The 57,263-nt window shown below is 71.2% G+C and carries 52 protein-coding genes and 1 pseudogene (1 of these 53 running past the window's edge); 36 read left to right on the top strand and 17 right to left on the bottom strand.

Annotated elements, in window-relative coordinates; all coding sequences use genetic code 11:
* A protein-coding gene (locus AB0I04_RS14925) for a proline racemase family protein (protein WP_360884047.1) crosses the window boundary here: on the bottom strand, nt 1-8 show its start. It extends 997 nt beyond the left edge of the window; only the first 8 of its 1,005 coding nucleotides appear in the window; its start codon is at nt 6-8; its stop codon lies beyond the left edge, outside the window.
* A gap of 248 nt (nt 9-256) precedes the next feature.
* On the opposite strand from AB0I04_RS14925, the gene AB0I04_RS14920 reads away from it, so the two are divergent.
* From AB0I04_RS14920 to AB0I04_RS14905, 4 genes are all read left to right on the top strand, one after another.
* The gene (locus AB0I04_RS14920) at nt 257-1,954 is read left to right on the top strand and encodes an alpha/beta fold hydrolase (protein WP_360884044.1); all 1,698 of its coding nucleotides are present in this window, start codon (nt 257-259) and stop codon (nt 1,952-1,954) included.
* Between the two features lie 127 nt (nt 1,955-2,081).
* A complete protein-coding gene (locus AB0I04_RS14915) occupies nt 2,082-2,615 on the top strand; it encodes a GtrA family protein (protein ID WP_360884041.1) in 534 nt (177 codons plus the stop codon).
* 63 nt (nt 2,616-2,678) lie between these two features.
* Entirely contained in the window at nt 2,679-3,242 is a 564-nt protein-coding gene (locus tag AB0I04_RS14910) for a GNAT family N-acetyltransferase (protein ID WP_360884039.1), read from the top strand.
* Between the two features lie 29 nt (nt 3,243-3,271).
* Nucleotides 3,272-3,754 (top strand): GNAT family N-acetyltransferase, encoded by a 483-nt coding sequence (locus AB0I04_RS14905; protein WP_360884036.1) that lies wholly within the window; start codon nt 3,272-3,274, stop codon nt 3,752-3,754.
* A gap of 104 nt (nt 3,755-3,858) precedes the next feature.
* Here AB0I04_RS14905 and AB0I04_RS14900 read toward each other — a convergent pair whose 3' ends face one another.
* Nucleotides 3,859-4,827, bottom strand: a complete 969-nt coding sequence (locus AB0I04_RS14900; protein WP_360884033.1) for a Gfo/Idh/MocA family oxidoreductase — start codon at nt 4,825-4,827, stop codon at nt 3,859-3,861.
* A gap of 83 nt (nt 4,828-4,910) precedes the next feature.
* On the opposite strand from AB0I04_RS14900, the gene AB0I04_RS14895 reads away from it, so the two are divergent.
* A complete protein-coding gene (locus tag AB0I04_RS14895) occupies nt 4,911-5,804 on the top strand; it encodes a LysR family transcriptional regulator (protein ID WP_360884030.1) in 894 nt (297 codons plus the stop codon).
* A gap of 96 nt (nt 5,805-5,900) precedes the next feature.
* Here AB0I04_RS14895 and AB0I04_RS14890 read toward each other — a convergent pair whose 3' ends face one another.
* Together AB0I04_RS14890 and AB0I04_RS14885 are read right to left on the bottom strand one after the other, a co-directional pair.
* Nucleotides 5,901-6,551, bottom strand: a complete 651-nt coding sequence (locus tag AB0I04_RS14890) for an RICIN domain-containing protein (RefSeq protein WP_360884027.1) — start codon at nt 6,549-6,551, stop codon at nt 5,901-5,903.
* A 482-nt stretch (nt 6,552-7,033) separates the two neighbouring features.
* Complete coding sequence (locus AB0I04_RS14885) at nt 7,034-7,444, bottom strand: hypothetical protein (RefSeq protein ID WP_360884025.1); 411 nt, start codon at nt 7,442-7,444, stop codon at nt 7,034-7,036.
* Between the two features lie 243 nt (nt 7,445-7,687).
* On the opposite strand from AB0I04_RS14885, the gene AB0I04_RS14880 reads away from it, so the two are divergent.
* Nucleotides 7,688-8,908 carry a dipeptidase gene (locus AB0I04_RS14880; RefSeq protein ID WP_360884023.1) on the top strand — a complete coding sequence of 407 codons (1,221 nt, stop codon included), beginning with the start codon at nt 7,688-7,690 and terminating at the stop codon, nt 8,906-8,908.
* Nucleotides 8,909-9,137: 229 nt separating this feature from the next.
* Here AB0I04_RS14880 and AB0I04_RS14875 read toward each other — a convergent pair whose 3' ends face one another.
* Nucleotides 9,138-10,007, bottom strand: coding sequence for a PaaX family transcriptional regulator C-terminal domain-containing protein (locus tag AB0I04_RS14875; RefSeq protein ID WP_360884021.1), 870 nt, complete (start codon nt 10,005-10,007; stop codon nt 9,138-9,140).
* Nucleotides 10,008-10,151: 144 nt separating this feature from the next.
* Here AB0I04_RS14875 and AB0I04_RS14870 point away from each other — a divergent pair, with 144 nt between their 5' ends.
* Genes AB0I04_RS14870 through AB0I04_RS14850 form a run of 5 tightly spaced genes read left to right on the top strand, consistent with a single transcriptional unit; the run spans nt 10,152 to nt 14,818 of the window.
* Entirely contained in the window at nt 10,152-11,054 is a 903-nt protein-coding gene (locus AB0I04_RS14870) for an SDR family oxidoreductase (RefSeq protein WP_360884019.1), read from the top strand.
* A gap of 17 nt (nt 11,055-11,071) precedes the next feature.
* A complete protein-coding gene (locus AB0I04_RS14865; protein WP_360884016.1) occupies nt 11,072-11,944 on the top strand; it encodes an amidohydrolase family protein in 873 nt (290 codons plus the stop codon).
* Nucleotides 11,945-11,988: 44 nt separating this feature from the next.
* On the top strand, nt 11,989-13,533 hold the full coding sequence (locus AB0I04_RS14860) for a long-chain fatty acid--CoA ligase (RefSeq protein ID WP_360884013.1): 1,545 nt from the start codon (nt 11,989-11,991) through the stop codon (nt 13,531-13,533).
* 14 nt (nt 13,534-13,547) lie between these two features.
* On the top strand, nt 13,548-14,006 hold the full coding sequence (locus AB0I04_RS14855; RefSeq protein WP_360884010.1) for a MaoC family dehydratase: 459 nt from the start codon (nt 13,548-13,550) through the stop codon (nt 14,004-14,006).
* A gap of 11 nt (nt 14,007-14,017) precedes the next feature.
* Nucleotides 14,018-14,818 carry an IclR family transcriptional regulator gene (locus AB0I04_RS14850; protein ID WP_360884008.1) on the top strand — a complete coding sequence of 267 codons (801 nt, stop codon included), beginning with the start codon at nt 14,018-14,020 and terminating at the stop codon, nt 14,816-14,818.
* 12 nt (nt 14,819-14,830) lie between these two features.
* Here the strand turns inward: AB0I04_RS14850 and AB0I04_RS14845 are convergent.
* Nucleotides 14,831-14,926 (bottom strand): annotated as a pseudogene (locus tag AB0I04_RS14845) (DNA-binding response regulator); the annotation flags it as partial.
* Nucleotides 14,927-15,045: 119 nt separating this feature from the next.
* On the opposite strand from AB0I04_RS14845, the gene AB0I04_RS14840 reads away from it, so the two are divergent.
* The 7 genes from AB0I04_RS14840 (at nt 15,046) to AB0I04_RS14810 (ending at nt 22,296) form a co-directional block, all read left to right on the top strand.
* The gene (locus tag AB0I04_RS14840) at nt 15,046-15,582 is read left to right on the top strand and encodes a hypothetical protein (protein WP_360884005.1); all 537 of its coding nucleotides are present in this window, start codon (nt 15,046-15,048) and stop codon (nt 15,580-15,582) included.
* The gene (locus tag AB0I04_RS14835; RefSeq protein WP_360884002.1) at nt 15,486-16,550 is read left to right on the top strand and encodes a transposase; all 1,065 of its coding nucleotides are present in this window, start codon (nt 15,486-15,488) and stop codon (nt 16,548-16,550) included. Before AB0I04_RS14840 ends, AB0I04_RS14835 begins: the two co-directional genes overlap by 97 nt.
* Nucleotides 16,551-16,659: 109 nt before the next feature.
* Nucleotides 16,660-17,715, top strand: a complete 1,056-nt coding sequence (locus AB0I04_RS14830; protein WP_360883999.1) for an aromatic ring-hydroxylating dioxygenase subunit alpha — start codon at nt 16,660-16,662, stop codon at nt 17,713-17,715.
* Nucleotides 17,712-17,930: a hypothetical protein gene (locus AB0I04_RS14825; protein ID WP_360883996.1), complete on the top strand. Its 219-nt coding sequence runs from the start codon at nt 17,712-17,714 to the stop codon at nt 17,928-17,930. Before AB0I04_RS14830 ends, AB0I04_RS14825 begins: the two co-directional genes overlap by 4 nt.
* A 15-nt stretch (nt 17,931-17,945) precedes the next feature.
* Nucleotides 17,946-18,902 (top strand): PDR/VanB family oxidoreductase, encoded by a 957-nt coding sequence (locus tag AB0I04_RS14820; protein WP_360883993.1) that lies wholly within the window; start codon nt 17,946-17,948, stop codon nt 18,900-18,902.
* A gap of 243 nt (nt 18,903-19,145) precedes the next feature.
* The gene (locus tag AB0I04_RS14815) at nt 19,146-20,507 is read left to right on the top strand and encodes a hypothetical protein (RefSeq protein WP_360883990.1); all 1,362 of its coding nucleotides are present in this window, start codon (nt 19,146-19,148) and stop codon (nt 20,505-20,507) included.
* A 205-nt stretch (nt 20,508-20,712) separates the two neighbouring features.
* Nucleotides 20,713-22,296, top strand: coding sequence for an MFS transporter (locus tag AB0I04_RS14810; RefSeq protein WP_360883987.1), 1,584 nt, complete (start codon nt 20,713-20,715; stop codon nt 22,294-22,296).
* An 83-nt stretch (nt 22,297-22,379) separates the two neighbouring features.
* Here the strand turns inward: AB0I04_RS14810 and AB0I04_RS14805 are convergent, their stop codons facing one another.
* The 8 genes from AB0I04_RS14805 to AB0I04_RS14770 form a co-directional block, all read right to left on the bottom strand.
* A complete protein-coding gene (locus AB0I04_RS14805) occupies nt 22,380-23,114 on the bottom strand; it encodes a VOC family protein (RefSeq protein ID WP_360883984.1) in 735 nt (244 codons plus the stop codon).
* A 178-nt stretch (nt 23,115-23,292) separates the two neighbouring features.
* Nucleotides 23,293-23,946, bottom strand: coding sequence for an XRE family transcriptional regulator (locus AB0I04_RS14800; RefSeq protein ID WP_360883981.1), 654 nt, complete (start codon nt 23,944-23,946; stop codon nt 23,293-23,295).
* A gap of 35 nt (nt 23,947-23,981) precedes the next feature.
* Nucleotides 23,982-25,121: an FAD-dependent oxidoreductase gene (locus tag AB0I04_RS14795; protein WP_360883978.1), complete on the bottom strand. Its 1,140-nt coding sequence runs from the start codon at nt 25,119-25,121 to the stop codon at nt 23,982-23,984.
* Nucleotides 25,118-26,479, bottom strand: a complete 1,362-nt coding sequence (locus tag AB0I04_RS14790; RefSeq protein WP_360883975.1) for an FMN-binding glutamate synthase family protein — start codon at nt 26,477-26,479, stop codon at nt 25,118-25,120. Before AB0I04_RS14790 ends, AB0I04_RS14795 begins: the two co-directional genes overlap by 4 nt.
* Nucleotides 26,469-27,197: a hypothetical protein gene (locus AB0I04_RS14785; protein WP_360883972.1), complete on the bottom strand. Its 729-nt coding sequence runs from the start codon at nt 27,195-27,197 to the stop codon at nt 26,469-26,471. Before AB0I04_RS14785 ends, AB0I04_RS14790 begins: the two co-directional genes overlap by 11 nt.
* The gene (locus AB0I04_RS14780) at nt 27,185-28,069 is read right to left on the bottom strand and encodes a hypothetical protein (RefSeq protein WP_360883969.1); all 885 of its coding nucleotides are present in this window, start codon (nt 28,067-28,069) and stop codon (nt 27,185-27,187) included. The genes AB0I04_RS14785 and AB0I04_RS14780 overlap by 13 nt, the downstream gene beginning before the upstream one ends.
* A gap of 39 nt (nt 28,070-28,108) precedes the next feature.
* Complete coding sequence (gene glnT / locus AB0I04_RS14775) at nt 28,109-29,494, bottom strand: type III glutamate--ammonia ligase (protein ID WP_360883966.1); 1,386 nt, start codon at nt 29,492-29,494, stop codon at nt 28,109-28,111.
* A gap of 166 nt (nt 29,495-29,660) precedes the next feature.
* The gene (locus AB0I04_RS14770; RefSeq protein ID WP_360883963.1) at nt 29,661-31,112 is read right to left on the bottom strand and encodes a cytosine permease; all 1,452 of its coding nucleotides are present in this window, start codon (nt 31,110-31,112) and stop codon (nt 29,661-29,663) included.
* 172 nt (nt 31,113-31,284) lie between these two features.
* Here AB0I04_RS14770 and AB0I04_RS14765 point away from each other — a divergent pair, with 172 nt between their 5' ends.
* From AB0I04_RS14765 to AB0I04_RS14705, 13 genes are all read left to right on the top strand, one after another.
* A complete protein-coding gene (locus tag AB0I04_RS14765) occupies nt 31,285-32,013 on the top strand; it encodes a GntR family transcriptional regulator (RefSeq protein WP_360883959.1) in 729 nt (242 codons plus the stop codon).
* Nucleotides 32,014-32,019: 6 nt separating this feature from the next.
* On the top strand, nt 32,020-33,153 hold the full coding sequence (locus AB0I04_RS14760) for an LLM class flavin-dependent oxidoreductase (protein ID WP_360883956.1): 1,134 nt from the start codon (nt 32,020-32,022) through the stop codon (nt 33,151-33,153).
* Between the two features lie 2 nt (nt 33,154-33,155).
* The gene (locus AB0I04_RS14755) at nt 33,156-33,755 is read left to right on the top strand and encodes an amino acid synthesis family protein (protein ID WP_360883953.1); all 600 of its coding nucleotides are present in this window, start codon (nt 33,156-33,158) and stop codon (nt 33,753-33,755) included.
* On the top strand, nt 33,752-34,303 hold the full coding sequence (locus AB0I04_RS14750) for an amino acid synthesis family protein (protein ID WP_360883950.1): 552 nt from the start codon (nt 33,752-33,754) through the stop codon (nt 34,301-34,303). Before AB0I04_RS14755 ends, AB0I04_RS14750 begins: the two co-directional genes overlap by 4 nt.
* On the top strand, nt 34,300-35,100 hold the full coding sequence (locus AB0I04_RS14745; protein ID WP_360883947.1) for an alpha/beta fold hydrolase: 801 nt from the start codon (nt 34,300-34,302) through the stop codon (nt 35,098-35,100). The genes AB0I04_RS14750 and AB0I04_RS14745 overlap by 4 nt, the downstream gene beginning before the upstream one ends.
* Nucleotides 35,048-36,544: an aldehyde dehydrogenase gene (locus AB0I04_RS14740; RefSeq protein ID WP_360883944.1), complete on the top strand. Its 1,497-nt coding sequence runs from the start codon at nt 35,048-35,050 to the stop codon at nt 36,542-36,544. The genes AB0I04_RS14745 and AB0I04_RS14740 overlap by 53 nt, the downstream gene beginning before the upstream one ends.
* Nucleotides 36,545-36,623: 79 nt before the next feature.
* Nucleotides 36,624-37,049 (top strand): ester cyclase, encoded by a 426-nt coding sequence (locus AB0I04_RS14735; RefSeq protein ID WP_360883942.1) that lies wholly within the window; start codon nt 36,624-36,626, stop codon nt 37,047-37,049.
* Nucleotides 37,046-37,576 (top strand): flavin reductase family protein, encoded by a 531-nt coding sequence (locus AB0I04_RS14730; RefSeq protein WP_360883939.1) that lies wholly within the window; start codon nt 37,046-37,048, stop codon nt 37,574-37,576. The genes AB0I04_RS14735 and AB0I04_RS14730 overlap by 4 nt, the downstream gene beginning before the upstream one ends.
* A 56-nt stretch (nt 37,577-37,632) precedes the next feature.
* Complete coding sequence (locus AB0I04_RS14725; RefSeq protein WP_360884571.1) at nt 37,633-39,960, top strand: LuxR C-terminal-related transcriptional regulator; 2,328 nt, start codon at nt 37,633-37,635, stop codon at nt 39,958-39,960.
* Between the two features lie 190 nt (nt 39,961-40,150).
* A complete protein-coding gene (locus tag AB0I04_RS14720) occupies nt 40,151-40,993 on the top strand; it encodes a nitrilase-related carbon-nitrogen hydrolase (protein ID WP_360883937.1) in 843 nt (280 codons plus the stop codon).
* Nucleotides 40,994-41,023: 30 nt separating this feature from the next.
* Nucleotides 41,024-42,430, top strand: coding sequence for a dihydropyrimidinase (gene hydA / locus AB0I04_RS14715; RefSeq protein WP_360883934.1), 1,407 nt, complete (start codon nt 41,024-41,026; stop codon nt 42,428-42,430).
* A 14-nt stretch (nt 42,431-42,444) separates the two neighbouring features.
* Nucleotides 42,445-43,464, top strand: a complete 1,020-nt coding sequence (locus tag AB0I04_RS14710; protein WP_360883932.1) for a TIGR03842 family LLM class F420-dependent oxidoreductase — start codon at nt 42,445-42,447, stop codon at nt 43,462-43,464.
* Nucleotides 43,465-43,494: 30 nt separating this feature from the next.
* The gene (locus AB0I04_RS14705) at nt 43,495-45,048 is read left to right on the top strand and encodes an NCS1 family nucleobase:cation symporter-1 (protein WP_360883929.1); all 1,554 of its coding nucleotides are present in this window, start codon (nt 43,495-43,497) and stop codon (nt 45,046-45,048) included.
* On the opposite strand, the gene AB0I04_RS14700 is transcribed toward AB0I04_RS14705, so the two are convergent.
* On the bottom strand, nt 44,973-45,548 hold the full coding sequence (locus tag AB0I04_RS14700) for an endo-1,4-beta-xylanase (protein WP_360883926.1): 576 nt from the start codon (nt 45,546-45,548) through the stop codon (nt 44,973-44,975). The two genes, AB0I04_RS14705 and AB0I04_RS14700, sit on opposite strands and share 76 nt — an antisense overlap.
* 345 nt (nt 45,549-45,893) lie before the next feature.
* Here AB0I04_RS14700 and AB0I04_RS14695 point away from each other — a divergent pair, with 345 nt between their 5' ends.
* Nucleotides 45,894-50,192, top strand: a complete 4,299-nt coding sequence (locus tag AB0I04_RS14695; protein ID WP_360883923.1) for an HAD-IC family P-type ATPase — start codon at nt 45,894-45,896, stop codon at nt 50,190-50,192.
* Here the strand turns inward: AB0I04_RS14695 and AB0I04_RS14690 are convergent, their stop codons facing one another.
* On the bottom strand, nt 50,193-51,953 hold the full coding sequence (locus AB0I04_RS14690; protein WP_360883919.1) for a PucR family transcriptional regulator: 1,761 nt from the start codon (nt 51,951-51,953) through the stop codon (nt 50,193-50,195).
* A gap of 92 nt (nt 51,954-52,045) precedes the next feature.
* Here AB0I04_RS14690 and AB0I04_RS14685 point away from each other — a divergent pair, with 92 nt between their 5' ends.
* The 3 genes from AB0I04_RS14685 to AB0I04_RS14675 all read left to right on the top strand — a co-directional run bounded on the left by AB0I04_RS14685 (nt 52,046) and on the right by AB0I04_RS14675 (nt 55,049).
* Complete coding sequence (locus tag AB0I04_RS14685) at nt 52,046-53,236, top strand: transposase (RefSeq protein WP_360883916.1); 1,191 nt, start codon at nt 52,046-52,048, stop codon at nt 53,234-53,236.
* A gap of 179 nt (nt 53,237-53,415) precedes the next feature.
* The gene (locus AB0I04_RS14680) at nt 53,416-54,210 is read left to right on the top strand and encodes a maleylpyruvate isomerase family mycothiol-dependent enzyme (RefSeq protein WP_360883914.1); all 795 of its coding nucleotides are present in this window, start codon (nt 53,416-53,418) and stop codon (nt 54,208-54,210) included.
* Nucleotides 54,211-54,221: 11 nt separating this feature from the next.
* Nucleotides 54,222-55,049 (top strand): alpha/beta hydrolase, encoded by an 828-nt coding sequence (locus AB0I04_RS14675; RefSeq protein ID WP_360883911.1) that lies wholly within the window; start codon nt 54,222-54,224, stop codon nt 55,047-55,049.
* A 9-nt stretch (nt 55,050-55,058) separates the two neighbouring features.
* On the opposite strand, the gene AB0I04_RS14670 is transcribed toward AB0I04_RS14675, so the two are convergent.
* Nucleotides 55,059-55,721, bottom strand: a complete 663-nt coding sequence (locus AB0I04_RS14670) for an SAM-dependent methyltransferase (RefSeq protein WP_360883908.1) — start codon at nt 55,719-55,721, stop codon at nt 55,059-55,061.
* Between the two features lie 673 nt (nt 55,722-56,394).
* Here AB0I04_RS14670 and AB0I04_RS14665 point away from each other — a divergent pair.
* Nucleotides 56,395-56,880 (top strand): hypothetical protein, encoded by a 486-nt coding sequence (locus AB0I04_RS14665; protein ID WP_360883905.1) that lies wholly within the window; start codon nt 56,395-56,397, stop codon nt 56,878-56,880.
* Nucleotides 56,881-57,263: the final 383 nt, after the last annotated feature.

The following is a 57,263-nucleotide window of genomic DNA, read 5'->3' as shown; positions in this document are numbered from 1 at the left end:
GTCGACACGCCAGGCGATATCACCGGACCATCATGGCGTATCCACTCACCGGCAAGAGCGTGTGAAGCCGGCGCGCGCTCTTCACGCTCGTTGCTCACCGGCTACCTGGCTCCGGCAGCCTCGAACCTCCCGACCCGACCGAGGCGTCATAAAGCGACGAATATAGGTTCCGCGTCCTCCGACGAGCCGGATCATGGGCAACTGTTCCTCCAGGTGCCCGGGCAGCGGGGGGCGCTCGATCGGCAGAGGACGGACTTTGGAGATCAAGGAAGACGTGGGGCCGCGTCGGCAGGCGGCCGAAGCGGACCGCGCGCGAGCGGACCGACCGGTTCTCACGCCGCTCCGCGTCGTGGCCTTGCTGATCTCCCTGGTGTCCGCGGCGGTCGGGGTCGTGGGCCTGGCCACGGCGGACCGGGGCATCGAGCGGAGCTCCGCCGTGGTGGCCGGAGTGCCGGTCGAGGTCGTCCGGCCCACGGGAACGACGGGCCGGCTCCCCGGTGTGGTGGTCGCGCACGGTCTCGCCGCGAGCAAGCAGCTCATGCGGGGCCTCGCGGACACCCTCACACACCGCGGATACGCGGTGGAGCTGGTCGACCTCGCCGGCGGTGGCGCGAACACCGAACGGCTGCCCGACGCCGGAGACGGCCCGGCCGCCGACGCGCGGCTCGCCCGCGACCTGGACGTCGCCGTCGGGCATCTGCGGGCCATGCCCTGGGTGGACGGTGCGCGGATCGGCCTCCTCGGTCACTCGATGGGCGCCGCCGCGGTCCTGCGGTATGCCACCGCGCATCCGGACATCCGCGCCACCGTGGCCGTCTCCCAGGGGCTGATGTCGCCGACCGGCTCCGCGTCGCGCCCCCGGGACCTGCTCCTGCTCGCCGGCGGCCTGGAGTTCCCGGGATACCGCGAGGGCGCCGTCGACATGCTGCGGGCCGCCTTTCCGCAGGGGCGCGCCGGAGCGACGTACGGCGATCCGCGAGCCGGGACCGCCCGCCGTGCGGTGCTCGTCGGCGGTGTCGAACACGTCAGTGTGCTCTTCAGCCCGCGCACCCACCGTGAGGTCGCGGACTGGTTCGACGCGTCCTTCGGCCACTCCGCCACCGGCGGCCACGGGGTGGGCATCCGGCCCGTGCAGCGCGCCGGATCGGCGATGCTGCTGCATCTGGCGGCCGTACTGAGCTTCGGCGCGATCGCCTCCGTTCTCCTGAGGCGGCCCGCAGGGCCGGGCCGCGACCGCCGCCGGCTCCCGCTCCCCCTCGCGCTCGGTGTCCCGGCGGGCGCCGTCCTGACGGCCGTGGCGGCGATGGCGGTGATCCCCCGGCACCTGCTGCCGCTCGCCGTGGCCGGTCCGCTCGCCGGGTTCTTCGGCGTCATCGGCGTCGTGACACTGGCCGTCGCACTGTTCGCCAGACGTGCCGACGCCGGAAACGGCGGCGTGGGAAGCGGCGGCGTGGGAAGCGGCGGCGTGGGAAGCGGCGGCGTGGGAAGCGGCGGCGTGGGAAGCGGCGGCGGGCGCGCGTGGCCGGTGACCGCCGGGGCGGCCGTCGCCCTGGTCCTGCTGACGGTGGTGTCCTTCGCCGTCCCGGCGCAGCTGGGCTGGGCGCACGCCGTCCCCGTCGGCCCGCGGCCCTGGGCCCTCATCGCGGTCGCCGCGTGCGCCGCCGCGACCTTCGGCGGAGTCGAGGCGCTGTGCGCCGGGTACGACCGGCTCGCCGCGACGATGATCCACGCCTGGACCGCCGCCGGCGCGCTGGCCGGCCTGGGCGTGGCCGGCCTCCTGGGCATCGCCCCGGCGCTCGTCCTGCTGGTGGCGCCGCTCCTCGCCGCGTTGCTGGTCTGGCAGGGCGTCCAGGCCGCCGCCCTGCGCGCACTCCGGGCACCGGTATGGCTGACCGCCATCGTCGGCGGCGTCCTGCTGGCCTGGCCCATCGCCGTCACCATGCCGATCGGCTGACCGCCGTCCCAAAGGTCTGCGGTGGCCTACGTCCTGCGGCGGACCCCAAATCGTTCTTGGAGTTGAGGTGCGGCTGACCGGAGGCCTCTAGCGTGTCTAGAGCCACTACGTTCAGGGAGTTCTGTTGGTGAGCCTTCGCGATGACACGGCCGTCTCCGCCGCCCAGGACCAGCGGTCCAAGGCTGCCGGTCACGCCGTCACCGGTGCGGGCCAGGGGCGCTTCCAGGCGTTCATGGTCGTCGTCGTGCGTAGGTTGCCCTTCGGCCTGTCCCGCGTCGTCGCGGCCAGCTTCCTGGGTTATGCGCTCATCAACGGGCTGACGTTCACGATCGACCTCGGACTGCTGACGGTGTTCCGTAGTGCCTTCGGCTGGCCGTTGCCGCTGGCCATCACCTCGGCCTATCTGCTGGCGTTCGGGCTGAGCTTCCTGTTGAACCGCCGCCTCAATTTCCGTTCGCACGCCCCGGCCGGGCCGCAGGTCGTCTTGTATCTGGTGGCCATCGGAATCAACTACGTCGCGTTCATTTTCGGCGTCGGCGCCGGCCTCGCCTGGCTGGGCCTGGAGTACCATCTGGCCCGGATCATCGCGGGCCTGTGCGAGGCGGTCTATATGTACAGCGTCATGCGCTGGGTCGTGTTCCGAGACGTCGCCCAGCGCTGACCGGACGATGGCGGTCGCGACCGCGGTGCGAGCACGCGGTCTCGGACACGCGATAATCGAGAAATGTCGATCTTCCTGGAGACCAGCCGCTTGACGCTGCGCCGTTTCACCGAGGGCGACGAGGACAATCTGGTCGAGCTCGACAGTGACCCTGAGGTCATGCGCTTCCTCACCGGTGGCAGGCCGACTCCTCGCGAGGAGATCCGTGACCGGATCCCGCGGTTTCTCGACTACTACGAGCGGTTCGAAGGTTTCGGGTTCTGGGTGGCGCAGGAGAAGGCCACCGAGCGGTTTCTGGGCTGGTTCCACTTCCGGCCGAACGTGAGCGAACCACGTGACGGCGAGATCGAGCTCGGCTATCGGCTGCGCAGGTCCGCCTGGGGCAAGGGTTACGCCACCGAGGGGTCGCGCGCACTGATCCGCAAGGGTTTCACCGAGTTGGGGGTGGAGCGGGTGGTCGCAGAGACGATGACGGTCAATCTCGGCTCCCGGCGCGTGATGGAGAAGGCCGGCCTGACCCTCGTACGCACCTTCCACCGCGACGAGTTGGACGCGATCGAGGGCTTCGAGCATGGCGTGGTCGAGTACGCGCTGACCAGGGCCGACTGGGAAGGTGAGCCGGCGTGATGGGGAACGGTGGGCAATCCGAGGAAGCCGTGCCTGGGAGCACGTCGGCGCGTACGGCCGGGTGGGCGCTGCGTTCCGCGGTCGCGGCGGACGTCGAGGTGATCGCGGAGTTGCGGGCCACGGTCATGCGTGCGGATCTGGAACGCCTTGGGCGCTACGACGAGCACCGGGTACGGCAGCGGCTGCGGGACTCCTTCTCCCCGCAGTACACGTCGATCATCATGATCGACCGCGAACTCGCGGGATGCGTCACGGTCCGTCCCGCCGACGGCAGGCAGTGGCTGGAGCACTTCTATCTCGCTCCGCGCCATCAGGGGCGAGGGCTGGGATCCGCCGTCCTGCGTGCGGTGCTGGAGCGGACGGACGCGCAGGGCATGACCGTGGCCTTGAACGTCTTGCAGGGCAGTGCCGCCCGTCGGCTCTACGAGCGACACGGATTCGTCGTGGAGGCCCAGGACCCGATCGACGTCTTCATGGTGCGCCCGCCTGCGGCGACCACCGCCGCTGCTTGAGGGTGTGACGCCACCGGCGTGGGCACGAGAGCGCACGGCTACGGTGTCACGCAGTAGCGCTCCGGATGCGCACGACACCGTCGATCGCGCCGACCACGCCGTGGTCATGCGAGCGGCGCGTGCGGTGCGCTGTGGAAGTGCTCGACGATGCGCTGAACCCGCAGGCCGGCGGCGAAGTCGGCCAGAGTGTGCTCGGCTCCCCGGACGGCCCGCGCGAACTCGCTCAGGCGGGTCTCCTCACTGCCGCGCGGCCCGTCCGGCTCCACGCATGTCCAGCCGGACGACTCACCGACCCACAGTTCCGCCCAGTCGGTGATGCGATACGACCGGTCGCTCCCGTAAAGCGTCCACTCGTAGGTCTCCGGGCCGGCGGCGACCTGTCCGGACAACCGCACCGGCACGTCGCCCGCGAGGAACAGGCCCGTGGCGGTGTCCTCGCCGGCCGGGCCGTACGCCACCCGCGTGTGCACGGGTGAGAGCGCGCCGAGCAGCCGGTCGGTGAGGAACAGGTAGTGGGAGGCGACCTCGCGAAGGAACCCGCCCTGGGCACGCCCCGCCACCCAGTGAGCGTCCCGTTGGAACGACCGCGGCCACTCGGGGAATCCGAACCGCATCTCCACGCCGAGCACCGTCCCGGCCCCACCGTTCCGGACGGCCCGGGCGACCGCCAGCGCGGCGCTCCGGTCGGACAGCACGAAGTTCAGCGCGTTCACCGCACCGGTCTCCGCCGCCACCGCCACCATCTCCTCGCCCTCGGCCAGGTCGATCGCGAGCGGCTTCTCGGCGAATACCGCCTTGCCCGTCTTCATGGCTCGTACGGCGAAGGCGGCGTGTGTGGCGGGCGGCGAGGCGATGTAGACGGCGTCGAGCCCCTCGTCGTCGAGCAGCCGCTCCGGCTCTGCGACGTAGGTGACGGCCGGGTGCGCCGCCCGGGCCCGGTCGAGCGCCGGCGCGCTGGGGTCGGCGGCCATCACGACGTCGAACTCCGGGTGGCGCGCCGCCACGTCCAGCATCTCGGACCCCATCGCGCCCAGGCCGATGACACCCAGACGAAGGATCTTCTCGCTGCTCATGCGGTGGATTCTGGGCGCTCCCGAAACGACAGCACAAGCGATGATTTCTGACGGACGCTTAAGTGGCACTACATTGTGCGCTCATGCTCGACGTTCACCGCCTCGTGGTACTCCGTTCCGTCGTGGAGACCGGCTCCATCCAGGCGGCCGCCACCCACCTCGGCTACACGCCCTCGGCGATCAGCCAGCACATCGCGGCGCTGCAGCGCGAGACCGGCGCTCTGCTGCTGGAGCGTCACGGCAGGGGCGTCCGCCCTACCGAGGAGGGTCGGCTCCTCGCCTCGCACGCCCGGCGGATCCAGCGGCAGATCGCCGAGGCGGAGACCGCCCTGTCCGACCTGCGGGTGGGCAAGTCGCGGCGGCTGATCGTGCGTTACTTCGCCACCGCCGGGGCCGTGCTCATCCCGCCCATCGTCGCCGAGTTCGACGGACGCTTTCCCGATGTGCGCCTGGAGCTCCGGCTGGGCAAGGGCCTGACCGGTGAGGCGGGTGACGCCGAGATCATGGTGATGGACGACACGGTCCAGGTGCCCGCGGGGTTGCGGGCCGTCCACCTGCTGGACGATCCGTTCGTGGCGGTCCTGCCGCCCGGCCACCCGCTCGCCACCGAGGAGACCGTCGAGCTGGGCGCGCTGAGCGGCGAGCAGTGGATCGACAACGAGTGGCCGACCACGCTCTGCCGGGAGACGGTCATCGAGGCGTGTGGTGCGGCCGGCTTTACGCCCGACTTCGTGGTGGAGGCCCACGACTACGTGGCCGCGGCGGCCTTCGTCGCGACCGGCCTCGGCGTGACCGTGGTGCCACGGCTCGCGCTCGGGCTGCTGCCCGCCAGCGCGGTGGCGTGCGTTCCGATCATCCGGCCCACGCCGGTCCGGTCCATCTTCGTCGTGGTGAAGGAGCCGCTCGCCGATCGGCCCGCGCTGTCCGCGTTCGTGGATCTGCTCCGCGCCGCCGCCGACACCCACGCGGGGCACTGAGCGGGGCTCCTCGCCGATGCGCCCGTCACCGGCCGGCCTCTTGGCCACTCGGCCGGCCGGTGACGGAGCGCTCACGGCGCTACCGCGAGGCGGCGGCTAGAAGCCCTCGAACCACCACCACTGGTTCCGGTTGCCGCTGACGAAGTCCCACAGCTGAACCTTGGTGCCGTTCGCGTTGATCGTGCCGAGATCCGCGTCGAGGTACCGGTTGCTGAATGAACTGACGATCCGCGAGTAGGAGCCGTAGTTGATGACCGGCCACCACTGGTTCTTGTTGCCGCTGATGAAGTCCCACAGCTGAACCTTGGTGCCGTTCGCGTTGATCGTGCCGAGATCGGCGTCCAGGAAACGCCCGCTGTAGACATTCTGGAACCGGATATAGGTGCCATAACCCCATGCGTACCACCACTGGTTCCTGTTGGCGGCGATGCAGTCCCACAGCTGAACCTTGGTGCCGTTTCCGTTGATGGTGCCCAGGTCCGCGTCGAGGCACCGGTTGTTGAAGGAACTGTGAATCCGGAACCGGCCGAGATAGGTGGGCTGCTGAGCGCGCTCCGTGCCCCCGGACCGCGCCCGCAGGGCGTCGGCGAGACGGACGTGCCCGTCCGCACGCCGGGCGTCGGGCGGTGCGGCGACCGTCGAGGGGGCGTCGTGCCCATCCGTCGTCGCGGCGTCGCCGCCTCGCGCGAATCCGATCGTCCCGCAGCACAACAGGGCCACCACGCCCACGGCAACGCGGATCTTCATTCTCGTCCCCATTTCCCACCGTGCGGCGATTTCATGTCGTCTCGCGATGGATGTAGCCGGATATGAGCCGCCTTCAGGGCAGGGTGCCACGCACGGCGATAAAACATTCCACCGCGCATCGCCTCACCCGGATAGGCCGATCGAAAGCTACCGCGCATTCCATTGAATTCGCCAGCGACGACCGTTCAGGAAACGCAAAAATAACGGTGAAGTCGATACACGAATGCGGCCGAAATAAAGCCGCATTTCCCTCGAAGCACCCCTGGATGGCCCCAAAAGGAATCTCGCGCCGCAGATCACCGGCACCGGGTGGCGGTCTGCCGCAAATGCTCGCGCCCGACGGCCGGGGGCATGCTGAGCCGACGGGCCGTCGGGCGCGGGTGTCGAAAAGGAGGACGCGGATTACGGGTACGTGCGCATGAGCCGGGATCTCAGTCCGCTGGACGCCGCCCCGCAGCGGCTCCGCGGAGCCGCCCGAGAGTTCACTTCAGGATGTACTCGGGGATGCCGATCCACTTGCCGTTCCACTTGGCGCCGCCCGCGAGGACGGTGCCCTTCTTGTAGGTCTTCTTCACCTGGAACTGCCAGGCACAGATGGTGGCACCGCCCTGGTCACAGAGCCGGTTGTGGGTCTTGGTGCCGCCCCTCGACGTGGTGTACTCCAGCTTGACCGTGCCCATCAGAGGGCCCAGCACCTGAACGGTCGCGGCGTAGACATACCGGCCCTTGCGGTGCACGATCAGCTCGACGTGGCCGTCCTTGGCGACGTTGATGGTCATCGGCCTGATCGTCTGCCCGCTGTTCGGCGTCGCGGCGTTCGCGGTCACCGGTGCGAGCGCCACCAGGCCGGTCGCCAGGACCGCTGCCCTCGCCGTGAGCTTGCGGATGCGCATCTCCAACACCTTTCGTTCGGAAGCCGCCCCCCTCCGACGCCGCAAGTCTCGCAACCAAGATCATTTTTTACAAGATCACCACTAACGTTTGTTTGCTCTTAAGCCGCGACCGGTGGTGGATGTCGCCCGAGAGCAGCGGAGACGCCGGATGGTCCCACCGCGTCCACCTCCCGGCCGGTCTCCCGCTTAGGCTTGGAGCAGGAGTAAACGATCACCCGAGCACAGTGAGGGCGCAGGACAGCAATGACTTATGTCGCCGATCCGGCCATGGTGGAACGCGCTCGCGCGCTGCTGGCCGAACACCCCGTGGTGGACGGTCACAACGACCTTCCCTGGGCGCTGCGCGAGCAGGTCGCGTACGACCTGGACCGCCGTGACGTCGCAGTCGACCAGTCGGCCTTCCTGCACACCGACCTGCCCCGGATGCGCGCGGGCGGGGTGGGGGCGCAGTTCTGGTCGGTGTACGTGCCGTCGGACCTGGCGGGCGACGCGGCCGTCAGCGCCACGCTGGAGCAGATCGACTGTGTACGGGCGCTGGTGGAGCATTACCCCGATCAACTGCGGCTCGCCCTCACGGCCGACGACGTGGAGGCGGCCCGGGCGGAGGGACGCATCGCCTCGCTGCTGGGCGCGGAGGGCGGGCACTCGATCGCCTGCTCCCTGGCGACGCTTCGGGCGCTGTACGCGCTGGGCGTCCGCTACATGACGCTCACCCACAACGACAACACCCCGTGGGCGGACTCGGCCACCGACGAACCGGCCGCGCACGGCCTCACCGCGTTCGGCGAGGAGGTCGTGCGGGAGATGAACCGGCTCGGCATGCTGGTGGACCTGTCTCACGTGTCCGCCGACACGATGCGGGACGCTTTGCGGGTCAGCCGGGCGCCGGTCGTCTTCTCGCACTCCTCCTCGCGGGCGGTGTGCGACCATCCGCGCAACATCCCCGACGACGTGCTGGAGCGGCTGCCCGCGAACGGCGGCGTGGCGATGGCGACGTTCGTGCCGAAGTTCGTGCTGCCCGAGGCCATCGCGTGGACGCGGGCGGCCGACGAGAACATGCGCGCGCAGGGCCTGCACCCGCTGGACACGACGCCGGAGGCGATGGAGGTGCAGCGGGCGTACGAGGCTGCGAATCCGCGGCCGGTCGCGACGGCCGCGACCGTGGCCGACCACCTGGACCACATGCGCGAGGTGGCGGGGATCGACCACATCGGCATCGGCGGCGACTATGACGGCACCGCGTTCACCCCGGCGGGGCTGGAGGACGTGTCCGGCTATCCGAACCTCATCGCCGAGCTCCTGGGCCGCGGCTGGGGCGAGGCCGACATCGCCAAGCTGACCTGGCAGAACGCCGTACGCGTGCTGCGCGACGCCGAGGACGTGGCCCGTGGGCTGCGCGGCACCGAGAGGCCCTCGATCATGCGGATCACGGACGCCGAGCCGTCCCAGGACGCCACACGCTGACGCCCCGGACCCGAATACCGGGCCGTGGCGCCTCCCCCGGGCCGGGTGCTCGGCCGCCCAGGGTCGGACGCCCAGTCGTCCGACGACGCCTCCCCCGGACCGGGTGCTCAGCCGCCCAGGACCGGACGCCCAGTCGTCCGATGACGCCTACCTCGGACCGGGCGCAGAGCCCGCCCGTTCCCGGGCCGGAGGCCGGGTCCGCCCGGCATCCGGAAGGCGTACGCCCGGCTCACTTCAGGGCGACGACGTCGAGGATCTCGGCGGCGCGGGCGCGGGCCGGCTCCTCGTAGCGGTGGGCGAGGGAGTGAAAGACCTTCTCGGCGCGAACGGCGGGCCAGTCGGCGGGCAGGTGCTCGGCGGGCAGGTGGGGGTCGCGGCGGACGAGGTCGAGCCAGTCGGTGTGCAGCAGCAGCTGGCAGGCCAGGTCGTCGGCCTCGGCGGCGGGTTCCGGCCGGTCCCATCGGGACAGGAACGCCTGGTAGCGGCGGGCGATGCCGGGCACGTCGAAGGCCGCGTCGATGAGACGCGCGGCCTCGGTGGGCGCGACGGCGGCGCCCTGGAACGCCTTCAGGTGGGCGTCGAGGCCGAGACCTTCGACCAGGGCGGCGACGTCGACCCGGCCGGGCGCGGCCCACATGCCGCTCTGCAGCGGCCCGAACCCGCCCCACAGCAGGCGTGAGCGCAGGTCGTGCCGCTCGCGGCGCCAGGAGTCGGGCAGGGAGAACCCGACGATCGTCCAGGTGCCGTCCCACGCGCGGTTGACGGCGCCGGTCTGCCACACGCGCCGATGCCCGTCGCGCAGCACCTCGACGGCGCGCGGCGTGAGCCCGAAGTACATCTTGCGGCCGCGCCGGTGGCGCTCCAGGAGGTCACGCCGGACCATCCGGGTGAGCGTCGACCGTACGGCGTCCTCGCCGACCCCGACGCGCGCCAAGACGTCGATGATGCCGGCGGACGACAGCGCGACCTGGCGCCCCAGCACATGGATGCCGAAGAAGCTGAGCATCAGCGACTGCGGGCGCGGGGCGCTCTCCGCCACGTCGCCCCCGTCGAGGGCGACCGAGGACATGTCGGGTTCGACCTGATCGGTACGGGTCACCAAGACAGCGTAAGGCGCTGGACGGCTCGGACGTGCGGCGACGCGGGCAATCATTGGGCAACATATTGACGACAGTCTTATATCTGCCTAGCTTTGTCGTTGCCGGAGACACGTCTCCGGGCTCCGCGCGCGAAAGGACTCCTGATGGATCTCACCGGCAAGGTCGCCGTCGTCACCGGCGCCGGCCGCGGCCTCGGTCTCGCCTACGCCTCCGCGCTCGCCGCCGCCGGCGCCGCCGTGGTGGTCAACGACGTGGACGCCGACGCCGCCGAGGCGGCGGTCAAGGAGATCACCGAGGCCGGCGGCCGGGCCGTCGCCGAGGTGCGCCCGGTCGGTACCGCCGAGACCGCCGAGGCCCTGGTCGCCCGGGCCGTGGACGAGTTCGGCCGGCTGGACGTGATGGTCACCAACGCGGGCGTGCTGCGCGACCGGGTGCTGTGGAAGATGTCGGACGAGGACTTCGACACCGTGCTCCAGGTGCACCTGCGCGGGACGTTCACCTGTGTCCGCGCCGCGGCCGTACGCATGCGGGAGCAGGGCGAGGGCGGGCGGATCATCGTCGCCGGCTCCCCCGCCGGGCAGCGCGGCAACTTCGGCCAGACCAATTACGCCGCGGCCAAGGCCGGCATCGCCGCGATGGTGCGCACCTGGGCGATGGAGCTCGCCCGGGCCGGCATCACCGCGAACGCCGTGATCCCCAACGCGGCCACCGCCATGACCCGGACCATCCCGGCGTTCGCCCCGCACGTCGAGGCGTACGAGAACGACGGCACGCCGCTGCCGGACGCGCTGCGCAAGGGGTACGCGTTCGGCACGCCCGAGGACTGCGCCGGGCTGGTCGTCTACCTCGCCTCGGACGCCTCCAAGGACGTCACCGGGCAGGCCATCGGCATCGGCGGCGACAAGCTCTCGCTGTGGTCCCACCCGCAGGAGATCAGCGCCGCCTACACCGACGGCGGCTGGACCGCCGACGCGATCGCGGCCGCCTGGCCCGTGTCGGTCGGGCAGCATCCGGAGACGTACGGCATCCCGGCGCCGACGCTGTGAGGGGGCGGGACACGACGATGATCGACCTGGACGTCGTCACGGCGATCGACATGCACACCCACGCGGAGGTCTCCGAGCGCGGCGAGCACTCCCTGTCCGCCGACCTGGACGCCGCCGCCGGCGCGTACTTCAAGACCGATCACCGCCACCCGACGCTGACCGAGATCGCCGCGTACTACCGGGAGCGGCGGATGGCGGCCGTGGTGTTCACCGTGGACGCCGAGTCGGCCACCGGGCACCCGCCCGTGCCGAACGAGGAGGTCGCCGAGGCCGCCCGCGCCAACCCGGACGTCATCATCCCCTTCGCGAGCGTCGACCCGGCCCGCGGCAAGGCCGGCGTCCGCGAGGTACGGCGGCTGGTCGAGGAGTACGGCGTGCGGGGCTTCAAGTTCCATCCCAACGTGCAGGCGTTCCATCCGAACGACCGCCGGGCGTACGTTCTGTACGAGGTGATGGAGGAGCTCGGAGTGCCCGCCGTCTTCCACACCGGGCAGACGGGCATCGGCGCGGGAGCGCCGGGCGGGGGCGGCATCCGGCTGAAGTATTCGAACCCGATGGAGGTGGACGACGTGGCCGTCGACTTCCCCGGGCTGACCATCATCCTGGCCCACCCGTCGTTCCCGTGGCAGGACGAGGCCCTGGCGGTCGCCACCCACAAGCCGAAGGTCTACATCGACCTGTCCGGCTGGTCGCCGAAGTACTTTCCGCCGCAGCTCGTGCAGTACGCCAACACGCTGCTGAAGGACAAGGTCCTGTTCGGCTCCGACTACCCGATGATCAGCCCCGATCGCTGGCTGGCGGACTTCGCCAAGCTGCCGATCAAGGACGAGGTCCGCCCCAAGATCCTCAAGGAGAACGCCGCCCGGCTCCTGGGACTCCGCAAGGACTGACCGGGGCGAAGCTCCCGATCCGCGTCGGGCGAGAGGAGCCCTCCATGCGCAACCAAGGCATCGGCTCGTGGACCGCGCGCCGGGCCCGTAAGACCCCGGACCGGACGGCGCTGGTCTTCGGCGACCGCGCCACGAGCTACGCCGCGCTGCACGAGCGCGCCACACGCCTGGCGCACGTCCTGCGGGCGCGGGGCGTGCGGCGCGGTGACCGCGTCGCCTACCTGGGCCCCAACCATCCGGCGTACCTGGAGACGCTGTTCGCCACCGGCATCCTCGGGTGCGTCTTCGTGCCGCTCAACGGCCGTCTGGCCGACCCGGAGCTGGTCTACCAGATCACCGACTCCGGCAGTTCGGTGCTCGTGCACGCCGGCCGCGGCGCCGAGACGCTGCGCACCGTCCACGCGGAGGCCGCCCCGCGCGCGACCCTCGCCGTCGGCGACCCGGTGCATCCGGCGGACCTGCCGTACGACGCGCTGGCCGACGGCGCGCCGGCCGACCCGATCGACGAGGAGGTCGGCCTCGGCGACCCCTGCCTGATCATGTACACCTCGGGGACGACCGGGCGCCCCAAGGGAGCCGTGCTCACCCACGGCAACATCACCTGGAACAGCGTCAACGTCCTGGTCGACGTCGACCTGGCCGGCGACGAGGTGATGCTGGTCAGCGCGCCCCTGTTCCACACCGCCGCGCTCAACATGACCTGCCTGCCGACGATCCTGAAGGGCGGCACGGTCGTGCTGGAGCAGTCCTTCGACGCGGCGCGGACCCTCGAGCTGATCGCGCGGCATCGCGTCACCTGCCTGTTCGGCGTGCCCGCGATGTACGACCAGATCGCCGCCGACCGCGGGTTCACCGGCGCCGATCTGTCCAGCGTGCGGTCGCTGCTGTGCGGGGGCGCGCCCGTACCGGCCCGGACCATCCGCGCCTACCTGGACCGGGGGCTCGCCTTCGTCCAGGGCTACGGGATGACCGAAACGTCCCCGGGCGTGCTGCTCCTCGACCGGGCCGACTCCCTGACCAAGGCGGGGTCGGCCGGGGTCCCGCACTTCTTCACCGACGTGCGCCTCGTCGATCCGCTCGGCGGGAACGTTCCGCCCGGCGAGCGCGGCGAGGTGCTGGTCCACGGGCCGAACGTCACCTCGGGGTACTGGGGCCTGCCCCAGGCGAGCGCCGAGTCGATCAGCGACGGCTGGTTCCACACCGGCGACGTCGCGCGCGCCGACGAGGACGGCTACGTCACGATCGTCGACCGGCTCAAGGACGTGATCATCTCCGGCGGGGAGAACATCTATCCCGCCGAGGTGGAGGACGTCCTGCTCGAGCACCCGGCGGTGCGCGACTGCGCCGTCATCGGCGTCGCGGACGCCCGCTGGGGCGAGGTCGGCCGGGCCGTCGTCGTCCCCGAGCCGGGCGCGGCCCCGGACGAGAAGGAACTGCTGGCCCACCTGGAGGGCCGGCTGGCCCGCTACAAGATCCCCAAGTCGGTCGTGTTCGCCGACACGCTGCCGCGCACGCCGAGCGGCAAGCTGCTCAAGCCCGCGATCCGCTCCGCGCACGGCGGCCCCGACGGCGGGCCGGCGACGAGTTGAAAGGGAAGGACCCCGTGACCATCACCGTCAACGGCCTCGAAGAGATCAAGGCCCAGGCCGGCGCCGACCTGGGATACAGCCGGTGGATGGAGATCACCCAGGACCGGGTGAACACCTTCGCCGACGCGACCGACGACCACCAGTGGATCCACGTCGATGAGGAACGCGCCAAGGACGGGCCGTTCGGAGGCACGATCGCGCACGGCTACCTGACGTTGTCGCTGCTCATCCCCCTCTGGAGCGAACTGCTGGAGGTCACCGGCGTCAGGATGGCCGTGAACCTCGGCCTGAACCGGGTCCGCTTCCCCTCCCCCGTCCCCGTTGGCTCGAAGATCCGGGCGCACGGCGCGATAGCCTCGGTCACCGAGGTGAAGGGTGGCGGCGTGGAGGTGGTCGTGGACCTCACGGTCGAGATCGACGGGGCCGACAAGCCCGCGTGCGTCGCCCAAGCGGTCTACCGCTTCTACGGCTGACGGGGCCCGGCATGCCAGCGGACTTCGGCCGGACGTCGGTCGCCGACCGGCTGCTCGGCGTCCTCGACGCCTTCACGGCCGACCGGCCGGCGCTGTCGCTCAGCGACATCGCCCGCCGCGCCGACCTACCTCTGGCCACCGCGCACCGGCTCGTGGCCAGGCTCGTCGCCTGGGGAGCCCTGGAGCGCGACGCCGACGGCTGCTACCACATCGGGCTGCGCCTGCTGGAGGTCGCGTCACTGGCCCCCCGCGGCCTCGCGCTCCGCGAGACGGCGATGCCGTACCTGGAGGACCTGTACGAGGCGACCCACGAGAACGTCCACCTCGCGGTGCGCGACGGCCTGGACGCGGTGTACGTCGAGCGTATCTCGGCACGCTCGGCCGTCCGGGTGCTCAGCCGGGTCGGGGCGCGCTGGCCGCTGCACGCCACGGCGGTCGGGCTGGTGCTGCTGGCGTACGGCGACCGGGCACTCCAGGAGACGGTGTGCTCCGGGCCGCTGCGCGCCTTCACCCCCCACACCGTCACCGATCCGGCGGTGCTGCGCCGCGTGCTGGCCGAGGTCCGGCGCTGCGGCTGCGCGGTGAGCGACCGCCAGATCACCGAGGACGCGATCTCCCTCGCCGCGCCCGTACGGGGAGCCGGCGGGGACGTGGTGGCCGCGGTGTCCGTCGTGGTGGACGTCGAGGACGCGCGGGTCCCCGCGCTGACGGCCACCGTCCAGGTCGCCGCGGGCGGGATCTCCCGGGCACTCGGATGGAGCCCCGGGAAGGACCGCTCAAGCCGCAGGAGCATCTCGGCGACGGCCCCCTGAGCCAACGCCTGCTCAGGCTGGCCGGACCAGGCCGGTGTCGTAGGCGAAGATCACCGCCTGGACCCGGTCGCGGACGCCGATCTTCGTGAGGATGCGGCTGACGTGGGAGCCGTGTCCAGAACCACGTTCGTGTAACGAGACGGCGGCGGTGATCTATCCGGGCCGCTTTGATGTCTGGGGTCACCGACCGTCCAGATTCTGTCGTAGCCACCTGCTGTAATCACCTCGTGCCTCGACGTGTTGATCCGGATGCTCCCCGGGTGGTGCTGCGCACCGCCCGGGTCGGCCTGCGCCTCACGCCCGCCCAGCGGGAGCGGTGTTTCAGGCTGCTGGCCTCGGCCGGGGACGTGTGGGCGTGCGCACTGGACATGAACCGGTGGCGGCGCCGGCGCGGCCTGCCCACCGTCGTGTCGTATCAGGCGTTGTGCCGGGAGTTGTCGGCGGCCGGCCCGGGCACGTTCGGTGAGCTGGACACCATTGGGGCTCGCTCGGTGCCGCGCCGGTACAGTGACGCCTGGTTCGCCACCGCCAAACGCCGCAAGGACGGGGACGCCTCGGTCCGGTTCCCGCGCCGCAAACGCCGGTTGATGCCGGTCCGCTACTACCACGGCACGTTCACCCTGGAGATCAGCGGTTACGACTTCCGGTCAGTCGCGGGTGCGCGCCGTTGTCGGTACGGCTGGACCGGGAGGTTCCCTACCCGGTCCAGCACGTCCGGTCGGTCACCCTGCTCAACGAAGGCCGCCGATTGTTCGTCGAGGTGACCGCCGAAGTACCCGTCGCTACCTACCCGCCTGGATCTGAGCCGGATCCGGACCGGGTGGCGGGAGTAGATCCAGGGGTGATCCATCCGTTCGCGGTGGCCGGACCGGACGGGGAAGGCCTCATCGTGTCGGGGCGGGCGATCCGAGCTGAGGCCCATCTGCACCTCAAAGACACCAAACACCGTCGCCGGACCGTGGCAACGCGAGCCCCGAAACCGGGTCAGGCGGGTTCGCGCCGGTGGCGGAAATATCGGGCCCGCCAGCGGAAACTCGAGGGCCGACACAAGCGCCGCGTCAAGCAGGCCCAGCATGAGGCCGCCAAGACCGTCGTCGACTGGGCGGTAAAGCGCCGGGTCGGGACGCTGGTGGTCGGTGACCCGCGAGGCGTGCTGGAGTTGAAGGCCGGGCGGCGGCACAACAAACGCGTCAATGATTGGCGTGTCGGCTACCTGATCCGCTGCCTGAAGGACAAGGCCGAACGGGCCGGGATCCGCGTCGTACTCGTCGATGAACGCGGCACCTCCTCGACCTGCCCGGCCTGCGACCGGCGTGTTCCCAAACCCAAAGGCCGGACCTTCACCTGTATGCATTGTGGTTTCAGTGGGCACCGCGACGTGGTCGGCGGCGCCAACATCGCCCGGCGTGGACCGGGCGGACCCATCACCACCAACACGAATCGGTTTCCGGTGGTGATCACGCACCGTCGAGCCGGACGGCACCTCCCCGGTACCGGACCAGCCCGGCGTGATCCGAGACGACGCCCCCATCACGGCGCCATCGCTGGGTCCATTGGCCGGCCGCGGCCCGCCCCACCCTCGTGGGGAGTCGCTCGTCCCAAAGGCGAGGATCAACTAACACCGTCGATAAGACGAACAACGTTGGTTGACGCGGCACTAGGCGCGGTCGCGGCCGACTTCGGTGCCCGAAGAGACACACTCCGAAGTCGGGTGATGCCGTCCGAAAGGTAGGAAGAGCGGTCATCCTCGAGTTGTCCTTTCACCAGATGGAAGGGGCATGGCGGCCACGGCTCTTTGAGCGTGACGCTGAGGCCACCTCCACCTGCGAAAAGAGGGGCCGATGACGTCTTTCGCGAGAAATCAGTGGTACGTCGCCGCGTACGGCCGGGAGGTCGGCCGTGACCTGCTGGCGAGGACGGTGCTCGACGAACCGCTGGTGCTCTACCGCACCGAGGCCGGCGACGTCGTGGCGCTCGCCGACCGGTGCGTGCACCGGAGGTTCCCCCTGTCGGAGAGCCGGCTGGACGGCGACCGGATCGTCTGCGGCTACCATGGCTTCACGTACGCACCGGACGGCGGCTGCGTCTCCGTCCCGGGTCAGAGGCGAGTTCCCCGCACCGCCCGGGTGCCCTCCTACCCCGTCGTCGAGCAGGACTCCTTCGTGTGGGTCTGGATCGGCGACGGCTCGCTCGCCGACCCGGCGGGCATCCCCCGGGCGCCCTGGCTGGCCGACCCGGAGTGGACGACGGTGTGCGGGATGGAACCCTTGAACGCCCGGTACGGCCTGCTGGTCGACAACCTCCTCGACCTGTCCCACGAGACGTACCTGCACGGCGGCTACATCGGCACCCCCGAGGTCGCCGAGACGCCGATCACCACCGAGGTCGACGAGGCGGCCGGGATCGTCCGGGTCGGCCGGCACATGCACGGCGCCGAGTGCCCGCCGTTCTACTCCCGCTCCACCGGTGTCGAGGGCCGGATCGACCGGTTCCAGGACATCGAATACCACGCGCCCTGCCTGTACGTCCTGCACAGCCGGGTCGCGCCCACCGGTGTCACGCCGGGACCGGACGGCGACGACAGCGGCGCCTTCCACGTCGAGATCGTCTACGCCATCACCCCGTCGACCGAGCACAGCACGTACGACTTCTGGGCCGTCGCCCGCGACTTCGCCCGCGACGACGAGGAGGTCAGCGCCTTCCTGCGCGATTCCAACCGCACGGTGGTGCTCCAGGACGTCGAGGCGCTGAACACGCTCGAGAAGGTCATCGCCGCCGAGCCCGACGGCTACCAGGAGCTCAGCATCAACATCGACACCGGCGGCCTGGCGGCCCGCCGGATCCTGGCGCGCCTCGCCGCCGGCGAGGAGGCCCCGGCCGGGGCCGTCGCGCGATGAACGGCCCGCGGCCGTCCGGGCCCGTCTACCGCGTGCGCTGGCTGCCCGGCTCCGACACCCTGCTGGGCACCTGCCACTGCGGCGCCGAGCACACCGCCCAGGATCCCATCGAGCTGTGGGACTGGCTGCTCGCACACCCCACCGGACACCGTCCGCCGACCGCGGCCGAGCCCCCCGGAGACCCCTCGCTCACCGCCGGCGCGGCGACCGGCTGAGAAGGGACGCATGCCGTGAACAACGCCGGAGACGACACCGAGGTGGTCGTCGCCGGGCGAGACCAGGCCGCCGACGGCGTGGTCCGCCTGACGCTCCGCCGGCCGGACGGCGGACCACTGCCCGCCTGGGAGCCCGGCGCGCACATCGACCTGCTCCTGGCCGACGGCCTCGTCCGGCAGTACTCCCTGTGCGGATCACCGGCGGACCGTACGGCCTGGCGGATCGCCGTGCTCCGTGAGCCGGCCGGCCGCGGCGGCTCCGCGTACGTCCACGACCGGCTCGTCGAGGGCTCCCGGCTGCCGGTGCGCGGCCCGCGGAACAACTTCGCCCTGCGGCCCGCCGACCGCTACCTGTTCGTCGCGGGCGGGATCGGGATCACACCGCTGCTGCCGATGGTGGCGGCCGCCGAGCGGGCCGGCGTCCGATGGCGGCTGCTGTACGGCGGCCGCACGCGCGCGTCAATGGCCTTCCTCGACGAGCTCACCGTCCATGGCGACGCGGTGAGCGTACGGCCGCAGGACGAGACGGGGCTGCTGGACCTGGACGCCTTCCTGGCCGACCCCGACGACCGCACCCTGGTGTACTGCTGCGGCCCCGAACCACTGCTTGCCGCCGTCGAGGAGCGGTGCCGCGCGGGATGGCCGCCGGGCGTCCTTCAGGTCGAGCGGTTCCGGCCGAAGGAGGAGACCGCTCCGGCGGAGACGTCCTCGTTCGAAGTGGAGCTGGCCCGATCCGGGCGGACGCTGACCGTGCCGCCGGACCGGAGTGTCCTGGACGTCGTCCGGTCCGCCGGGGTGGAGGTCCTCTACTCCTGCACCGAGGGCACGTGCGGGACCTGCGAGACGGACGTGCTGGAGGGTGAGCCCGACCACCGCGACTCGGTGCTCACCGATGAGGAGCGCGCGGGTGGCGAGACGATGATGATCTGCGTCTCCCGGTCGTGCGGGCCCCGCCTGGTCCTCGACCTCTGACACCCGTCCCGGTCCTCGGCGTGTGACGCTCATCCCGCGACGCGCCGCCGGGATGACCGTCTGCGACACGTCCGCGTCCGCGGCCTGTCGCGGGCGCGTGCGGGGCCGTCCGGCCCGCTGAGCGGCGGACGGCTTCCACGATATTCGGCACAGTCTTGACGACGGTGAAAAAACAGCCATACATTCGTGCCGTTCCTCCGTGTGTCCCAGAACACACATCTCTCCCGAGAACGGAGCGCTTCCGTGCCTCGACGCCCCCTCCGCATCCCCGCCGTCACCGCCGCTCTCGCCCTCGGTGCGGCCGCCCTGACCGGAGCCGCCTCCGCCGCCCCGGCCACCGCCCCGTCCCACCTCGGCGGCACGCTCGCCGACGGCGCCACCTGGGTCGCCGACCTGCCCGCCAGTTGGAACGGCACGCTCCTGCTGTTCAGCCACGGCTACGGGCCGACGACGGCACAGGACGCGCCCTCCGACGGCGCCCGCACGGCCCTCCTCTCCGAGGGCTACGCGCTCGCCGGCTCCTCGTACGATCCGCACGGCTCCTGGTGGGCGCTGAACAGCGCCGAACGCGACCAGTTCGCCACTCTGGACGCCTTCGCGCGTACGGTCGCGCGGCCCGCCCGGATCCTGTCGGTCGGCGAGTCGATGGGCGGGCTGGTCAACGCCCGTATCGCCCGCGACGGGGCCGGTCGCGTGGACGGCGCCCTCGGCCTGTGCGGCCTGGTGGCCGGCGGCGTCGACCTGGACGACTACCAGTACGACGCCGAGTACGCCATCGCGTCCCTGCTGCTGCCCGGCCAGGACGTCCCGCTCAGCGGGTTCGCCGACGCCGGAGCGGCCGCCGCGACCGCGCAGCGGCTGACCGCGGCCGTCACCGCCGCGCAGGCGACTCCCGCCGGGCGGGCCCGGATCGCGCTCGCCGCCGCGTACCTCAACCAGACCGACTGGGCCCCGGGCCAGAACCCGCCGGCCGCCGGCGACGCCGAGGGCCAGGAGGCGCAGCAGTACGCCTGGATAAGCCAGGGGCTGCTCGCGTTCATCGAGAACGGCCGCTGGTCGATCGAACAGTCGGCGAGCGGCAACACGTCGTTCAACGCCGGTGTCGACTACGCCGCGCTGTTGCGCCGGTCCGAGCACGCCACCGAGGTGCGGGCCCTCTACCGGACCGCCGGCCTGGACCTGCGCGCCGACCTGACGACGCTGACCCGGAGCGCGCACCAGCACGCCGACCCGCGGGCTCGGCGCACGCTCCAGGCCACCTCCACCGCGGGCCAGGGCCTGGCGGTGCCGCTGCTCGACCTGCACACCACCGCCGACCAGCTGGTCCCCGTCGAGCAGGAGGCGGCCTTCGCCGCACGGGTCCGGGCGGCCGGCGACGGCGCCCGGCTCCGCCAGGCGTACATCGCCCGTCAGGGCCACTGCGCGTTCACCACCGCCGAGATGGTGGCGGGCGTGCACGCGATCGACCATCGCGTCGCCACCGGACGCTGGGACGACGCCGCCGAACCCGCAGCCCTGCAGCGCGCCGCGCTGACGCTGAACCTCGGCGGCGCCGCCTTCGTCCCCTACCGCCCCGGCCGGCTCGTCGGCGCCCGCGACCGCTGAGCCTCCGACCCGACCGTCCCGTCGGCGTCCGTGGCACGTGCGCCCCGGGTGCGCTGCCTCCGGGCCGACCCATCTCGTCCGCGGCGGCCGATCCGCCGCCCGACCCGCCATCTCGTCGGCGGCCGCCGAGCCGCCCCTTTCCCGGCCGGGCGGACCGCCGCCGGACCGGGAGCCCGTCCCACCGCATCTTCTCCCAGGAACCCTCATGTCGCAGAGCGAACACTCCGACCCGGGGCCGGCCAGGCTCCCCCTCGGCACACTCATCGCGGGCTGCCTCGCCGTCTGCCTCGCCCAGATCTCCCTCGCCATCCCGGCCACCCTAAACGGCCTGTTCCAGGAGGACCTGCACCCGATCGGTTCGCAGCTCACCTGGATCTCCGACGCTTTCCTGCTGCCCGTCTCCGTGCTCGAGCTGACGTTCGGCGTGCTCGGCGACCTCTTCGGCCGCAAGCGGCTGCTGGTCGGCGGCTCGGCGCTGATCGTCCTCGGTGAGATGGTCGCCGCCGCGAGCCACGGCGTCCACCTGCTCTGGGCGGGTCAGGCGATCGCCGGCCTCGGCGCGGCCGCGCTGTTCCCGACCTCGCTGGCGATGGTGGCCGCCGGGACCCGCACGCACCAGGCCCGGTCCCGCGCGATCGCGACGTGGGCGGCGTCCCTGTCCACCGGCGGATTCATCGCGCCGGTGCTCGGCGGCATCACCGGGAACTACGGCTCCTGGCGGTGGGCGTTCGTGGTCGTCACGCTGATCGCCGTCGTCAGCACCCTGGTCAGCCTCCTGCTGGCCGCCGACTCCAGCGCACCGGAAGGACGCTCGCTCGACCTGGGCGGCCAGGTCACCATCGGCATCGGCCTGTTCGCGCTGCTGTACGCGGTCATCCAGGGACCGACCGACGGCTGGGGCTCCGCGCCGGTGATCACGGCGTTCGCCATCGCGGCGGTCTTCGTCGTGCTGTTCATCGTGGCCGAGCGCCGGGCCCGCTCCCCACTGCTGCGTCTGGAGCTGTTCACCAACCGGGCGTTCGCGATCGCGTCGTTCGTCGCCGTGGTCGGCATGTTCAGCTTCCTCGGCACGGCGTACGCGACGAGCATCCGGCTCGGCCCGATCCAGCACCAGAGCCCGCTGCGCTCGTCGGTCGCGTTCCTGCTGCTGAACGGCCTGGCGCTGGTCCTGCTCCCCGTCACGTCCCGGCTGCTGGAGCGGATGGCCGGCCGCTGGATCCTCACGGTCGGCCTGGCGCTGATGGCCGCCGGCGACTTCCTCGCGGCGGCGCTGCCGGTCTCCGACCGGGCGCTGACCTCCCTGGTGCTCCCGCTCGGCCTCGTCGGCGTCGGATTCGCACTGACCGTCTCCTCCATCACCGCCACCGCCGTCAACACGGTGCCGATCCACTACGCCGGCATGGCCAGCGCCGCGACGAGCCTCCTGCGCGACTTCGGCTTCACGCTCGGCCCGGCGGTGATCGGCGCGGTCGCGCTCAGCCGGGCGGCCTCGCAGTTCACCACCGGGCTGGCCGGCGCGTCGCTGAGCCCGCAGGTCAAGGCCGCCGCCGGGCACGTCGCCGCCGAAGGCGGCCCGCTCGCCGTGAACTCCGTCCCGCCCTCCTCGCCGCCGGGCGGCGCCGCACCCATCGCCCTGGACGCCCTGGGCCACGGCTACGCGATCGGCTATGTCGTCTGCGGCGCGGCGGCGCTGGTCTCCTGCCTGCTGGCGCTGCTCGCGCTGCACGGTCGCGAACAACACGCCGAGGCGGGCGAGATGCCGACGGCCGGGGCGACGGCGGCCACCTGACGCGGTCTCCCTGGTCCGTCCGTGTCCGATCCTCGCGGGGTCCGCTCCCTCCCTGGCGGGCCCCGCGAGGAGGTTCCTTCTCGTCACACCGGCGGTGCGGTGAACAGCACGTCCGGGTCGTTGAACTGCTCCTTGGCGACCACTTCGCTCATCGGGGCGGCGGTGCCCCACTGGTCCTGCGTCAGCGGGTCGTCGACGTCGTGCAGACCCAGATGCCAGGTGTCCTCCTCGAGCACGGCGAGCTCGGTCGTGTACTCGACCGTGTTGCCGTGCGGGTCGTGGAAGTAGGAGAAGGTGTTGTCGTCGGCGAGGTGCCGCCCCGGTCCCCAGGTGAGCCGGGTCCCGGCGCGCAGGGCCCGGCCCGTGCCTCGCATGTACTCCTCGACGCCGCGCATCTCGAACGACGCGTGGTGCAGGGAGGCGTGCGGGCCGCGCGCGATGGCGAAGCTGTGGTGCAGCGGGCTGCATCGCAGGAAGTACATGAGGTCGCCCATGTGCGTGCTGTACAGCGTGTCGGACAGCCGGAACCCGAGGTGGCGTTCGTAGAACGCACGGAGCAGGGCCGGGTCCGGGGAGTTCACGACGCAGTGCGAGAGGCGTACCGGGATCGCCTCGCGCTCTTCCAGCCTGCGATGCCCACGGGTGGCGACGTCGGCGGACACCTCGACGACGCGACCGTCGATGTCGAAGAACCGCAGTCCGTACCCGCCGCCGGGGGTGTTCAGGGGGCCGGGCTCGGCGATGATCCGGACGCCGGCGGCGATGAGGCGCTCGGCGAGTTCGTCGACGTCGGCCCGCGGAAGCTTACGGCTACTCATGCGACACGACCGGGCGACACGCGACCAAGCATGTACGCACAGTAGCGATCCGCGTCGGCATTCCACTCGATGATTCGGAAATCCGAGCGACGTCAGCCCGTCAGATCAGAGCGTCGACGATAAGCGTCATCGGGGTCCTGGTATGACGTGGGTCACTTCCCGCCGGCGGCGAGGTGGGTCAGGCGGGGATGCGGTCGCCGTAGGCCGTGACGGACAGGAAGCGGATCGGCAACTCGACGAGTTCGTCCGGGCCGTGCACGCCCTCACCGTCGAACTGAAGGGCGTCGCCCGGTCGCAGCGTGTACCGGGCCTCACCGTGGCCGTAGACCATGACGCCCTCGAGCATGTAGAGCAGTTCGGTGCCCGGATGCTGGAAGAGCGGGAAGACCTCGCTCGACTCGGTCAGCGTGACCAGCACCGCCTCCATGCGCTTGTGCGGGCCGCGCAGGGCGCCGAGCAACTCGTAGACATGGCCGACGCGGCTGCCCCGGCGGACGATCCGGGCACCGTGGCCCGCCTCCACGTAGACGGCCTCGCGCTCGTCGTCCACGCCACGGAACAGGGCGGTGACGGGCACGTCGAGCCCCGCGGCCAGGCGTCCGAGCGTGGTGAGGCTGCACGAGGTCTGGGCGTTCTCGATCTTCGAGAGCATGGCCTTGGAGATGCCGACCTGGGCCGCCATCTCGGCCACCGACAGGCCGGCCGCGACGCGGTACTGCCGGACCTGCCGGGCGATGGCGGCCTCCAGGCCCGGCCGTTCCGCGCCGCCGGGGTCCACCTCGCGGTCCGGCAGCGCGGCGGCGCGTTCGTGGAACTCGGGGTCGGTGGCCATGGCAGCCATTCTGCCGCAGGAGGCGACGTCTCCTTTCAGGAGACGGCGGCCCGATGGACGGCGAGGGTGAACCTTGGGTCGGGCACGGGTCCGCCGGCGGCCAGGTCGGTGACCATCTCTCCGATGAGCGGCGCGAACTTCGCCCCGTGGCCGGAGCAGGGCGAGCACACGACGATCGGCCCGGCGCGGTCGAGGACGAAGTCGTCACCGGCCGTGGACGTGTAGAGGCAGGTGGCCTCGTTGACGGGGCGCGGTTCCAGTCCGGGCAGCCACTCCCGCACGTACCCGACGATGCGTTCCCGCGCCACCGGGTCGACGGCGCCGCTCCGGCCGTCGGCGGTCGTCGGCGCGCCGGCGTCGTGCTCGGCGATCTTGCGGCCGCCGGCCGGGCCGCCGTCGCGGCCACCCGGGAGGCTGTAGGTGGACAGCGCGTCCTTGTGCACCACGACGGGCCAGTCGATGTCCGGATCCCGGCGGGGGAAGTGGAAGACCTGCTGCTGCGTCACGGTGAGCTCGGGCAGCGGGACGAGTCCGTCGAGAAGATCGCGTACCCATGCCCCGGCCGCGACGACGACGCGACGCGCGGTCACGGTGCCGTGCGCGGTCTCCACGCGGACCCGGTCACCGTCGGCGGTGATGCGCCGGACCGGGGTCTCTGCGTGGAGGGACGCGCCGCGATCCCGCGCCCGGGTGAGGAAGGCGGTGACCGCCGCGGCGGCGTCCACGGTGCCGGCCTCGGGGTGGAAGAGCACCGGTCCGTCGAAGCGCAGGCCGGGCCAGCGGCACTTCGCCTCCGACGCCGGGAGCACCTCATGCGGTACACCGGCCTCCGCCAGGGTGGCGGCAATGCCCTCCGGGTCGCGCAGGCGGCCGTGGTCGATTCCGCCGATGATCCGCAGCAGCGACGAACCGGCGTCCTGTTCGAGCTCCCGCCACAGGCGCAGGGACCGGCCGGTGAGGGCGACGTACAGCGGATCCGCGTAGGCACGACGGACGATCCGGGCGCTCCCATGAGAGCTGCCGCGGTCGTGGCCGAACGCGAACCGCTCCAGGAGTGTCACGGCGCGGCCCCGGCGGGTGGCGGCCCACGCGGTGGCGGCACCCATCAGTCCCCCGCCGACGACCGCGATCTCGGTCTCCGCGGGCAGTTCGGTCCGGGCCGGCGTCCCGGTCACCGGTCGGCCCCGGGGATCCAGTCGGTGCCGGCCAGTGGAACGCGTGCCATGGCCGCGGCCTCGATGGTAAGGGCGACCAGGTCCTCGGGTTCCAGGTGGTGCAGGTGGGCCTTGCCGCAGGCCCGGGCGATGGTCTGCGCCTCCATGGTCATGACGCGGATGAGGTTGGCGATCCGGCGCCCGCCCTCGACGGGGTCGAGGCGAACGGCGAGCGCCTCGTCCTGGGTGGAGATGCCGGCCGGGTCGCGGCCGTCCTGGTAGTCGTCGTAGTAGCCGGCGGCCGAGCCGAGCGCACGGTACTCGGTGTCCCACCGGGGGTGGTTGTCGCCGAGCGCGATGAGCGCGGCGGTGCCGATGGCGACGGCGTCCGCGCCGAGGGCCATGCACTTGGCCAGGTCGGCGCCGTTGCGGACACCGCCGGAGACGATCAGCCGGACCGTGCGGTGCAGGCCCTCCTCCTGGAGCGCCCGGACGGCCTGGGGGATCGCCGCGAGCGTCGGGATGCCGACGTGTTCGATGAACACCTCCTGGGTCGCGGCCGTGCCGCCCTGCATGCCGTCCACCACGATGACGTCCGCGCCGGCCTTGGCGGCCAGCTTGACGTCGTAGTAGGTGCGGGTCGCGCCGATCTTCACGTAGATCGGCTTCTCCCAGTCGGTGATCTCCCGCAATTCGCGGATCTTGATCTCCAGGTCGTCCGGGCCGGTCCAGTCGGGGTGACGGCAGGCGCTGCGCTGGTCGATCCCGGCCGGCAGCGTGCGCATGGCGGCGACCCGCTTGGTGATCTTCTGGCCGAGCAGCATGCCACCGCCGCCGGGTTTGGCTCCCTGGCCGAGCACGACCTCGATGGCGTCGGCCCGGCGCATGTCGTCGGGGTTCATGCCGTAGCGCGACGGCAGGTACTGGTAGACGAGGTGCTCGGAGTGGCCGCGTTCCTCCGGTGTCATGCCGCCGTCGCCGGTGGTCGTGGAGGTGCCGACCTCGCTGGCGCCTCGCCCGAGGGCCTCCTTGGCGCGCCCGGACAGCGCGCCGAAGCTCATCCCGGCGATGGTGACGGGGGTGTTCAGCCGCAACGGGCGGGTCGCGTGCCGGTCGCCGAGGACGACATCGGTGTCGCAGCGCTCGCGGTAGCCCTCCAGCGGGTAGCGGGACATGCTCGCACCGAGGAAGAGCAGGTCGTCGAAGTGCGGCAGCCGGCGCTTGGCACCCCAGCCGCGGATGTCGTAGACGCCGGTCTCGGCGGCGCGCTGGATGGCGTGGATGGTCGCGCGGTCGAACGTCGCCGATTCGCGCAGCCCCTGGCCGGGCAGGTCGTCGTGCAAGGTCTCCTCCGGTGGCGGCGCCGGGTCAGTAGGCATGGCTGTTGCGGGTCGTGAAGTGGTAGAGCCGGCGCGCCGAGCCGTAGCGGCGGAAGCCGGCCGGGTCCGCGTCCACGCCGGCGGCCCGCAACAGCCGGGCCAGTTCGGCGAGGTGCTCGGCACGCATCTCCTTCTCGACGCAGTCGGCGCCGAGCGAGCGGACCGCGCCCTTGACGTAGACGCGCGCCTCGTAGATCGAGTCGCCGAGGGAGTCACCCGCGTCGCCGCAGACCACGAGACGCCCGGCCTGAGCCATGAAGGCGCTCATGTGGCCGACGCTGCCGCGCACGACGATGTCGACGCCCTTCATGGAGATGCCGCAGCGGGCGGCGGCGTCGCCGTCGATCACCAGCAGCCCGCCGTGGGCGGTGGCGCCTGCGGACTGGGAGGCGTTGCCGCGTACGCGCACGGTGCCCGACATCATGTTCTCCGCCACGCCGACTCCCGCGTTCCCGTCGATCGTGACGGTGGCGTGCTGGTTCATGCCGGCGCAGTAGTAGCCCGAGTGTCCGGCGACGACGACGTCGAGTTCCGCGTCCAGGCCGACGGCGAGGTTGTGGGCGCCGTCCGGGTGTGCGATGCGCCAGGCCGTTCCCGCGGCGGCGGCGTGCAGGGCCGAGTTCACCTCGCGAACGGACGCGGACCGCAGGTCGATCGTTGTCGCGGTGGCGACGGGACCGCCCACCGTCGGGGCCTGCGGATCGGTCACCGCTGCCATGTGTAGACCTCCTCGGGTTCGGGCTCGAAGATGCGGGCGGACTCGATGCCGGGCAGGCGCGCCAGGCAGCGGTATTCGGACGCCATGGCCACCCAGGCGTCGGTCTCGGCGACGATCGCGGGCTTGCAGGCGATGGCGTCCCGGACGACGGCGAAGGTGTCGGCCGTGGTCACGAGCAGGGTGTAGAAGCCGTCGAAGCGCTCGCACAGCAGCCGCAAAGCCTTGTCCAGGTCGTGCCCCTCGGCGAGTCTGGCGGCGACGAAGCGTGCGCCGACCTCGGAGTCGTTGTCGCTGTCGAACGCCACTCCCTCGGCACGCAGCTCGCGGCGGATGGTGGCGTGGTTGGCGAACGACCCGTTGTGCACCAGGCAAAGGTCCTCGGCGACCGAGAACGGATGAGCACCCTCCGGGGTGACCGCCGACTCGGTGGCCATCCGGGTGTGCGCGATCCCCTGTCGGCCGGACGCCTCCCGCAGCGCGAACTCGCGGGCGAGGACATCGGGGTGCCCGACTCCTTTCAGCACGGCCAGATCGCTGCCGCGCCCGGTGACGACCGCGCCGGGAACGGCGTCCCGGATGGCGCGTTCCAGCTCGGCCGCGCCGATCCGGGACCGTACGACGATGGTCTGCCCGGCGGCGACGACCTCCGCGCCGCCGCCGACGCGGGCGGCGAGCTCCTCGGCCGGCACGCCCGGATCGAGCAAGCTGACCGTCGAACGGCCGGGCGCGGTGAACCGGGGGTCACCGTAGAGGCCGACGCCTGCCGAGTCGGGGCCGCGTTCGGCCGCCTGGTGGAGCATTCCGGTCAGCAGTTCGCCGAGCCGGGGCTCCAGCGAGGGATCGCGTACCTGAAGCCCTGCGATTCCGCACATGGATCTCCCTCCGAGTCGTGGTCAGTGGGCCGCGCCGTGTCAGACGGCGGTCAGGTAGCGGTCGATCTCCCAGGCGGAGACCGTGCCGTGCCAGGTATAGAACTCCTCACGTTTCAGCGCGGCGTAGTAGTCGCCGACCTCCGCGGCCGGATCGACGGCGTCCAGCACACCGCGGATCACCTCGTCGCTCTCCAGGGCGTGCACCGCGTCGAGGAGCGTGCGCGGCAGGCCCGACCCGGCCGAGCCCGGGGCTCCGGGGTCCAGCTCGCGCCGTACTCCGTCCAGGCCCGCGGCCAGGGCGGCCGCGGCGGCGAGGTAGGGGTTGGCGGAGCCGTCGCCGCCCCGCAACTCCACCCGGTTCGCGTCCGGGACGCGGACGAGGTGGGTACGGTCGTTGCCGCCCCAGGTCGCCCGGCGCGGCGCCCAGGTGGCGCCGGAGGCGGTCGTCGTCGCGCCGGTCCGCTTGTAGGAGTTGACGGTGGGGGCGATGAGGGCGTGCATCGCCGGTGCGTGGGCGATCAGCCCGGCGATGAATCGATACGCCCGGGTACTCAGTCCCATCCCGTACGGGTCGGCGGTCTCGCCGTCCGCGGGGAACAGCGGCCGGTCGCCGTCCCAGAGGGACAGGTGCAGGTGCAGTCCGTTGCCGGTGCGGTCGGTGAACGGCTTGGGCATGAAGGTGGCGGTCATGCCGCGCTGTTCCGCCAGTACCTGGACGATGTAGCGGAGGGTCACGACCCGATCGGCCGTGGTCAGGGCGTCGGCGTGCCGGAAGTTCTGCTCGAACTGCCCGTTGCCGTCCTCATGGTCGCTGGCGTACGGCCCCCAGCCGAGCCGCACCATGGCGTCGGAGACGCCGGTCAGGTGGTCGTACATCCGGGTCAGCCCACGCGCGTCGTAGCACGGCTGGGCGGCGTCGTCGAGCCGGTCGGCGACGGTCAGCGCCCCGCCCTCGTCGCGTCGCACCAGGAAGTACTCCAGTTCGGCACCGCTGATGAGGGCCGTGCGCTCGGCGGCGGCACGCTCGGCGAGCGTGCGGAGGATGACGCGCGGCGCGAAGGCGTAGGGGCGTCCCGCCACGTACGGATCGCAGTGCACCAGTCCGAGGCCCGGGCGTACGAAGGTCAACGGAGTGTAGGAACGGACGTCCGGGATCGCGATCACATCCGGATCCCGCGGCTGCTGCCCCATCGCGCCGGCCGCATAGCCGGCGAACCCGACGCCTTCGCTCTGCAGCGCGTCGGCGGCCTCGACCGGGACCAGCTTGGCGCAGGGCTTGCCGACGAGCGTCGTGAAGGTGGCGAGGATGAACCGCACTCCATCGGCGCGGGCCATCGCGGCGAGGGACGGGGAGACGTCGGGGGCCGGTGGCGCGGTGTCCCGAGGTGGGTCGACGGGCGATGCGGAGGTCAGCGGAACGGTCACGGGTGGCTCCCTCAGACGCTGGGGGATGTTCACTGCTGTTATCCACCGTCTCCTGACAGGAGACGCTCGCGATGTCGCGGCCGTTACGGTTCGGTTAATCGGCTCGACCGACATGCGAGCGCCGGCGGGGTGTTCACCCCGCCGGCGCGCTGGACGTACGCCATCCCTACCCGGTCTGTACCGTTCCGGAGTCGGCCACTCCGGTCTGCGCCGGTTGCCCGACGTCGGCACCGTGGCCGCTCAGGCGCCGAGAGAGCGGCGAGAGCCGGTACGTGAGGAGGTACACCACGGCGGCGACGGCCGCGCCGACGTAGTAGGACACGTCACCGAGGCCGGCGTGGGCCTTGGCGATCGGGCCGGTCCACACGTTGGACACCCAGAACGGAAGGGACGCCGCACAGCCGATCAGCCAGGCGACAAAACCCCACTCGACGGTCCGCGAGCGGTCGTACAGTTCGTTGATCTTGTTGACCCGGTCGGTGAGGAAGTAGTCGAGGAAGACGACTGTCACCCAGGGCGCGATGAGGTAGCCGGACGCGACGAGGAAGTCGTGGAACTTGGTGTAGATGTCGCCGCTCAGCCACAGCGACAGCACCGTCGTCAGGATGGTCGCGACGATCGCCGCGGTCCTGCGGGACACCGGCACCCGCAGGGTCAGCAGGGAGATCGCGCCGCCGTACAGGTTGAGCCCGTTCACCGGGAAGGTCGAGACGACGATGGTGAGCATCGCCAACGGGGCGAAGCCGCCGGTCAGGTGCTTGACCGACTCGATGACGCCGGCCTTGCCCGCCGCACTGGCGACCAGGGCGCCGATGGCGCCGAGCCAGAAGATCGCACAGAAGTTGCCCGCCGCGGTGTTGAGCCGCACGCGGCGGCCCGGCGTGTCGGCGGGCAGGTACCGGGAGTAGTCGGAGGCGAAGGGCGCCCAGGCGAGCAGAAAGGAGAAGAAGTATCCGGCGGAGGTGATCCAGCCGCCCGCCACACCGACGTAGAAGGACGCGTGCGGATTGGCATGCATGGTCCAGTGCGCCTTGGTCAGGGCCACGATCGTGATCGCGAGGAACAGGACGCCGAGCAGGACGCTGCCGATCCGGTTCACAAAGTGGATCATGTTGTACCCGAACACGACCAGCAGTCCCTGCCCCACCGAGATCGCGACGATCCCGACCCAGAACGGAACCGGCAGCAGTTCCTCCAGGGCCTGCGCGCCGATGATCGTGTTGACCACGGCCCAGCCCACCGCGGCGAAGACGTTGACGATCGCCACCGGCGGATAGTTGCCGTAGTAGCCGAGCGCCCCGCGGGCCTGCACCTGCTGTGGTAGGCCGAGCCGGGTGCCCATGGCGGCGAGCACGCCCATGAGCAGGGCGCCCGCCGCGGTGCCGACCGCGATGGCCAGCAAGGCCTGGGGCAGCGACAGCCCGAAGTAGATCGGCCAGAACCCGAGCAGGAGCAGGGGCAGGGTGAGGTTCCCCCCGAACCACGTGAAGAACTGCGAACTGGGCCTGCCATGCCGTTCGGCGTCGGGGATGTGGTCGACGCCGTACGGCTCGACTTTGGCGATGGCATCACGATAGCCGCGGTCCCCGGTGTCGGCAGCAGAGTCGATGTGGGCCATGGGGCGCTCCGTATCTCTATCGACTTGCATGGTAGGCACGAGGGTCGACCTAGAGCCTCCGCGATGTCAATAGTTCGACACAGATTCGGGCTAACGGGATCTACCTGGGAAAGAAGGTAATGCTCCCGAAACGTCTTGACGGACAGCGACGACCAACTTACCGTCTCGTACCATGCAAGAGACCTCCAGAACGGCCGATCCCGGGAGACAGGCGCGACGCAACGGCGGCGTCAGCATCCAGGCCGGCGTCGCCGACAAACTCCGCCGGAAGATCACCATGGGCGACCTCACCCCCGGGTCGGGCCTGTCCGAGGTGGCCCTCGCCGAGGAGTTCGGCGTCAGCCGCACGCCGATCCGCGAGGCTCTCAAGCAGCTGCAGACGGAGGGGCTCGTCGAGATCCGGCCGCGCGTGGGCACCTTCGTCTCCACGCCGTCCCGGCGGGAGATCACCGAGCTGTTCCAGATGAAGGAGCTGCTGGAGGCCGCCGCCGCCCGCCTGCTGGCCTTCCGCGGGCAGGTTCCCGAGCTCGACCGGCTCCGCGCCAGCGTCCGCGCGGCCGACGCGGCGGTCGCCGCCGGTGACGTGGAAGGCTACGCCGAGCTGGTGCACGAGTTCCACGAACTGCTCATCGAGGGCGCGGACAACGGCAAGCTCGAGGCCCACTACCGCGTCCTGATGAACCAGCTGGCATACCACCGCCTGGTGCGCACGTCCCTCTCGCAGCCGAGGCGGCTGGCCAACTCGAACGCCGAGCACCACCGCGTTCTGGAGTACATCGAGGCCAAGGACGGCGATGGCGCCGAACGCGTGATGCGCGAACACGTCCGGGCGAGCCATCAGGCGCTCGTGGCCGGAATCGAGACTCAGGACCGCTCCAGCGCGGATGAAGAGGAAAGGTGACCCCCTATGCGCTTCTCGATCTTCCATAACCTCGGCGCGCCGGGACGATTGGGCGAATATCACCAGGTCATGGATGAGGCACGGGAGTTCGCCCGCGCCGCCGACGAGGCCGGGTTCTGGTCGATCTGGTACACCGAGCACCATTTCGGCCACGAAGGATTCGAGATCACGCCGAACCCGGTGCTCATGGGGGCGGACATCGCCGCCCGTACGAGCCGCATCCGGATCGGGCAGGCGGCCAACATCGCCACCTTCTGGCATCCGCTGCGCCTCGCGGAGGACATCGCGATGCTCGACCGGCTGTCCGGCGGCCGGGTGGAGGTCGGAGTCGGCCGGGGGCTGTACGGCCGGGAGGCCCTGAACCTCAACGCGCTGGCCGATCCGCGCGATGAGGAGCAGAACCGCGCGCTGTTCGAGGAGACCCTCGAGATCATGCAGCAGGCGTGGAGCGGTGAGTTCTTCGCGCACAAGGGCCGGTTCTACGAGTTCCCCGCCCCGGGTGTCCGCTGGAGCCACCCGCTCTCCCCCGCGACCCCCGACTACACCGAGGACGGCGTCATCACCAAGATGGCCGTCACCCCGCGGCCGCTGCAGTCGCCCATGCCGCTGTGGCAGGTCATCGACTCTCCCCGGTCGATCAAGTGGGCGGCCGAGCGCGGCATCCAGGGCATGTTCTGGCTTCCGCCGGTCTCGGCGCTCAAGGAGCGCTTCGCGTTGTACCGGGACGCCGCGAGTGAGGCGTCCGGCCGCGAGTACGCGCTCGGCGAGGGCATCGGGCTGGTCCGCGACGTCTACGTCGCCGACACGATGGAGCAGGCCCGGCGGGAGTTCGAAGAGGCGGTGATGACCACCTACCGGTGGATCATGCACTGGCGGGGGCTGCGCAACCTCATGAACGCCGGCGAGGAGCTCACCGACGAGCACGAGCTGTCGTTCGACTTCCTGTTCCCGCGCAACATGCTCGTCGGCACCCCCGAGTACGTCGCCGAGAAGATCGCCGAGCTGCGGGAGGAGATCAATCTCCAGCACCTGCTCCTGTGGACGACCCATCCTGGCCTGCCGCACCGGAACGCCATGCGGAGCCTGGAGCTGTTCGCCGAGAAGGTCATGCCGCAGTTCTCCGGGCCACAGGGCGGCTGACCGTGGACCCGCTCATCCGCAAGATCGTGATGATGACCGAGGACGTCGTCGCCGAACTCGGCCGCCCGGTCGACCGGATCAGCCGCCGCGCCGTGGCCGCCGCGGTCATCCGCAACCCGTGGCACGGCCGCGGACACGTCGCCGATCTCCAGCCCGAGGTCCGCGACGTGGCGCCCCACCTCGCCCGGGCGCTGACCGGCCGGCTGATCGAGGCGCTGGGCGGCGCCGACCGGATCGAGGCGTTCGGCAAGGCGGCCATCGTCGGCGTGGACGGCGAGACCGAGCACGGCTCCGCGCTGATCCACACCCCGTACTTCGGCGATGTCCTCCGCGACGCCGTGGACGGTACCTCGATCATCGTCTTCTCCGAGCAGCGCGCCGCTCCGGGCACACCGCTCACCGTGCCGATGTGGCACAAGACCGCGAGCGCCACCCGCTCGCACTACCAGACCGTGGAGATCCGGGTCGGCGACGCTCCGCGCCCCGACGAGATCGTCGTCATCGCCGCCGCGTCGTCCGGTTCGCGGCCCAACGCCCGCATCGGCGACCGCACCACCGACTCCGCCGTCGAGATCACCGAATTGGAGGGCGCCACCCCATGAACGTCCGGAAGATCGTCACCTTCGTCGAAGAGATCCATTCCGAGGGCGGCAACGCCGTACGGCCCGCCGCCCGCACCGCGGTCGTCCTCGCCGTCATCGAGAACCCCTGGGCGGGCGAGGGATTCGTCGACGACCTGGGCCCGTTGATCGACAAGGTGGCCCCCGAGCTGGGCGCCCTGCTCGCCCCACGTGTCGTCGAGGCTCTCGGGGCTCCGGTCGAGGCGTACGGCAAGGCCGCGATCGTCGGGCTGGACGGAGAGATCGAGCACGGCTCCGCGCTGATCCACACCCTGAAGTTCGGCGACCACTTCCGTACGGCGGCGAACGCGACCACGCTGCTGCCCGCCGTCGAGAAACGCGCCCCGGCGGGGACCGTGTTCGACATTCCGCTCAAGCACGTCACCGACGCGACGACGCGGTCGCACCATCAGACCGTCGAGGCGCGGGTCGCCGACGCGCCCCGCGCCGACGAGATCGTCGTCGGTCTCGCCGCCGCCGCGCAGGGACGGCCACAGGCGCGGCTCGCACCACTGTCGAGCGAGCAGTGATCCAGCACCGGACGACCGGGCAGGGCCCGGACCTCGTGCTGATCCACGGGGTCGGGCTCGACCGGTCGATGTGGGACCGATGTCTGCCGGAGCTCACGCGGCACCATCGGGTCACGGTCGTCGACCTTCGCGGTCACGGCCGTTCGCCGCGGGCCGAGCCGGGCGTCACGGCGGCCGATCTGGCGGCCGACATCGCCGAGGTGGCGGCCGGCTCCTCCCATGTCGTCGGATTCTCGCTCGGCGCCCTCGTCGCCCAGGAGCTCGCGCTCGCCGCCCCGGCCCGCGTGCGCAGCCTCACGCTGGTCAGCTCGGTCGCCGGCCGCGGCGAGGATGAGGCCGCCGCGGTGCGCGCCCGGCTCGAGGGGGCCGCCGCCGATTTCAAGGGCGCCGCCCGCGCGGCGGTGGAGCGCTGGTTCTCCGACGAGTGGACCGCCCGGGAGCCGCAGTTGCGCCGCGAGGTGCTCGCCACGCTTCTCGCCAACGACCGGGCGTCGTACCTCGCCTGCTATGCGGTCTTCGCCACCGCCGACCGGGACCTGTGGCACCGCCTCGGCGAGATCTCCGCCCCCACCCTGGCCGTGACCGGATCGGACGATCCCGGCTCCACGCCCGCGATGACCCGGCGCCTCGCCGCGGCGATCCCGGGGGCCAGGTCCCTGATCATCCCCGGAGCACGGCACCTGCTGCCGCTCGAGCGGCCCGCCGAGCTCTGCCATGCAATCCTCACCCATGTCAGGAGCGCCAGTGCCGACATCCGCCACGAACCTTCCACGGCATCAGCATCACATCGGCGGTGAGCAGGTCGCCCCGGAGAGCGGCGAGTACTTCCCCAGCTTCAATCCCGCGACCGGCCGCCCCTGGTACGAGGCGGCCGACGGGAACGCCGCCGACGTGGACCGCGCCGTGCGCGCCGCCCGCACCGCGTTCGAAGACCCGCGCTGGCGCGGACTGACCGCCACCCGGCGCGGCCGCCTGCTGCGCCGACTCGGCGACCTGATCGGCGAGCACGCCGAGGAGCTCGCCCGGCGCGAGTCGCTGGACAACGGCAAGCTGCTGCGTGAGATGCGCGGGCAGCTGGCCGTGCTGCCGGAGTACTACTACTACTTCGCCGGGATCGCGGACAAGGTCGGCGGCGAGGTGCTGCACACCATGGATCCCGCGATCTTCAACTACACGCGGCGCGAGCCGGTCGGCGTGGTCGGTGCCATCACGCCGTGGAACTCCCCACTGCTGCTCACCTCTATGAAGCTCGCGCCGGCGCTCGCGACCGGCAACACCGTCGTCGTCAAACCGTCCGAGCACACCTCCGCCTCCCTGCTGGGGCTGGTCGCGCTGCTGGACGAGGCGGGTTTCCCGCCCGGCGTCGTCAACGTCGTCACCGGGCATGGGCGCGGGGCGGGCGCCGCGCTGGTCGAGCATCCGGGTGTCGACAAGGTCGCTTTCACCGGCAGTACGGAGACCGGGCGGGCCATCGCCGGGATCGCCGGCTCCCGGCTGGCCCGCGTCAGCCTCGAGCTCGGCGGCAAGTCGCCGAACATCGTCTTCGCCGACGCGGACCCGCGCAGCGCCGCCATGGGGATCGTCGCGGGCATCTTCGCCGCCGGCGGGCAGACCTGTGTCGCGGGATCGCGCGCGTTCCTGCACGAGGACGTGCACGACGAGGTGCTGAGCCTGGTCACCGAGCGGGCGGCCGCGATCCGCCTCGGCGATCCGCTGGACGACGCCACCGAACTCGGCCCGCTGGCCCTCCGCGAACAGCTGGAGAAGGTCCGCCACTACGTCGGGATCGGCCTGGAGGAGGGCGGCAAGGTCGTGCTCGGCGCCGCCGAACCCGAAGGACTCGGGGACGGCTGGTACTACCAGCCGACGATCTTCACCGAGACCGACAACACGATGCGCATCTGTCAGGAGGAGATCTTCGGACCGGTACTGACCGTCATGCGCTTCCGGGACGAGGAGGAGGCGGTCGCGCTCGCCAACGCCACCTCGTACGGGCTGGCGGCCGGCGTCTGGACCCGCGACCTCGCCCGCGCCCACCGGATGGCGGCCGCCATCGACGCGGGCACGGTGTGGGTCAACACCTACCGCGCCATGTCACCGCTGTCGCCGCTCGGCGGTTTCAAGCAGAGCGGCCTCGGCAAGGAGAACGGACCCGAGGTGATTCATGAGTACACCCGCGTCAAGAGCGTCTGGATCAACACCAGCGACGAGCCCATGGCCGACCCCTTCGTCATGCGCTGACCCCGGCGGATCGGGGTGGAACGGGGCGGCGGGACGCCACGGGCCCGGCCGGCACGACGAGCACCATCGGGACGGGATCATGAACGCCACTGAGCACCGGAAGCAGCGGATCGCCGACGTCTGGCACCGCGCCTGGAACGACGGCCGGGTCGACGCGCTCGACGAGCTGCTCGCGCCCGGATACGCGCGCCACACACAGTCCGGAGATCAGGACGCCGCGAGCCTGAAGAGGGCCATCACCATGGTCAAGCGGGCGTTTCCCGACCTCATTACCACCATCGACGACCTCATCAGCGAGAATGAGAAGACGGTGGTCCGCTGGCACAGCGTGGGGACCCACCAGGGGGAGTTCCTCGACGTGCCGCCCACCGAACGCGAGGTCGTCGTCTCCGGCATCACCATCGCGCGCTTCGACGGGCCCCTCATCGCCGAGGAGTGGGTCACCTGGGATCCGCGCGACCTCCTGACAACTCTCGGCATCCTGAGCCTCCGGGACGTCACATGACAGACACCACGAACATCGCCTCACCCGTCGTCGACGCCGATCACCTGCGTGCGTTCCACCGCAAGTTCGTCACCGGCGTGACCATCGTCACGACCATGGACCGCGGCGCGCCGCGCGGCCTCGCCGTCAACGCGTTCTCCAGCGTCTCGCTCGACCCGGCGCTGATCCTCGTCTGCGTGGCCAAGACCTCCTCGACCTACGAACCGCTGTTCCGTGCGGAGCGGTTCGCGGTGAACCTCCTCGCCGGCGACCAGGCCGGCGTGGCCCGGCACTTCGCGACCAAGAACCCCGACAAGTTCCGCGACGTGCACTGGCACATGGGCGAGCACGGCAGCCCGATCCTCGACGGAGCGTGTGCCAGCCTCGAGGCCGAGGTCCGCGAACGCGTCCGCGCCGCCACGCACACCATCTTCATCGGCCGGGTCCTCGCCGCGGCCTGTCTCGACGTGGCCCCACTGGTGTACATGGGGGCCGGGTTCTACGACGGGGCCCGGCTCGAGCCGGCCCGGGAAGGGCCCCTGCCCTGATCCGGAGTCCGGCCCGGCCGACGCCGGGCCGGACTCCAGGGAAGCCCGTGCGCGCCATGTCGTCCAACGCCCTGCACCGACGCCGAACGTCGGCCCTGCCCGCGGAGTTGACCAGCTTCGTGGGACGCCGGCAGGAGATCCACGACGTCCGGCGGCTGCTGTCCGAATGCCGGATGGTGACGCTCACCGGTCCCGGCGGGGTCGGTAAGACCCGGCTGTCCCTCAAGGTCGCCGACGGCCTGCAGCGGGCCTTCCCCGACGGAGTGTGGTTCATCGAGCTGGCGTCTCTGGACCGGCCGGAGCTGCTCGTACATGCCATCGTCGAGGCCCTGGAGATCCGCGATCGATCCTCCCGGCCGCCCCTCGACGTGCTCATCGAACACCTCGACGGCACCCGGGCACTGATCGTCCTGGACAACTGCGAGCACTTGGTGCAGGCGTGCGCCGTCCTGGCCGATGCCCTGTTGGCCGCCGTGCCGGAGCTGCGGATCCTCGCCACGAGCCGGCAACCCCTGGGGATCTTCGCCGAGCGGACGCTCACCGTCCCGCCGCTGGCGCTGCCGGACGCCGACGGAGGACGCCTCTCCACGCCCGCCGTCTCCGACGCGATCCGTCTCTTCGGGGACCGGGCCGCGGCGGTGGTGCCCGAATTCGCGATAACGGACGAGAACCGCGACGTGGTCGAGCGGATCTGTCACCGGCTCGACGGCATCCCTCTCGCACTGGAGCTGGCCGCCGTACGGCTGCGGGCGTTGTCCGTGAACGAGCTGCTCGACCGGCTCGACGATCGGTTCCGGCTGCTGTCGGCGAGCTCGAGGGCCGTCCTGCCCCGCCACCAGACCCTGCGAGCCCTGGTCGGCTGGAGCTACGGGCTGTGCGACGAGAACGAGCGCGTGTTGTGGGCGCGGATCTCGGTGTTCAACGGCGGCCTGGACCTCACTGCGGCCGAGGCGGTCTGCTCCGGTGACGGCATCGCCGAGGAGGAGATCGTCGACCTGGTGACCGGGCTGGTGGAGAAGTCCGTCCTGATCCGGGAGGAGGGCCCCTCCGGGGTCCGATACCGGTTGCTCGACGTCATCCGGGCGTACGGCCGGGAACGCCTCGCCGAGTCCGGGCAGGAGGCGACGCTGCGACGCCGCTACCGCGATCACTACCGGAGACTGGCCGCCGACGCGTGCGCCAATCTGTTCGGCTCGTCGCAGGTGGAGTGGTTCACCCGGCTGCGGGCCGACCACCCGAACCTGCGCGCCGCTCTGGAGCACTACCATGCCGATCCGGACGACGCCCCGGCCGGCCTGGGCATGGCCACCGACCTGCTCTATTACTGGATCAGTGGCTACTGCCTCGGTGAGGGCCGCGACTGGCTGGACCGGGGCCTCGCGGCGTGCCCGCGGCCCGACGCCGTCCGGGCTCGGGCCCTGTGGACCTGTGCCTGGGTCGCCATCATCCAGGGCGACCTCGACGCGGCCGGGACGATGCTCGAGGAGGGCCGCGCCATCGGGCAGCGTCTCGGGCTGACGTCGGTCCAGGCGTATGTCGCGCTCTACTCAGGGATGATCGCCGTTTATCGGAACCAGGTCGAAGCGGCGATCCCCTGCTATCGGGAGGCGGTGGCCCTGCACCGGACCACGGGTGACCTGGCCGGTCTGGTGCTCTCGCTCATGCGGCTGGCCCTGGCCCACTCCCTGCGCGGCGAGTCGGCGCGCGCCGTCGCCGCCGCGGAGGAGGGCATCGCCGTGTGCGACGCCCACGGGGAGGTATGGCACAAGGGCTACACGACATTCGCGCTCGGCGTCGAGGTGTGGCGCCAGGGCGACCTGCCGCGCGCCGCCTCCCTGGAACAGGAGAGCCTGCGGTTCAACCACGCGCTCGACGACCGGCTGGGCGTCGCCGTCGGTGAAGAGGTGCTGGCCTGGATCGCCGCCACGGGCGGGAATCACGAGAGAGCCGCCGTGCTCATGGGGATCCGGCAGCGGACCTGGCAGGCGATCAGCGCGCCGCTGTCCGGGTACGGAAATCTCCTCCGGTACCACGACGAGTGCGAGGCCCGTGTCCGCGCCGCCCTCGGCGAGGACGCATTCCGGGCCGCCGTCCGGCGCGGGGCCGCGATGCCCGACGACGAGGCGCTCGCCTACGCCCTCGAACAGCCTTCGCCCTCCTCCGGTCCGTCGGGCGCCGCTCCGGGCTCGCCGCTCACCCGGCGGGAGACGGAGGTCGCCCGGCTCATCGCCAAAGGCATGAGCAACCGGCAGATCGCCAGCGCGCTCGTGGTCGCGGAGCGCACGGCGGAGGGCCACGTCGAGCGGATCCTCCACAAACTCGGCTTCCACTCCAGAACACAGATCGCGCGCTGGCTCATCGAACAAGAGGGAACGGGGAATTAACACCGGACACTTCTGTTCGCAACATGTGCCTGGGCCACATCGTCGCAGATGACGTGGTGGAACATGGAGACAGGATCGCGTTACAGCGTGGCACTGTACGTCCTATCGGCGGGCTCGTAGCGTCAGCCGTCATAGGCGGGCGCTGTCCTTTTCGCCCTTAGGACGACATCTTTTCCGGAGGGAAGATCCGATGAGCCCGATCGTGCGCGCGGCCCTTGTCCAGGCCACCTGGACGGGTGACACCGAGACGATGATCGCGAAACATGAGGAGCACGCCCGCGCGGCCGCCGCGCAGGGTGCGAAGGTCATCGGTTTCCAGGAGGTCTTCAACGCTCCGTACTTCTGCCAGGTCCAGGACGCCGAGCACTACCGGTGGGCCGAGCCGGTGCCGGACGGGCCGACCGTACGACGGATGCAGGCGCTCGCCCGCGAGACCGGCATGGTCATCGTCGTGCCCGTCTACGAGATCGAGCAGTCCGGCTTCTACTACAACACCGCGGCCGTCATCGACGCGGACGGCACCTTCCTCGGCAAGTACCGCAAGCACCACATCCCGCAGGTCAAGGGCTTCTGGGAGAAGTTCTACTTCCGGCCCGGCAACGTGGGCTGGCCGGTGTTCGACACGGCCGTCGGCCGCGTCGGCGTCTACATCTGCTACGACCGGCACTTCCCGGAGGGCTGGCGCGCCCTCGGCCTGGCCGGCGCGCAGCTCGTCTACAACCCGTCGGCGACACATCGGGGGCTGTCGTCGTACCTGTGGAAGCTGGAGCAGCCCGCCGCCGCGGTCGCCAACGAGTACTTCGTCGCCGCGATCAACCGGGTCGGAGTCGAGGAGTACGGCGACAACGACTTCTACGGCACCAGCTACTTCGTCGACCCGCGCGGCCATTTCGTCGGCGACGTCGCCTCGGGCAAGGAGGAGGAGCTCGTCGTCCGCGACCTCGACTTCGGCCTGATCGACGAGGTCCGGCAGCAGTGGGCGTTCTACCGGGACCGCCGCCCGGACGCCTACGGCCCGCTCATCGAACAGTGACCGGCAGAGCCGACCGAGGGAGGTAGCCGCATGGGGACCACCGTGATCCGCGGCGGACTGGTCATCACCGCCGCCGACGAGACGAACGCCGACATCCTCATCGAGTCCGGCCGGGTCACCGCGCTCGCGGCCCGCGACAGCGAGGTCGCGCGGCGCTGGGCGGAGTCCGCCGACCGCGTCATCGACGCCGCCGGCAAGTACGTGATCCCGGGCGGCGTCGACGCCCACACCCACATGGAGCTCCCGTTCGGCGGGACGTCCGCCTCCGACACGTTCGAGACGGGCACCCGCGCGGCCGCGTGGGGCGGCACGACGACGATCGTCGACTTCGCCGTGCAGAGCGTCGGGGAGTCGCTGCGCAGCGGGCTGGACGCCTGGCACGCCAAGGCCGACGGGCAGTGCGCGATCGACTACGCCTTCCACATGATCCTCTCCGACGTCAACGAGGACACCCTGAAGGAGATGGACGGCCTGGTCGACGAGGGCGTCACCAGTTTCAAGCTGTTCATGGCCTACCCGGGCGTCTTCTACAGCGACGACGGCCGGATCCTGCGCGCCATGCAGCGCTCCGCCGGGAACGGCGGGCTGATCATGATGCATGCCGAGAACGGCATCGCGATCGACGTGCTGGTCGAGCAGGCCCTCGCCGCCGGGCGCACCGACCCGCGCTACCACGGCGAGGTCCGCCACGCGCTGCTGGAGGCCGAGGCCACGCACCGCGCGATCCAGCTCGCCCGGGTGGCCGGGGCGCCGCTGTACGTCGTGCACGTCTCGGCGATGGAGGCCGTCGCCGAACTCGCCCAGGCCCGCGACATGGGCCTGCCCGTCTTCGGCGAGACCTGCCCGCAGTACCTCTTCCTGTCCACCGACAACCTTGCCGAGCCGGACTTCGAGGGCGCGAAGTACGTCTGCTCCACGCCGCTGCGGCCCGAGGAGCACCAGGCGTACCTCTGGCGCGGCCTGCGCACCAACGACCTGCAGGTGGTCTCCACCGACCACTGCCCCTTCTGCTTCAAGGGCCAGAAGGAGCTCGGCCTGGGCGACTTCTCGAAGATCCCGAACGGCCTGCCGGGAGTCGAGAACCGCATGGACCTGCTCCACCAGGCGGTCGTCGACGGCCACATCTCCCGGCGCCGCTGGATCGAGATCGCCTGCGCGACCCCGGCCCGGATGTTCGGCCTGTATCCCCGCAAGGGCACGATCGCGCCCGGCGCGGACGCCGACATCGTGATCTACGACCCGGGCGTGACCCAGGTGATGTCCGCCGAGACCCACCACATGAACGTCGACTACTCGGCGTACGAGGGGCGGACCGTCAGCGGCCGGGTCCAGACCGTCCTGTCGCGCGGCGAGGTCGTCATCGACGACCGCTCCTACGCCGGCCGGGCCGGCCACGGCCGGTTCACCGCCCGCGAGACCTGCCAGTACCTCGGCTGAGAAAGGCGCGTGACATGGACTTCGGACTCGTCCTACAGGCCGATCCGCCCGCGTCGGCCGTGATCGAGCTGATGCGCCGCGCCGAGCGGGCCGGCTTCACCCACGGCTGGACCTTCGACTCGGCCGTGCTGTGGCAGGAGCCGTTCGTGATCTACAGCCAGATCCTGGCGCAGACCGAGCGCCTGATCATGGGCCCCATGGTCACGAACCCCGGCACCCGGACGTGGGAGGTGACCGCCTCGACGTTCGCCACCCTCAACTCGATGTTCGGCGACCGGACCATCTGCGGCATCGGACGGGGCGACTCCGCGATGCGCGTGGCGGGCCGCCGACCGAACACCCTCGCCGTCCTCGACGAGGCCATGCACGTCATCCGCGACCTCGCGGAGGGGCGTACGGCGGAGGTCGACGGCACCGCCATCCGCATCCCGTGGGTGCAGGAGGGGTCCCGGCTGCCGGTCTGGATGGCGGCGTACGGGCCGAAGGCCCTGGCCCTGACCGGTGCGAAGGCCGACGGCTTCATCCTCCAGCTCGCCGACGCCTACCTCACCGAGTGGATGGTCAAGGCCGTCCGGGACGCCGCGGTCGCCGCCGGCCGCGACCCCGGCGAGGTCACCATCTGCGTCGCCGCGCCCGCGTACGTCACCGAGGACGACGCGCCTGAGGCTCTGGCGCACGCCCGCGAGCAGTGCCGCTGGTTCGGCGGCATGGTCGGCAACCACGTCGCCGACCTGGTGAGCAGGTACGGCGAGTCGTCCTCGCTCGTGCCCACCGAGCTCACCGACTACATCAAGGCCCGGCAGGGCTACGACTACGCGCACCATGGCCGCTCCGGCAACCCGGACACCGCGTTCGTCCCGGACGAGATCGTCGACCGGTTCTGCCTGATCGGCCCGGCCGAGACCCACATCGCCAAGCTCGCGGCCCTGCGGGATCTCGGCGTCGACCAGTTCGCCGTCTACGACATGCACGACGCCAAGGAATCGACCATCGACGCCTACGGAAAGACGATCATCCCCGCGCTGACCGGCTGACTCTTTCCAGCCCCTCCCGAGGAGTCGCCCATGACCGCCACCTCGCCCTCGCCCGCCGAACCCGCCGTCTCCGGTGGCCGCGTCGAACTCCCGTCCGGCGCGGCCGCGCCCACCGGCCCGTACGCCAATGAGGACCTGCTGCCCGTCCCCATCGCCAAGCGGCGGTGGACGACCTACAACTTCACCGCGCTGTGGGTCGGCATGGCCCACAACCTCGCCTCCTGGACGCTCGCCTCCAGCCTCGTCGCGCTCGGCATGGACTGGAAACAGGCGGTCTTCACGATCGCCCTCGCGAACGTCATCGTCCTCGTGCCGATGCTGCTCACCGGCCACGCCGGGCCGCGCTACGGCATCCCGTTCCCGGTCTTCGCGCGCGCCTCGTTCGGGGTCCGGGGCGCGAACCTGCCCGCGCTGGTCCGCGCCGCCGTCGCCTGCGCGTGGTTCGGCATCCAGACCTGGATCGGCGGGTCCGGCATCTTCCTGCTCGCCGGGAAGCTCCTCGGCGACTGGTGGACCGGCGCCGCCCACGTCGGCGGCTATCCCTGGACGCAGTGGCTGTCCTTCGCGCTGTTCTGGGTACTGCAGATCGCGATCATCGTGCGCGGCATGGAGACGCTGCGCCGCTTCGAGAACTGGGCGGCGCCGTTCGTCATCGTCGGCGCGATCGCGCTGCTGATCTGGATGAGCGTCAAGGCCGGCGGGTTCGGCCCGATCATCGACCAGCCGTCGAAACTCGGGTGGGGCTCGGGCTTCTGGAAGGTCTTCTTCCCGGCTCTCATGGGCATGATCGGCTTCTGGTCGACCCTGTCGCTGAACATCCCCGACTTCACTCGGTACGGCGCGAACCAGCGCGCGCAGTTCTGGGGCCAGGCGCTCGGCCTGCCGACCACGATGACCGCGTTCGCGCTGCTGTCGGTACTGGTGACCTCCGGCTCGCAGGCGGTGTACGGCAAGGCGATCTGGGACCCGATCGAGCTCACCGCCAAGCTCAACAACTGGGCGGGCATCCTGTACGCGCTGGTCACCGTGCTCATCGCGACCCTCTCGGTGAACATCGCGGCCAACGTCGTCTCGCCGGCGTTCGACCTGTCCAACATCGCGCCGCGTCACGTCACCTTCCGCACCGGCGCCCTGATCACCGCCGTCGTCGGCGTCGTCATCTTCCCGTGGAAGCTGCTGGCCAGCCCGCAGGCGTACATCTTCACCTGGCTCGGCACGGTCGGCGGCCTGCTCGGCACCGTGGCCGGAATCCTCATCGCCGACTACTGGGTGCTCCGCCGCACCCGGCTGGACCTGCCCGACCTGTACCGGGCGGAGGGCCGCTACTGGTACGACGGGGGCTGGAACTGGCGGGCCATCGCCGCCTTCGCGGTCGGCGGCGTCCTGGCGATCGGCGGCTCGTACTCCGCCCCCGGCACCGGCCCGTTCCCCGCCGACGGCCTGATCCCGGTGCTCAAGCCACTCGCCGACTACGGCTGGGCCGTCGGCCTCGGCTCGGCGTTCGTCCTTTACATTCTGCTGACCCGCCTGTTCCCGGCCACCCGCCGGATCGCCGACCCGGCCCCGGAGGGCGCGCCGGCGTAGTCCCCCGTCATACGGAACGCTCGGTGAACGGTCGGAGCCGGTCCGCTCCCCCGGTCACCGAGCATTCCGTACTGCCTCGGCGTGGCGCTGATCAGCCGCCGAAGGCGGAGATGACCGAGTAATAGGGAGATGCCGCTCACCCAGCCCGGAAGCTGGTTGTGCCACACCAGCGTGTGGCCGCGGATCTTCATGCCGTGGCTCTGCGCGTGCGCGACGATCGAGTCCGCCGCGCCGAAGTTGAAGGACCCGCGCGACGGCTCCGTCGTGTCCCACTTCATCTCGTTCTCCGGCGTCACGCCGGAGAACTCGGCGTCGAGGGTGCTCGCGTACTGGGACTCGCCGAGGTGGTAGTTGGCGACGGCGGCACCGAACGTCTTGCCCTTCAGCGCGGCGGCGGACTTCAGCGTGCTCGCGGCGTTCGCGGCGACGACCGCCGTCACGGCGGACGGCAGGGCCGAGCGGGTCGTGCGCCGACGGGGCGTGCGGGGGATCTTGATCACTGATCCTGCTCCTCACCTGGAGACGAAGCGGCGTGGCACGCGCGGAGCGCGCGCCCCCTTACTCACGCGGTGGGAGCGTTTCCGACGACAGTAGGACGACCGGCGAAACGCGATCAATCAGACGGCCGGCCGCGCGGGCGGCCGGCCCCTGCGGCTCGGTGATCGAACCGCTCTGGCCTGCGTCGACACCCGCGAATGCGTGACCGGCCGGCCGTCGATGACCGTGAAAGCTACATCGATCGCTGTTGCTCGCGTTAACGATCTCCTTGCCCGGCGTGGGGACTATCCCACCTGGGCTGGGGAAGTATTGCCTGGTCAACGGCATGGTGGCGGGGTGGGTGGGGCGTGATCGGTTCTCTCGGGAGTTCGGCGATGGCGGCCGCGGGACGGTCGCTGAAACTGGCCGCCGGCGGTGTCGCGGTCACCGGATGCGTGGCCGGGCGTGCTGCCCGCTGGACCGGCCGCGGGGCGGGTACGGGTCGCCGTGCCGTGTCCCGGGTCGTCTCGACGATGCGGCCCGGTACGGGCGGGGTGTGGCAGGTGCCCGCCGCGGCCGGTGAGATGAGGCTGCGCGCCGGGGAGATCTTCGTCGTGGCGGCCGGAGAGCTACGCGACGTGGGGCGGCAACGGTTTCGGCGGCGCATGTGGTGCGGTGACGGTGAGGCTCATCTGGAGGTCCGCGGGCTGGCGGGGGCCGATGGGGAGGTGCTCGGCGATGAGATCACCGAGGATCTCGGCCGGCTGAAGGGCGTGCACTGGGCCGAGCTCAACACCGTCACTCAGCAGGTTCTCGTCTCCTTCGACAAGGACCACGTGGATCTCGATACGGTCCTCGGCACCATCGAGGCGGTCGAAGAGGAACACGGCGCGCAGGCACAGCCCTTCTCACGCTCGAAACCGGAGATTCCCGGCGACCCGTCGGCGGAGTACTCGGCGACCGTGGCGCTCGCCTCCGGCCTGGCCGGAGTCGTGCTGGCCACCGCGGGCCGGCTGAGCCTGCGTGCGCTACCCCACCAGGCGATACGGCTGCCTGTCGTGCTCGCCGAGTCCCAGCCGCGGTTGCGCGCCGCGTTGGAGAACCGGCTCGGTAAGACGCACTCGGACCTACTGTTCCAGCTCGTCGATTCCGCTGCCTACGTCGCCACCGCCGATCCGTTCCCGCTGACGGTGGACGTGGCCGCGCGGGTGCTGGGGCTGATGGAGGCGCGATCACGGCGACTGGTCTGGGAGCGGCGGGCACTGGAACTGCGCGCGTATCAGTCCGCGCCGGCCGCCGCACCACGCCCGCCCCGCCCGATACCGCTGCCGCCCGGCCCGATCGAGAATGCCGGCGAGCGGTCCTCGATCGCCGCGCTGGTCGCCGCGGGCGGCGTGCTCGCCTGGACCCGGGATGCCGGCAAGGCCGCGGACCTGCTCCTCGCCACGGTGCCGAAGGCGGCCCGGTCCGGCCGGGAGGGGTTCGCCGCGATGCTCTGCCACGAGCTGAGCCGGGCGGGGACACTGCCGATGAACACCTCCGCGCTCCGGCACCTGGACCGCGTCTCGACGGTGGTCATCGACTCGACGGTGCTCGCCCGCGCCGGTGAACCGGATCCGCTGGCCGACACGTTGATCGGGGCGGCGCGAACCGGCGGACTTCGGGTGCTCTTGACCGAGCATCCGGCCGCCGCCGAATTCGCCTCGTGGGCGGATGAGACGGTTCCGGCCGGGACGGAACTCGCCGACGAGGTCCGCCGGCTGCAGGCGGAGGGTCAGTGCGTGCTCGTGATCAGCGACCGCGACGACGGGGCCCTGGCCGCCGCGGATGTCGGGGTCGCCGTGCTGTCCGGGCCGTGGGTGTGCTGGTCCGCCGATCTCATCTGCGGTTCGGGCCTGGAGCAGGCATGGCGGGTGCTGCGGAGCCTCCAGGTGGCACGGGAGGTCAGCCAACGATCGGCCCGGCTCGCGGTCGGCGGTGGCGCCTTGGGAGCGTTGCTGGCCGCATCGGGCCGGCGGCGCACCCGAGCCGGGCTCGCCCCCGCCCACAGCGCCGCGGGCGTCGCCGTTCTCAGCGGCGCGATCAGCGCTCGGCGGCTGGCCCGGTCGCCCGTACCCGAACCGGAACCGCGAGGCCGCTGGCACGAGATGACCGCTGAGGAGGTACTCCACCGGCTCAGCGAGGCCGCCCCCGGCGTCGAGGACGGGCAACGCGATCGCGAGAAGGCGCGGCCCGGCGGACTGACGACGCAGCTCGCCCATGCGGTGAGCGGGGAGCTACGAGACCCGTTGACGCCGGTACTGGCGCTGGGGGCGGCGGCCTCGGCGATCGTCGGATCGGGCGTGGACGCCGCGCTGGTCGGCGGGGTGATGGCGGGGAACGCGGTGATCGGCGGGCTGCAGCGGGTCCGCGCCGAACGCGCCTTGCGGTCCCTGCTGCTCGGTGAGCGGCTGCCCGCGCGGCTGATCGGCGAAGGCGGGTCCGTCCGGTCCGTGCCCGCCGATCGGCTCAAACCCGGAGACGTCATCGCTCTGCACGGCTCTGACGTCGTCCCCGCGGATGTGCGGCTGCTGGAGTGTGAATGCCTGGAGGTCGACGAGGCCACCCTCACCGGTGAGTCCCTGCCCGTGCCCAAGGACATCGCTGCGACCCCCGGCGCCGATCTCGCGGACCGGTCCTGCATGCTGTACGAGGGCACGACGATCATCACCGGCAGGGCACGCGGAGTGGTCGTCGCGGCCGGTACGGCCACCGAGGCGGGCAGGGCCGCATCGGCCGCCGCCTCGTCGGCTTCCGGCGATGGCACCCAGCCGGTCGGTGTGCAGGCACGCTTGGGAGAACTGACTCGCGTCACCATGCCCACCGCCGGAATCGCGGGTGCCGCGGTGACCGCACTGTCGCTGGCCCATCACGTACCGGTCCGGCAGGCGATCGCCTCCGGCGTCGCGATCGCGGTCGCCGCCGTTCCCGAAGGGCTGCCGCTGGTCGCGACGGTGTCCCAGCTGGCGGCGGCACGGCGACTGTCCAAGTACGGGATCCTGGTGCGGTCACCGCGGACGCTTGAGGCACTCGGGCGCGTCGACACCTTCTGCTTCGACAAGACCGGCACTCTCACCGAAGGCAGACTCACACTCGCTCGCCTGGCCGACATCGACCAGGAGCTGCGCGAGGACGGCCAGCAGGGGCATCGTCTGCTGCGCACCGCCGCCCGCGCCTGCCCAAAGGCCGAAGACGTGATCATCCATGCGACCGACCGGGCCATCGTGGAGCGAGCCGGCGAGCGGCTCGGGCCGGATGAGGACTGGCAGCTGTCGTGGGAGATGCCGTTCGAGACGAACCGGGGATACGCCGCGTCGTGCGGCACGAACTCCCCCGGCCTCGTCCTGGCCGTCAAAGGGGCGCCGGAGGTGATCCTCAGCCGCTGCACCCGCGACCACCGTGGCCGGCTGCTGACGCCGGACCGGTTGCGGGCCGCCACCGCCCGCGTCGAAAGCCTCGCCGCGGACGGGCTGCGGGTCATCGCCGTCGCCGAGACCCACCCCTGTGACGAACCCCTGCCGTGCGACCTCGACGCGCTCGCCCAGGAGCTGACCCTGCTCGGATTCGTCGCGATCGCCGATCTGCCGCGGCCCACCGCGTCGGCGACCATCGAGCGGCTCACGAAGGCCGGCGTCCGGATCACCTTGATCACCGGCGATCATCCGGCCACCGCCACGGCCGTCGCCCGGCAGCTGGGCATTCCCAACGACGACGCGGTACTCACCGGAGCCGAACTCGACCTGCTGTCGGAACAGCAGCGACTCGAGCGGGTGCGCCGCACGAGCGTGTTCGCCCGGGTCTCACCCGAGCACAAGGTCCGCATCGTGCAGGCGTTGCAGCAGGCCGGGCACGTCGTGGCGATGACCGGAGACGGCGCGAACGACGCGGCGGCGATCCGGCTCGCCGATGTCGGAATCGGCATGGCCACCAGGTCGTCCACGGCCGCGCGAGGCGCCGCCGACCTGGTGCTCACCGACCCGGATCCGCTCCGCCTCATCGAGGCCCTCGCCGAGGGACGCGCACTGTGGAGCCGGGTACGCGACGCAGTGTCGATCCTGGTCGGCGGTAACGCCGGGGAGGTCGCCTTCACCCTCCTCGGCACCGCGATCGGCGGCAGGGCACCCCTCAACACCCGGCAACTGCTGCTGGTGAACATGCTCACCGACATGCTGCCGGCCCTCGCCGTCGCGCTCCGAACCGACGATCGTTCGCCCAGCGGACACGGCGACGGGATCCTCGCCGCCGGTCCGGTCACCTTGTCCGGAGCCGACCTGGCACGCACCCTCGCCACCCGCGGCGGCGCCACCGCCCTCGGCGCGAGCCTCGCCTGGTACGCGGGCCGGGTCACCGGCCGCTCCCGCCGAGCCGACACCATGGGCCTGGCGGCACTGGTGAGCACCCAGCTCGGCCAGACCCTGAGCATCGGACGAGGCAACCCACTCGTCCTGGTCACCTGTGTCGCCTCCGCCGCGGTGCTGGTCGGCATCGTGGAGACACCCGGCGTCAGCCACTTCTTCGGCTGCACCCCGCTGGGCCCGATCGCCTGGGGAACCGTCGCCGCGTCCTCGGCAGCCGGCACGGCAGCCGCCGCCATCGCACCACGGATACTCCCACGGGCGGCCGGATAGTCAGGGGCCGGTCCCGCGCTGTCCCTCGTGGGCGAGGAGGGCGACGTACAGGGAGGTGAGGCGCTCCCAGTCCTCCAGGTCGATGCCGAGCAGCGCCTCGATGCGCTGCAGACGACGGTAGAACGTGGGGCGGCTGACGTGGAGCGCCTGGGCGGCGAGGGACTTGTTGCGTCCGGTCTCCATGTAGGTGCGCAGCACACCGAGCAGGGACGGGTCGCGCAGCAGCGGGCCGAGTTCGCGTTCGATGAAGGCCTGGAGCTCCGGATCGTCCCGCAGCAGGCGTACCAGCCCGCGCAGGCGTACGTCGCCCAGCCGTGCCACCGGGCCGGCCGGCGGTGCGGCCACGGCCGCGTCGGCGACGTGGACCGCCTCGACGAAGGACCGGCGCACCTCGTCGAGCATCGAGCAGGCGAAACCGGCGCCCAGCACGGCCCTCCGGCCGCGGGCGTTCAGCGACTCCCCGATGCGCAGGGCGACACGGCACATGGCGGCGTCGGAGTCCTCGCCATACGGGATGCTCAGCAGGGCGGCCGTGCCCTCCTCGCCGATCCGCGCGACGAGCCCGGCCACCTCGGGGACCTCCGACACGGCCCGCTCGATCAGCTCCGGGACGCCGTCGTACTCCGTCTCTCCGGGCCCGTCGGCGAGGAGCCGGACCACCAGCGGGACGAACGTCCGGCGGTTCACCGGCAGGCCGGCGGCCCGTACGCGAGTGAACAACTGCTCGGGCCGGGCCGAGCCGGAGGCCAGGTCGAGCAGCAGCGCCTCCGCCGCCTGCGCCTCCCAGCCGTGGTCGCGGTCGCCGAGGAGGCGGTGCATGGCCAGAGCCTCGGCCGCCCGCGTGCCCAGCACGAGGCCGAACTCGTCGGAGCCGGCGTAGCCGAAGAACACGAGCCGGCCCCACTGCCGGCCACGGGCCTCGAGGGAGACCACGATCCAACCGTCGGGTTCGACGGTGACCGGTCCGCTGCCGGCGAGCTCGGCGACCTGCCGGGACACCCGGTCCCAGTCGCGGAGCAGTTCGCTGAGCGACGCCTTGTCGCCGGCCGAGGCGAGGACCCGCTGCGCGAGGTTGACCAGCACGACGGGACAGCCGCCGTAGCAGGCGATCTCGTCGAGCAGCTGCTGCAACGTCGCCCCGGAGAGGTTCAGCGCTGTGAGCGAGGACCGGATCCGGTCGGACAGGTCCAGGGTGGCGAACCGGCCGTGGAGCAGGCGCGAGTGCACTTCCTCCGTCAGCCGGACGAACGGCGCCGGCCGGTGCAGGATGATCAGCGGCACCCCACAGCGCTCGGCCGCCCGGCGCATGGCCTCCGGCGTGGTCCGGAACGCCCGGCCGAGGCCGAGCACGACGGCGGCGACGTCGGCGCGCCGCATCGACTCGATGTAGTCCGTCTGGACCCGCTCGTCGTCGGCCAGCAGCAGCCCGGTGGTCAGCACCATCTCCCCGCCGGTGAGCATCACGGAGACGTCGGCGGCCTCGGCGACGTGCAGCCAGCGGACCGGCCGGTCGAGGTGTGCCGCACCCGCCACGACCTCCGGCCCCCACGTCGCGACGAAGTCCAGCCCCAGGATGTCGCGGACCGTGAGCCGGGCGGCCACGGTCTCAACCGGGCCGACCTCCGGCGAACCGCTCTCCAGCGGACCGGTCCCCGGCTGCCGACCGTCCCAGGCCGTGGCGTTCGTGTTGCGCGCGTCGCCGTCGCGGCCGGCCGGCCGAGGCGCGGGACGAACGGGCTCGACGTCCCGGCGCGCGTTCATCTGCTTTGCGGCGTGGAGGCCCCGGCCGTCCGGGCGGGGAGGAAACGCCGTTCCCTCCTCGGAGTGTCGGTGGTGTTGGTTAGGGTGCGGGCATGCGGTTCCGGCTTGCGCCCACGCCCGCTCAAGAGCACGCGCTGCTGGACCACTGCACACACGCCCGATATGTGTGGAATCTCGCGGTCGAGCAGCATCAACACTGGCGGCCAGGCCGGAAGAGCGCGCCGGGCTATGGCGAGCAGTCCCGTCAACTGACTGAGGCCCGGAAGGCGTTCGGGTGGCTGGCGGCGGGGTCTCAGACGGTGCAGCAGCAGGCGTTGCGTGACTTCGCCCGGGCCATAGCGGGCTTCTTCGCCGGGACGCATCGGCGGCCCACCTGGCGCAAAACGGGCGTGCACGAGGGGTTCCGGATCGTCGGGCAGCGCGGTCGGCACTGGGATGTGCGCCGCCTGTCCCGCAAGGTCGGTGAGGTGTGGATTCCGAAGGTCGGCTGGGTCCGGCTTCACTGGTCCCGCCAGGTCTCTAAGGAGGCCAAGTCCTTCCGGGTGAACCGGGACCGGGCGGGTCGCTGGCATGTCGCGTTCGCGGTAATCCCCCCACCCATCGACGGCCCCGGCACCGGACAGGTCGTCGGCGTGGACCGCGGCGTCGCCGTCTCGGCCGCCCTGTCCACCGGCGAAAAGCTGTCCGTTCCCGGCCTGCGCGACACCGAAGCCAACCGCCTGCGGCGGTTGCAACGCAGGCTGGCGCGTGCGAATCCGGGGTCGAAGCGACGTGCGCGGGTCAAGACGGCGATCGCCCGGATCAAGGCACGTCAGGCCGACCGGCGCAAGGACTGGGTGGAAAAGGCCTCCACTCGTCTGGCCGCCGATTATGACCTGATCCGGGTCGAGGATCTGAAGATCAAGAACATGGTTCGGTCCGCGCGCGGCACCATCGCCGCGCCGGGCAGCAACGTGCGGGCCAAGGCCGGGCTCAACCGTTCCATCCACGCGGCCGGCTGGGGTCTTCTGGTGACCCGACTGGAGCACAAGGCGCCGGGCCGGGTGGAAAAGATCAACCCCGCGTACACGTCTCAGATTTGTCATGCCTGTGGGCACTGCGCTGCGGACAACCGTGAGAGCCAAGCGGTCTTTCGCTGTCGCGCCTGCGGGCATACCGATCACGCGGATGTGAACGCGGCCAAGAACATCGCGGCAGGACGTGCCGTGACAGCGCGGGGAGCCCTCCAGCCACCAGGCGGGGCCGTGAACCGCGAACCTCAACCTGTTCTCACCTCCGGGTAGGGACCGGGTTGGAATCCCCCGCCTTCAGGCAGGGGAGGACGTCAAGTGCCGATGCTACGTGGTGTCCGCCTCACGGCCGGAGATCTCGGGCCGGGTTCTCCGCCGGAGGCGGGAGGAGCTGGTGACATGATGGCTTCCGCGATGCTCCGTACGATCACGACGCCATTGGGAGACCGAGGATGACAGAGCGGGCCGACCGGAACATCAAGGCGCTGCGCGCCGGCCACGACCTGCTGGCCGCCCGCGTACGCGGGTTCGGCGAGGCCGATCTCACCCGCCCGTCGGGAGCGTCCGAGTGGGATGTCTCCCAGGTGCTGAGCCACCTGGGCAGCGGTGCGGAGATCTCCCTCGCCGTGCTCGACGGCGCGCTGAGCGGCAAGGGCCATCCTGGCGGGGAGTTCAACCAGACCGTCTGGGCGCGGTGGGACGCCATGTCGCCCGCCGAACGCGCCGAGGCGTTCGTGCGCTCGAGCGACGCGCTGGTCGCCCGGTTCGAGGAACTCGACGCTCCGACCCGGGAAGGGCTGCGCGTCGACATGGGATTCCTGCCCGCCCCGGTGGACGTCGCCACTGTGGCCCAGCTGCGCCTCAGCGAGTTCACCCATCACACCTGGGACGTCGAGGTCGCGTTCGACCCGGCGGCGACGCTGTCGCCGGAGGGCACCGAGCTGCTGGTCGACCACGCCGGAATGCTGATCGGTTTTCTCGGCCGGGCCGACGTCCTCGGGGGTCGCCAGGTGACCCTCGCGGTACGGACGACCGCCCCGGAGCGAGAGTTCGGCCTCGCCGTACGCGACGCGGTGACGCTCGTGGACTCCCCCGCCCAGCCCGACGGGGTGCTGACCGCTCCGGCGGAGTGGTGGCTGCGCCTCGTCACCGGCCGGCACGCGCCCGCGCACACGCCGGACTCGGTCACCCTCGACTCGGACGCGATCACTCTCGACGATCTGCGCCGAGTGTTCCCGGGCTTCTGAGAGGGCATCCCGTGCCGCCGTCCTCCGACGTTCTGACCCGTCCGGCACCCGATCCAGACGCGACGGTGGCCTACGGGTGCCTGCCGGACCAGGTCGCCGACCTGCGGTTCCCCCGGGGCGATCGCCCCGCGACGAGGCCGCTCGTGATCATCGTGCACGGCGGTTTCTGGCGTCCCCGCTTCGATCGGGCGCACACCGGCCCGATGGCCGACGACCTGGCCTCCCGCGGCTTCGCCACGGCCGCGATCGAGTACCGCCGCATCGGTCAGGACGGCGGCGGCTGGCCAGGCACCTTCGACGACATCGCCCGCGCCGTCGACACCGTGCCGACGCTCGCGGACAAGGCAGTCCCGGGCGGGATCGGCGCCGTCGTGCTGCTCGGCCATTCCGCGGGAGGGCACCTCGCGCTGTGGGCCGCCTCCCGCGCTCGGCTGCCCGCGTCGGCCCCCTGGCACCTGCCCGAGCCGCCGGGCGTGCGCGGCGTCGTCGCGCTGGCTCCGGTGGCCGACCTCGCCGTGGCATCGGAGCTGGGCCTGAGCGACGGCGCCGCCGACGAGCTGCTCGGCGGCCCCGCGGCCGGTCTGCCCGAGCGGACCGCGCTCGCCGACCCGTCGGCACTGCTGCCCTCGTCGATCCCGTCCGTGCTGGTCCACGGGTCGGCGGACGAGAGTGTCCCGGTCGAGCAGTCTCGGGCGTACGCGCGGGCGGCCCGGACGGCGGGAGACGACTGCACCCTCACCGAGCTGCCCGGCGTCGGCCACTTCGCGGTGATCGACCCGCTCACAGGCGCGTGGCCCGCCGTGCTCGGCGCGCTGTCCCGCCTCCTGGGCGCCGGGTGAGAGTGGCGGTCAGGCGTTCTTGCGGGCGACGCCGGCGAGCAGCTTCCCGCCTTCGACGAGCGACTCGTCGGCCCGCCACTTGAAGATGTCGACCACACCGGGCTTTAGGAGTTCCAGACCGTCGAAGAAGCGCTCGATCCGCGCCCGGGAGCGCAGAGTGAGCCCGGACGTCACACCGGTGTAGCTGGCCGTGATCTCTTCGACTTCGTCTTCGGAGAACCCCTCCGAGGAGGTCGTGCTCATGACCAGGTGACTGCCGGGCGCCATCCGGGCGCGCAGCGCCGCGAGGACACCGTACGGGTCCTCCTCGTCGGAGACGAAGTGCAGGACCGCCAGGCACAGCACGCCGACCGGCCGGTCGAAGTCGATGAGCTCACGCACGTCGGGGTGGTCCAGGATCTCCTGCGGCCGGCGGATGTCTCCCCCGATCGCGACGACGCCCTTGGGCCGGGCCCGCAGCGCCCGGTTGTGCGCCATCACGATCGGATCGTGGTCGACGTACACCACGCGGGCGTCCGGGTGGATCCGCCGTGCCACCTCGTGCACGTTGGGCGAGGTGGGGATTCCGGTGCCGAGGTCGATGAACTGCCGGACGCCCGCCTCGCCGGTCGCGATGCGGGCAAGCTGCTGGACCGGCCCGTTCAGACCGTTGCACGACACGGAATCATCCACGTCAGCCTCACCGACTGGGGAGACAACCCGCTAGAAACCCGTCTCGAAGACGCGCGGACCCGCAACGCCATCGACAAAGCATTCCGCGCCTACCCCGAACGCTGATCAGAAGGTCAGACGCGGAGCCGACCCGAGAGCGCCGGTTGCGCGATCCGTGAGACGTCCCGAGCTCACGGGCTAGCTACTTGCCCGTCTTGGCCGGCAGGGCTGAGGGGTCGGCGTTGATGCGTGCGACGAGGTCATAGGCGGGCCGCAGGGACGTTACGACGCGCTGTGTGCCACCAGGTACGGCGGAGTGAGGAGCCACGGCTGCACGCCGAATCGTGGACGCCGTGCACGAGGTGGCCGAGCGGTGAGAGCGCAAACCTGGTCTAGGCCAGGTCCACGGCGGGGTAGCTGATCGTCGTCACATCACGCCCCCGGAGATCCATCAGAACGATCTCCAGCGTAGAAGGCGTGGAGCGAGCGCGATCAAGGTGTGGCCCGATCAGGCCATGGAACCGAGCCGACAACGAGGGACCGCAGGCGATCGTTTAAGTCGAGGACTTAAACGATCGCATCTCCCTTGACCGCTGTACACAATGGCGAGGCCCGAACGCCCAGAAGAGGTAAACGGGCACCAGCCCAAGAACCCGCGAGAGCCAGCGAGTGGATGCGGAAGGTAAGGAACAAAATGCAGATGCTCAAAAGAAAGATCATTACGCTTACAGCTCTGACTGCGCCGCTCATCGCGACACTGGTGGGCCTCGCGCCCTCCGCGTCCGCGTCGTATCAAAACGGCGAGATGTTCAACATCACAAAGAGCCAATGCCTCGACGCCGGTGGTGGCTGGCTTAGTGCCTGGAACTGCAACGGATCACCGGTGCAGATCTGGACCAACATCTCCAACGTGTCCGGACAAATTCAATTTCGAGCCAACAGTGGGCAATGCATCGACGCAGGCCAGCCCAATGGCCTTTTCTCATGCAACGGCGGCAACTGGCAGAAGTTCACCGCGACTTGGGTAGGGGGGCCGATCGACGGCCGGTACTACCAAGTGTTCCGCAACGTGCAAGACCCTTATGCTTGCATCGACGCCATCACCGGCGACGGGGGTCCCTCGACCGGGATCGGCAACTGCAGAGACAATTACACGTACCAGTGGTGGTCGTGGCAGTAGTCTGATTTCCACGGCTGGTTGGGCGCTCCTTGGGGACCCATTCCCGCCGCCGTCACCGCGCTCACCCTGGCCGCGCCTGCCCACGCCGACACCACTGATCTGGTAGCCATCCTCCTGTGATCTGATGGCCATCGTGCAGGGCCTCATCATTAAGCCCGGCTCCTAGACTGGCCGGGTGGCCCAAAGCGTCCACTGGCGCGGCTTGCGGCGAGCCTCCGACGGGGTCACACACTCGGTCATTGCGGGCAGCGGCACACCGTGCCCGTTCGCCCCGGCAAGGCTAAGCGCCCCCGCCCTCACCGCAAGCCAAGCCAGTGGCCGCCCCGGTCCACCCTCCCCCCCCGGGGGGGGGGGGGCGCGCCCCGCCCCCGCCCCCGCGGGCG

The organism is Actinoallomurus sp. NPDC050550 (genome assembly GCF_040655075.1).
Lineage (GTDB): Bacteria > Actinomycetota > Actinomycetes > Streptosporangiales > Streptosporangiaceae > Actinoallomurus.
The sequence above is the reverse complement of the archived record's forward strand: the minus strand, read 5'-3'. Positions and strand labels throughout refer to the sequence as shown.

Excerpts from the sequence above, each read along its gene's own strand:
- AB0I04_RS14910 (WP_360884039.1), top strand. The coding sequence starts at position 2,679 with ATGTCGATCTTCCTGGAGACCAGCCGCTTGACGCTGCGCCGTTTCACC.
- AB0I04_RS14900 (WP_360884033.1), bottom strand. The coding sequence starts at position 4,827 with ATGAGCAGCGAGAAGATCCTTCGTCTGGGTGTCATCGGCCTGGGCGCG.
- AB0I04_RS14895 (WP_360884030.1), top strand. The coding sequence starts at position 4,911 with ATGCTCGACGTTCACCGCCTCGTGGTACTCCGTTCCGTCGTGGAGACC.
- AB0I04_RS14890 (WP_360884027.1), bottom strand. The coding sequence starts at position 6,551 with ATGAAGATCCGCGTTGCCGTGGGCGTGGTGGCCCTGTTGTGCTGCGGG.
- AB0I04_RS14885 (WP_360884025.1), bottom strand. The coding sequence starts at position 7,444 with ATGCGCATCCGCAAGCTCACGGCGAGGGCAGCGGTCCTGGCGACCGGC.
- AB0I04_RS14880 (WP_360884023.1), top strand. The coding sequence starts at position 7,688 with ATGACTTATGTCGCCGATCCGGCCATGGTGGAACGCGCTCGCGCGCTG.
- AB0I04_RS14870 (WP_360884019.1), top strand. The coding sequence starts at position 10,152 with ATGGATCTCACCGGCAAGGTCGCCGTCGTCACCGGCGCCGGCCGCGGC.
- AB0I04_RS14865 (WP_360884016.1), top strand. The coding sequence starts at position 11,072 with ATGATCGACCTGGACGTCGTCACGGCGATCGACATGCACACCCACGCG.
- AB0I04_RS14860 (WP_360884013.1), top strand. The coding sequence starts at position 11,989 with ATGCGCAACCAAGGCATCGGCTCGTGGACCGCGCGCCGGGCCCGTAAG.
- AB0I04_RS14850 (WP_360884008.1), top strand. The coding sequence starts at position 14,018 with ATGCCAGCGGACTTCGGCCGGACGTCGGTCGCCGACCGGCTGCTCGGC.
- AB0I04_RS14830 (WP_360883999.1), top strand. The coding sequence starts at position 16,660 with ATGACGTCTTTCGCGAGAAATCAGTGGTACGTCGCCGCGTACGGCCGG.
- AB0I04_RS14825 (WP_360883996.1), top strand. The coding sequence starts at position 17,712 with ATGAACGGCCCGCGGCCGTCCGGGCCCGTCTACCGCGTGCGCTGGCTG.
- AB0I04_RS14810 (WP_360883987.1), top strand. The coding sequence starts at position 20,713 with ATGTCGCAGAGCGAACACTCCGACCCGGGGCCGGCCAGGCTCCCCCTC.
- AB0I04_RS14805 (WP_360883984.1), bottom strand. The coding sequence starts at position 23,114 with ATGAGTAGCCGTAAGCTTCCGCGGGCCGACGTCGACGAACTCGCCGAG.
- AB0I04_RS14800 (WP_360883981.1), bottom strand. The coding sequence starts at position 23,946 with ATGGCCACCGACCCCGAGTTCCACGAACGCGCCGCCGCGCTGCCGGAC.
- AB0I04_RS14790 (WP_360883975.1), bottom strand. The coding sequence starts at position 26,479 with ATGCCTACTGACCCGGCGCCGCCACCGGAGGAGACCTTGCACGACGAC.
- AB0I04_RS14785 (WP_360883972.1), bottom strand. The coding sequence starts at position 27,197 with ATGGCAGCGGTGACCGATCCGCAGGCCCCGACGGTGGGCGGTCCCGTC.
- AB0I04_RS14780 (WP_360883969.1), bottom strand. The coding sequence starts at position 28,069 with ATGTGCGGAATCGCAGGGCTTCAGGTACGCGATCCCTCGCTGGAGCCC.
- AB0I04_RS14770 (WP_360883963.1), bottom strand. The coding sequence starts at position 31,112 with ATGGCCCACATCGACTCTGCTGCCGACACCGGGGACCGCGGCTATCGT.
- AB0I04_RS14765 (WP_360883959.1), top strand. The coding sequence starts at position 31,285 with ATGCAAGAGACCTCCAGAACGGCCGATCCCGGGAGACAGGCGCGACGC.
- AB0I04_RS14760 (WP_360883956.1), top strand. The coding sequence starts at position 32,020 with ATGCGCTTCTCGATCTTCCATAACCTCGGCGCGCCGGGACGATTGGGC.
- AB0I04_RS14750 (WP_360883950.1), top strand. The coding sequence starts at position 33,752 with ATGAACGTCCGGAAGATCGTCACCTTCGTCGAAGAGATCCATTCCGAG.
- AB0I04_RS14735 (WP_360883942.1), top strand. The coding sequence starts at position 36,624 with ATGAACGCCACTGAGCACCGGAAGCAGCGGATCGCCGACGTCTGGCAC.
- AB0I04_RS14730 (WP_360883939.1), top strand. The coding sequence starts at position 37,046 with ATGACAGACACCACGAACATCGCCTCACCCGTCGTCGACGCCGATCAC.
- AB0I04_RS14725 (WP_360884571.1), top strand. The coding sequence starts at position 37,633 with ATGTCGTCCAACGCCCTGCACCGACGCCGAACGTCGGCCCTGCCCGCG.
- AB0I04_RS14720 (WP_360883937.1), top strand. The coding sequence starts at position 40,151 with ATGAGCCCGATCGTGCGCGCGGCCCTTGTCCAGGCCACCTGGACGGGT.
- hydA (WP_360883934.1), top strand. The coding sequence starts at position 41,024 with ATGGGGACCACCGTGATCCGCGGCGGACTGGTCATCACCGCCGCCGAC.
- AB0I04_RS14710 (WP_360883932.1), top strand. The coding sequence starts at position 42,445 with ATGGACTTCGGACTCGTCCTACAGGCCGATCCGCCCGCGTCGGCCGTG.
- AB0I04_RS14705 (WP_360883929.1), top strand. The coding sequence starts at position 43,495 with ATGACCGCCACCTCGCCCTCGCCCGCCGAACCCGCCGTCTCCGGTGGC.
- AB0I04_RS14690 (WP_360883919.1), bottom strand. The coding sequence starts at position 51,953 with ATGAACGCGCGCCGGGACGTCGAGCCCGTTCGTCCCGCGCCTCGGCCG.
- AB0I04_RS14685 (WP_360883916.1), top strand. The coding sequence starts at position 52,046 with ATGCGGTTCCGGCTTGCGCCCACGCCCGCTCAAGAGCACGCGCTGCTG.
- AB0I04_RS14680 (WP_360883914.1), top strand. The coding sequence starts at position 53,416 with ATGACAGAGCGGGCCGACCGGAACATCAAGGCGCTGCGCGCCGGCCAC.
- AB0I04_RS14665 (WP_360883905.1), top strand. The coding sequence starts at position 56,395 with ATGCAGATGCTCAAAAGAAAGATCATTACGCTTACAGCTCTGACTGCG.